This is a genomic window from Streptomyces sp. NPDC050485 (assembly GCF_044458185.1).
GTDB lineage: Bacteria > Actinomycetota > Actinomycetes > Streptomycetales > Streptomycetaceae > Streptomyces.
Map to the genome: position 1 here is coordinate 450,294 of NZ_JBITHR010000003.1, position 56,978 is coordinate 507,271.

The following is a 56,978-nucleotide window of genomic DNA, read 5'->3' on the forward strand; positions in this document are numbered from 1 at the left end:
GGCCACCGACGCGATCCGGGTGGCGCTTGAGGCGTGGGCCGGCACCGACGCGCCCGCCTCGGGTCCGGGCTCCCCCGCCGAGCTCGCCGTGCGCTGTCTGCGCGAACTCACCGGCGGCATGCGCCTGTTGACCAGCTGATGCCCCGCTGACGCAGCGGCCGGACGCGCCTACGCGTCGAGCCAGGCCAGCGCCGCCGCGGTCAGGGCCGTGACCCCGGTGGTCAGGGTGGGTTCGATGAGCGGGGCGAAGAACGGCGAGTGGTTGGACGGGATGTCCCGGTCGCGGGTGCCCGCGGCGAACGCGGCGCCGAACTCCTCGGCGTCCACTCCCCCGAACAGCCAGTAGCAGAGCGGGACTTGGGCCGCCGTGGCGAACAGGCCGACGTCCTCGCTGCCCGTCACCGGACCCGGGTCGAGCACCTTGTCGGCGCCGAGCACCGCGCCGACGGCGGCCATCGTCCGCGCCACCGCGTCCGCGTCGTTGACGAGCACCGGGAAGGAGTCGATCTCGGTGATGTCGGGCTCGCGGTCGGCCCCCGCGACGACCGCCTCACCACGCACGATCCGCTCGACGGCGCCGAGCACCTTGGCCCGCACCTCGTCCTTGTACGTACGGATGTTGAGCCTCAGCTCGGCCTCGTCCGGGATGATGTTGTCCTTGGTCCCCGCGTGCAGCGCGCCCACGGTGACGACGGCCGTCTCACCGGCCGGGACCTCGCGCGAGACGACCGTCTGGAGCCGCAGCACGGTCGACGCGGCCATCACCACCGGGTCGACGGACGCCTCGGGCCGCGAACCGTGCGCGCCCTTCCCGTACATGACCACCTTGAGCGCGTCGGTGGCGGCGAAGGCGGGGCCCGCGTGCGCGCCGACCATCCCGGCGGGGAACGGTGCCACGTGCTGGCCGAGCACGATGTCCGGGGTCCCGAACCGCTCGTAGAGCCCGTCCTCGACCATGGCCCGCGCGCCCTGCCCGAGTTCCTCGGCGGGCTGGAACACGCCGAGGACCGTACCGCGCCACAGCGAGCGGGCGTCGGCGAGCAGCTTGAGGGCGCCGAGGAGGCAGGTGACGTGCATGTCGTGCCCGCAGGCGTGCATGACCCCCTCGACGGTCGAGGCGTAGTCGAGTCCGGTCCGCTCGCGCACCGGCAGCGCGTCGAAGTCGGCACGCAGCAGCACGGTGGGCCCGGGCCCGTTCGCGAGGACGGCCACGACTCCGGTCCGTCCGACCCCGGTGGCCACCTCGTACCCGAACTCCCTTGCCCTGCGGGCGAGTTCGGCGGCGGTGCGGTGCTCGGCGAAGGAGAGCTCAGGGTGTGCGTGCAGATCGCGGTAGAGCCCGGCGAGATCGTCGCGGATGGCGTCGAGCCCCCGCAGAGCGGTCGTCGCGGTCGCCTTGGCCTGTGCCGTGCAATCGGGCACGCTGCCCACCTTTCGAAAGTTCGGGACGGCCTTCCTGATCAGTCGTTCAGAAGAAGCGAGCGACCCATCAGCACATCGTCGACGTACGTGCCATCAAGCAGGAACTCGCCGGGCAGTACGCCCTCGACGGCGAAGCCCTCCGCTTCGTACAGCGCCCGGGCCGGAGTGTTGTGGGCCAGGACGCGCAGGGTGATGCGGGTCGCGCCCTGGCGGCGGCAGGCCTCGTACGCGGCGCGCAGCAGCGCGCGCCCGACGCCCCGGCCGCGCGCCGATTCGGCGACTTCGAGCCCCTGGATCTGCCGGACGTGCCTGTTGCAGGCGAGCGGAGTGGGCGGAACGATCCGTATGTACCCCGCGATCTCTCCGTCCACCTCGGCGACGAGGAAGTCCGCGGGCACGTGCCGCTCGTCGAAGAAGGGCTCGTACGGCGGCACCGGGCGCGGCGCCACGGCGTGCAGCGGGGACCAGACCGCACGGGTGAGCACACCGAGCGCCTCGCCGTCGGAGGGCAGGGCGGTCCGTATGAGCAGAGCGGGCGCGGTACTGGGCTGGGTGTACGACTCGGACATGGGGTCACTGTGCCATGGGGGGCGCGGGGCGCGAGGATGGATTTCATGAAGATCGCGGTGACGGGCTCGACAGGACTGATCGGTACGGAGCTGGTGCGCTCGCTGCGGGCGGACGGGCACGAGGTGGTACGTCTCGTACGGCGCCGGCCGGCCGGGCCGGACGAGATCGCATGGGATCCCGTACGCGGGCACGTGGACACGGCGGGTCTGGCCGGCTGCGCGGCGGTGGTCCATCTGGCCGGGGCTGGCGTGGCCGATCACCGCTGGACCCCGGCATACAAGAAGGAGCTGCGGGACAGCAGGGTGCTGGGCACGGCCGCGATCGCCGAGGCGGTGGCCTCCCTGGACACCCCGCCGCGGGTACTGGTGTCGGGCTCGGCGATCGGCTACTACGGCGACACCGGCGACCGCGCGGTGGACGAATCGGCGCCGCCGGGCGACGGCTTCCTCGCCTCGCTGTGCGTGGAGTGGGAGGCGGCGGCGGCCCCGGCGGCCGAGGCGGGCATCCGCACGGCGTTCGCGCGCACGGGTCTCGTGGTGGCCCGGCAGGGCGGAGCGTGGGCGAAACTGTTTCCCCTGTTCCAGGCGGGCCTGGGAGGCCGCCTGGGCAATGGCAACCAGTACTGGTCGTACATCGCCCTGCACGACGAGGTGGCGGCGCTACGTTTCATGATCGACACGGAGTCGGTCGCGGGCCCGGTCAACCTGACCGCCCCCGACCCGGTGACCAACCGCGAGGTGACGGTGGCGATGTCCCGGATCCTGCACCGCCCGGCCCTCCTCCCCGTCCCGGCCCCCGCGATCAGGCTGGCCCTCGGCGAGTTCGCGCAGGACGTCCTGTCCAGCCAACGCGTGGTGCCTGCCCGGCTGCTTTCGGCGGGGTTCAGGTTCGCGTTCCCGGGGGTGGAGAAGGCGATCGGGGCGGCGGCGGTTTAGTACCCGCCCTCCCCCAAGCTCTTGAAGAGCAGGGGGGAGTTTGAGGAGCGGGGGTGCAGGGGGTAGAGCCCCCGCGGGGTCTGGGGCGCAGCCCCGGGAGGCCCGAGCTGTCCAACCCCGCGCAACGGGCGGGGGTGGGAAACCCCCCTTCCCCGCCCCCCGGAGGGCCACCGTGCGCCCGCATGCCCCCGCACCCACCCCCCTGCGCGCGGGCCCGCCCGGCAGAACGTCCCTACTCTCTCCTCGAACTGCGGCATTCCGTGGGCCAGTTGGGGGCATGAGGCTTCCACCTACCGCGCCTACCTCGGGGAGGGCCACGTGCTCAGCACCGCACACCATGCGGACGTACTCATCGTGGGGGCCGGGCTCGCGGGCCTGTCAGCGGCTCATCAGCTGACCGGCGCGGGAGTCACGGTCAGCGTTCTGGAAGCCGCCCCGACCGTGGGCGGCCGCATGTCGACCGGCTCGGTCGACGGCTTCCGGCTGGACCGGATCGGCCAGCTCCTTTCGACCTCGTACCCGGAGCTGACCCGCACGCCCGGTCTGGACGACCTGCCGCTGCGCCCGTTCTCGCCCGGCGTCCTCGTGCACAGCGAGGGCCGGCACTACCGGGCGGGAGCGACCGGGAGCGCAAGGGGCGCACTGGCCGCCGCGCGCGCCCGGGCGAGCGCCCCTCGGGGCACGGTCACCCCGCTCGGCGGCGCCCTGGATCAGGCCCGGCTCGGCAAGGCGCTCGCCCGGCTGGCCGCGACCTCCGTCGAGCGGATCATCTCCCGGCCCGAACTCCCCATCAGGCAGGCCCTGTTGAACCGGGGCCTGCCCGCCCGCACCCTGGACGGCTTCGTCCGCCCGCTGCTCTCCGCGCTGCTCTGCGACCCGGACCTGACCACGTCGAGCCGCATCGCCGACCTCGCCCTGCGCGGCTTCGCGCGCGGCCGGCTGTGCGTTCCGGCGGGCGGCGCGGCCACCCTGCCGGAGCTCCTCGCGAACGCGCTGCCGCCCGGCACGGTACGTACCGGCGTGAAAGTCACGTCCGTCGCCACCACCTCGGTCACCACCGCCGACCACGGCGTGCTCGGCTGCCGCTCCCTGCTCCTGGCCACCGACGCCCCCGCCGCCGCCGAGCTCCTGCCCGGCCTGCGGGTCCCCGCCTTCCACCCGCTGACCGTGCTGCACCACACCGCCCCCGAGTCCCCGCTGGCCGACCCGGCACTGCTCCTGGACGCGGACCGCAGCGGGCCGGTGGCGTACAGCTCGGTGATGAGCGAGGTCGACCCGAGCCGTGCGCCGCGCGGCCGGGCCCTGGTCACCTCGGCTGTGCTCGGCACTGCGCCCGACGACGTGGAGAGCGCCGTACGCCGCCAACTGGCGCGCCTGTACGCCACGTCCACCGCCGACTGGGAGCTGCTCGCCGTGCACCACACCCCGCAGGCCGTGCCCGCGATGCCCGCCCCGCACGATCTGCGCCGCCCGGTCCGCCTCCTCGCGGGCCTGTACGTGTGCGGCGACCACCGCGACACCGGCACCGTCCAGGGCGCCCTGTACTCGGGCCGCCGCGCCGCCCGGGCGATCCTCACCGACCTGGGCGTCCAGTCCTGGCGGGCGGCACCGGAGGTGATCCGCAAGGCGGCCTGACCGGCGCGGAACATCAGCCCAACGCGGCCACCTTGTCCCGGTAGTTGCGCACCGCGGCCGCGTCCCGGTACGGCTCCAAGCGGCGCTCGAAGTCGCGTACGTACTCCACCGCGCGGGCCGACCGCATCTCGCTCGCCTGCTGGGCCGCCTCCGCGCCCAGCGCGCAGGCCTGGTCGAGTTCGCCGAGGCCGAGGCGGGCCGTGGCGAGCACGATCCGGCAGAACAGCCGGGAGCGGGCGTATCCGGGGGCGCGCAGTTGCAGCGAGCGCTCGGCGTGCTGGGCGGCCGCGCGGTACTGCTGGAGGTCGCGGTGGGCGTGGCCGAATTCGTCGGCCAGTTGCGCCTCGTCGAAGAAGCGGGCCCAGTGCGGCACGTCGTCGCCGGGCCGCGCGCTCTCCAGCGCCCGTTCGGCCCGTACCAGCGAGGCGGTGCACGCCCGCACCTCGCCGAGCACCGCGTGCCCGCGCGCTTCCACCGCGTTGAGCAGCGACTGCACGACGGGCGGCGCCGCGGCCCCCACGCCCTGCTGGGCGACCCGGGCCAGCTGGACCGCCTCCCGCCCGTGCCCGAGGTAGACGGCCTGCCGGCTCATCGTGACCAGCACATACGAGCCGTAGGCCCGGTCGCCCGCCGCCTGGGACAGCCGCAGCGCCTGCACGAAGTACCGCTGCGCGAGCCCGTGGGCCACGATGTCGTACGAGGTCCAGCCCGCCAGTCTGGTCAGGTCCGCCGCGGCCGCGAAGAGCTTGCGCCCCACGTTCTCGCCGTAGGTGCCGCGCAGCATCGGCTCGGCCTCGTGTTCCAGATAGCGGACCAGCGCCTGCCGGGCGTGCCCGCCGCCGTAGGCGTGGTCCAGGGTGCGGAACAGCTCGGCCACCGAGCGCAGCGCCGCGATGTCGCCGCTGGTCACCCGCTGGCCGGGGCCGCGGTCGGTGGTCCGCTGGCGGGGTACGGACGAGCGGCCCTGGGCCGGGATGCGCGTCACGTTGCCCTGCGCGGCGGGGTCGCCGCGCCCCACCCGGTCGTCGGGCCGCCCGATCAGCCAGTCCCGGCTGGGGACGACCAGGCCTGCCGGGGTGAACGCGATCTTGCGCAGTTCGGCATGGCTGCCGGAGTCCTTGCGCCACAGGCCGCTGACGATGTCGACGGCCTCCTCCGGCGTCGCCGCGAATTCGAGCCCCGCGTACACCGGCGCGCAGGCGTCGAGCCCGAGGTCCTGTGCGGAGAGCCGGCGTCCGAGTCGCCGGGTGAAGACCTCGGCGATCAGCGCGGGCGTGGTGCCGCGCGGCTGCTGACCGCGCAGCCACCGGGTCACCGACGTCTTGTCGTAGCGCAGATCCAGGCCGTGCTCCAGGCCGAGCTGGTCAACGCGGCGGGCGAGCCCGGCATTGGAGAACCCGGCTTCTGCGATGAGTGCGGCGAGCTGGCGGTTGGGGGTGCGCTGCGAGGGTCGTTCCGTCATCAGCTCTGCGTTCTCCTGCCTTCCGGGCCGAGGTTGCAGCCCTCATGGAACGGCGAGAATTTAGCGGTCAATACGGCCGGTGCCGCCACCTTCGCCCCGCATTCATCCGATCGTGTGGTGACGTGCCGTTTCTGCCGGGCTCCGGGGGCGTGCCGGGGCTGTCGAACAGGGTCGTACAGTGAGGGAGGGCGCTGCACCGATTGCATCCGAGAAGTTCGACAGGGGAGCTGGCGTGAACGAGCTGCGATTTGTCCGGCTGGGATTCGGCGAGGACGCGGTCGACTATCAGGAAGCCTGGGACGAGCAGCGCCGGGTGCACGCGGCCCGGTTCGCGGACGAGCTTCCGGACACCTGCCTGCTGGTCGAGCACCCCCCGGTCTACACCGCGGGCCGGCGCACCGAGGACAGCGAGCGCCCCCTGGACGGCACCCCGGTCATCGACGTCGACCGCGGCGGCAAGATCACCTGGCACGGCCCGGGCCAGCTCGTCGGCTACCCGATCCAGAAGCTGCCCCGCCCGGTGGACGTGGTCGCGCACGTACGCCGTCTTGAGGAGGCCCTGATCCGTACCGCCGCCGACTTCGGTCTGGCGACCACCCGGGTCGAGGGCCGCAGCGGCGTGTGGGTGCTCGGCGACCCGGTGGAGCAGCGCCCGAAGCTCGGCGGCCTGTCCCTCGACTTCGACCCGCGGCTGAACGACGAGGAGTTCGACGCCCGCCTCAACGGCCCCCAGTACGCGCCCTCCAACGCCGGCCAGCGCCGCGAGGACCGCAAGCTGGCGGCGATCGGCATCCGGGTCGCCAAGGGCGTCACGATGCACGGCTTCTCGTTCAACGTGAACCCGGACAACACCTGGTTCGACCGGATCGTGCCGTGCGGGATCCGCGACGCGGGTGTGACGTCGCTCTCGTACGAGCTGGGCCGCGAGGTGACCATCGCCGAGGTGCTGCCGGTGGCCGAGAAGCACCTGCGCGACGTCCTGGAGCACGCCGAGCTCGCCCCGCGCGAGATCGAGCGGGCCTCGGCCTGAGGGAATGCCCTGCGGCCGCCCCGGGTTGCCCCTGGCGGGAGCCGCACCTCACCCCAGTAATTAACGGGCGTACCCTGGTGTTCGCCGAAGAATCGAAGTCATAGGGAGCCGGACGTGTCCGCAGTCGCACCCGACGGACGCAAGATGCTGCGCCTGGAGGTCCGGAACAGCCAGACCCCCATCGAGCGCAAGCCCGAGTGGATCAAGACCCGGGCGAAGATGGGTCCCGAGTACAACCAGCTGCAGAAGCTCGTGAAGAGCGAGGGGCTGCACACGGTCTGCCAGGAGGCGGGCTGTCCCAACATCTTCGAGTGCTGGGAGGACCGCGAGGCGACCTTCCTCATCGGCGGCGACCAGTGCACCCGGCGCTGCGACTTCTGCCAGATCGACACGGGCAAGCCCGAGGCGCTGGACCGTGACGAGCCCCGCCGCGTCGGCGAGTCGGTCGTCACGATGGATCTGAACTACGCGACCATCACCGGCGTCGCCCGCGACGACCTGGCGGACGGCGGCGCCTGGCTGTATGCGGAGACCGTGCGCCAGATCCACGCGCAGACCTCGCAGCGGGCCGAGGGCCGCACCAAGGTCGAGCTCCTGGCCCCCGACTTCAACGCGGTGCCCGAGCAGTTGGAAGAGGTCTTCTCGTCCCGCCCCGAGGTGTTCGCGCACAACGTCGAGACCGTGCCGCGGATCTTCAAGCGGATCCGCCCCGGCTTCCGTTACGAGCGCTCCCTCGACGTGATCACCAAGGCCCGCGACTACGGCCTGATCACCAAGTCGAATCTGATCCTCGGCATGGGCGAGACCCGCGAGGAGATCAGCGAGGCGCTCCAGCACCTGCACGACGCGGGCTGCGAGCTCATCACGATCACCCAGTACCTGCGCCCCTCCGTGCGCCACCACCCCGTCGAGCGCTGGGTGAAGCCGCAGGAGTTCGTGGAGCTGAAGGAGGAGGCCGACGAGATCGGCTTCTCCGGTGTGATGTCCGGGCCGCTGGTCCGCTCCTCCTACCGCGCGGGCCGGCTGTACCAGCAGGCGATGGAGGCCCGGAGCGCCGCCACCGCGTGAGGCACCGGGTCCGGGCACTGCGTGAACCCGCTCACAAGTAGCTACTGATCAGTAACGGCCGATTCTACGCGGCCCGTACCTCCCCCGCAGGTCGGGGGGCGCGTACGGGCCGCGTCAGCGTTTTCCCGCTCCGTATCAATGTTTCATTGGCGTTTGACCACTCGGACACGCCCTGGTAACACCAATCAGTGACGCTGGCTTTACGCACCGCGCATGCCCCCACACCCACCGCCCGTTCCTGACTTCCCGTCCCAAGGGGGGACCACGACGATGCAGGTCGCAACGACACCGCAGACCGTGCGAGCCAACACGCTTCCGTCCGTCACCGGCGCGCTGCGCGCCATGGAGTCGCTGATCATGGGGTCCGGCCAGCGCACCGCCCGCCGCAACGCCTGGACCGCGGTCCTGGAGGACCGGCGCCGGGCCAAGGACCGGGTCGAGGCGCAGCACGTACTGGAGGCCGTGGCCACCCGCCGCTCCTAGGCCACGTAAACTTCCTGGTATGGCGAGGAAGGCAACCGCAGAGAGCGCTGCGAACGATGCGAATGCGGGGCGACTGAAGCAGATCGCCCTGACCTACAAGATGACCCGCAAGGCCGATTCCAAGATCGGACTTGTCATCGCGGGCGTGGGAATCGTCACCTTCGGTGTCTTCCTCGCGATCGGTTTCTTGCTCGGGCACCCGATCTACCTGGGCATTCTGGGCCTCTTGGTGGCCCTGCTCGCGATGGCGATCGTCTTCGGACGGCGTGCGGAGCGGGCCGCCTTCGGCCAGATGGAGGGCCAGCCGGGTGCGGCGGCCGCGGTGCTCCAGAACATCGGACGGGGCTGGACCACCACCCCGGCCGTGGCGATGAACCGCAGCCAGGACGTCGTCCACCGCGCCGTCGGCCGGGCCGGCGTCGTGCTGGTGGCCGAGGGCAACCCGAACCGGGTGAAGCCCCTGCTGGCCGCCGAGAAGAAGAAGATGGCCCGCATCGTGGTGGACGTCCCCGTCCATGACGTGATCGTCGGCGACGGCGAGGGCCAGGTGCCGCTGAAGAAGGTGCGCACCACCCTCCTGAAGCTCCCCCGCGTGCTGTCGGGACCGCAGGTGACCACGGCCAACGACCGGCTGCACGCCATGGGCGACCTGATGAGCAACATGCCGCTGCCGAAGGGTCCGATGCCCAAGGGCATGCGGATGCCGCGCGGCGGAAAGACGCGCTGACCCTCCTGCTTGTACGCATACGAAGGCGGCCCGGACCGATATGGTCCGGGCCGCCTTCTGACGTTCCCTGGTGGATCCCGGGCTCAGATCCTGACCTGCGGTGGATCCTGGGCTCAGATCCTGACCTGGACCGCGCGGGCGAGGCGGTCGTGGAGGCCGCGGCCGTCGCGGTCCCAGATCAGCGCGGGGATCGCGAGGCACAGCAGCACGCTGCGGATCGCGACCCGGACGATGCCGAGCCGGCCGCCTTCCTCGGCGACGACCCGCAGCCCCAGGATCCGCTTGCCCGGGGTGAACCCGACGGTTCCCACCGTCAGCACGCTCAGCGCGAGGAACACGATCAGGGCCCAGTTGTTGGCGGCCTGCGTGTTGCCGTGGGCGATCAGCTGGTATGCGATCAGGGCGCACAGGCCCCAGTCGATGAAGATGGCGCCGAAGCGCCGGCCGAGGGGGGCCACCGAGCCGGGGCCGTCCTTGGGCAGACCGAGCCGCTCGCCCCGGTAACCGAAGTCGACGCCCATCTCCTCGGCGGCCGCGCGGGGCCCCGAGAGCCACGATCCGATTGCTTGCCTGTTGTCCACGGCTCCAACGGTACTGCGCCCGTTTTCGATCACTTCGGCCCGGGTCAGTCTTGGCACGGCCGCCACCAGGCCGGTTAACTTGGGCGAAACAAACGGGTCACGCTTGAGAAATCCCGCCTGCCTATGGTCGGGTCCAGCGTGTGCCACCGCACTGGCCGCACCATCGAGCTGCAACCCCGCCCCTCCCCGGGTGGGAGTAGGAGGAGTTGGATGTTCCAGAACGCCGACGACGCGAAGAAGTTCATCGCGGACAACGACGTGAAGTTCGTCGACGTCCGGTTCTGCGACCTGCCGGGCGTGATGCAGCACTTCACGATCCCCGCGAAGGCGTTCGACCCGACCGAGGAGCTCGCCTTCGACGGCTCCTCGATCCGCGGCTTCCAGGCGATCCACGAGTCCGACATGGCGCTGCGCCCGGACCTGTCGACGGCCCGTCTCGACCCGTTCCGCCGGGACAAGACGGTGAACATCAACTTCTTCATCCACGACCCGATCACGGGCGAGCAGTACAGCCGCGACCCGCGCAACATCGCCAAGAAGGCCGAGGCCTACCTCGCCTCCACCGGCATCGCGGACACCGCGTACTTCGGCCCCGAGGCCGAGTTCTACGTCTTCGACTCGGTACGTTTCGAGACCTCCGCGAACCAGGGCTTCTACCACATCGACTCCGAGGCCGGCGCCTGGAACACCGGCGCGGAGGAGAACAACCGCGGCTACAAGGTCCGCTACAAGGGCGGCTACTTCCCGGCCCCGCCGGTCGACCACTTCGCCGACCTGCGGGCCGAGATCTCCCTGGAGCTGGAGAACTCCGGCCTCCAGGTCGAGCGCCAGCACCACGAGGTCGGCACGGCCGGCCAGGCCGAGATCAACTACAAGTTCAACACGCTGCTCGCCGCGGCCGACGACCTGATGCTCTTCAAGTACATCGTGAAGAACGTCGCCTGGCGCAACGGCAAGACCGCGACCTTCATGCCGAAGCCGATCTTCGGCGACAACGGCTCGGGCATGCACGTCCACCAGTCCCTGTGGGCCGGCGGCGACCCGCTGTTCTACGACGAGCAGGGCTACGCGGGCCTCTCGGACATCGCCCGCTACTACATCGGCGGCATCCTCAAGCACGCCCCCTCGCTGCTCGCCTTCACCAACCCGACGGTGAACTCCTACCACCGTCTGGTCCCGGGCTTCGAGGCGCCGGTCAACATGGTCTACTCGCAGCGCAACCGCTCCGCCGCGATGCGCATCCCGATCACGGGCTCCAACCCGAAGGCCAAGCGCGTCGAGTTCCGCGCCCCGGACCCGTCGTCCAACCCGTACCTCGCCTTCTCCGCGCTCCTCCTCGCGGGCCTGGACGGCATCAAGAACAAGATCGAGCCGGCCGAGCCGATCGACAAGGACCTCTACGAGCTGGCCCCCGAGGAGCACGCCAACGTCCAGCAGGTCCCGACCTCGCTGCCGGCCGTCCTCGAAGCCCTGGAGGCGGACAACGAGTACCTCCAGGCCGGCGGTGTCTTCACCTCCGACCTGATCGAGACCTGGATCGACTACAAGCGCACGGCGGAGATCGCCCCGATCCAGCTCCGCCCGCACCCGCACGAGTTCGAGCTGTACTTCGACATCTAGACCGCACGGGTTCACCGCGCCCGAGCCCCGCTGCCCCTCCGGGCGGCGGGGCTCGCCGCGTTTCCGCTCCCCCCTATCGGGTGGATCACCGTACAAGCAGGGGCAGTTGGGCGCTTTGTGCGGGAAAGTGGGCAGATTCCGAGCGGAGGGGGGCGGCATGGCGGAGGATGTGGGTGAGCGGCCGGTCGATGAGGAACTGCGGTACCGGTCGGGCTCGTTGGAGGTGCTGGAGCGCCATCCCGTGACCACCCGGGGCATGGCCAGGCGGCTGCCCCAGCTGGTGCGCAGGGCGCTGGCGCTGGCCTGGCGGGTGGACCGGCGGGCCGTTGTGCTGCTGCTCTGCTGTCAGGCTCTGTCGGGGTTCTTCGAGGCGTTCGGGCTGCTCGCCACGACGCGTACGATCACCGCGTTGATCGCGAGCGGCGACATCACCGAGCGGGTGCGCGAGGCGCTGCCGTCGATCGCGGTGCTCGCGGCGGCGGCCGGGCTGCGCGCGCTGCTCGGGATCGTGGTGGTCAACATCTCCGGCCGGCTCTCGCCGCGGATCTCCCGCGAGGCCGAGATGCAGATGCTGGCGGCCGCCGTACGGGCCGAGTTGTCGGCGTACGACCAGCCGGGGTTCAACGACAAGCGGGAGGCGGCAGACCGGGGCGCGGAGGTCGCGCAGCAGCTGCTCACCGACTCGCAGGACCTGATGGCGTGCGTGGCCTCGCTCGTCGCGGCGGCCGGGGTCGTGACCGTACTGCATCCCGCGCTGCTCCCCCTGCTGTTGCTGGCCGCGCTGCCGCAGGGGATCGCCGGGGTCAAGGCCGCGCGGGTGCACTACGAGGCGTCGCGGGCGATGAGCGCGCAGCGGCGGACGCTGAGTCTGCTGCGCTGGTTCGTGATCGACAAGGACACCGCCGACCAGTTGCGGTCCTGCACGATGGCCCAGTTCCTGCTCGACAGGTACCGGGCGATCGGGCAGCGGGTGGACGCCGCGACCGACAAGGCCGTGCACCAGGGCGCCCGTTACTCGGTGCTCGGGGCGCTCGCGGGCGGTGTCGCGGCCGGGGTGGTGTGGGGCGCGCTGGCCTGGCTGCTCGCGTCGGGGCGGATGTCGGTGGCGTCGGCAGGCACCGCGGTGTTCGCGCTGCGCACGGTCGCCTCCTCGCTGCGCGGTGTGGTCGGGTACGGCACCCGGCTGTTCCGGACCGGGCTCTACCTGGACGACTGGGCGGAGTTCATCGAGGAGGCCGGCGGGCACCGGATGCGGCGCGGCCCGCTGGCACCGCCCGCGCCGGACGTCGTACGGGCCGACTCGCTGACGTTCTGCTATCCGGGCGGCGACCGGCCCGCCCTGGAGAAGGTGACCGTGGAGGTGCGCAAGGGCGAGGTGCTGGCGCTCGTCGGCGAGAACGGGTCCGGCAAGACCACCCTCAGCAAACTGCTCACCGGGCTCTATCTGCCCACGGAAGGGTCGGTGACCTGGGACGGGGTGCCGGTCGAGCGGTGCGATCCGCTCGCCCTGTGGCGGCAGACCGCCGTCGTGCCGCAGGACTTCGCGCACTGGCCGATGTCCGCGCGCGACAACATCACGCTGGGGCAGCCGCACGGGGGTGACGAGGCGGTACGCCGGGCCGCCGCCCACTCCGGCGCCGCCGAGGTGGTCGACGGGCTGCGCAGCGGGCTCGACACGCTGCTCGCGCGGGAGTGGTTCGGAGGTGTGGAGCTGTCCGGCGGGCAGTGGCAGCGGATCGCGATCGCGCGGGCCTTCCACCGGCCGGCCGGGCTGCTGGTGATGGACGAGCCGACCAGCGCGCTGGACGCCCGCGCCGAGCACCGCATCTTCACCGGGCTGCGGCGGATCGCCCGGGACCGGGCGGTGGTCCTGGTGACCCACCGCCTGGCGAACGTCGCGGTGGCCGACCGCATCGTCGTACTCGACCGGGGGCGGGTCATCCAGGAGGGCGCGTTCGCCGAACTCGTCGCGGCGGACGGGCTGTTCAGGGAGTTGTGGCGGCTCCAGAACGACCGCGGCGTGCCGGGGCCGCGCAGCGGCGGGGACGGGTGAGGGCCGGTGTCCGAACCGCGGGCCCGGGCGGGGTCCAGACACCGGCGCCGAGGGGGCGCGCTCAGGCGTCCGCCGTCCGCCCCGCCCACTTCTGCTCCACCTTCGCAAGGCGCCAGTACGCCAGTGCCGCCGCCCACACCACCACGAACAGGCCGACGATCACGAAGCCCACGTTGTCCAGGTTCAGCGCCGCGATCCAGCCGCTGACCGGGTCGTCGAGGCCGAGCTTCTCGCGCAGGACGCCGACCAGTTCGATGGTGCCGATGAAGAACGCCACGGCGATCGACAGGCCGGTGATGGTGAGGTTGTAGTAGACCTTGCGGACCGGGTTCGAGAACGCCCACTGATACGCGAAGTTCATGAACGTGCCGTCGAGCGTGTCGAACAGGCTCATCCCGGCGGCGAAGAGCAGCGGCAGGCAGACGATCGCGTACCAGGGCAGTCCGGCGGCGGCGCCCGTGCCGGCCATCACCATCAGGGTGACCTCGGTCGCGGTGTCGAAGCCGAGGCCGAAGAGGAAGCCCAGTGGGAACATCTGGCCGGGCCGGGAGATGGACTTGGTGAAGCGTCCCAGGATGCGGTTCATGAACCCCCGCGAGTCCAGGTGGGCTTCGAGCTCCTGCTCGTCGTACGCGCCCTCGCGCATCGCGCGGAACACCTTCAGGATGCCGAACAGAGCCACCAGGTTGAGCGCGGCGATCAGGTAGAGGAACGAGCCGGACACGGTGGTGCCGACGACGCCGAGTGCCTGGTGGGTGCGGGAGTTCTCGTTCATGAGGGTGCCCGCGAGCTGGGCGCCGCCGGCCACCAGGGCCGCCATGATGACGACCACGCTGGAGTGGCCGAGCGCGAACCAGAAGCCGACGGAGACCGGCCGCTTGCCGTCGGCCATCAGCTTGCGCGTGGTGTTGTCGATGGCCGCGATGTGGTCGGCGTCGAAGGCGTGCCGCATGCCGAGGGTGTACGCGGTGATGCCGAGGCCGACGCCGAAGGTCTTGGTGCCGATCTCGTAGTGCCCGGGGGCCACGAGCAGGAACAGGACGCCGAAGGCGACGACGTGGAGTGCGGCTATGACAACCAGCAGAATGGCGGTGCGGACGGTGTCCTCGCGGCGCCAGTGGAAGGACGGCGAGGCGGCGCTCGCCTCGGGGGACGTGCGGATGGGCAGGGTCATGCGGTCACGCTCCAGCACCTCGTGGATCACTTCGTGAGATGCCGCGGCCGGTCTCCTGGCTGACGGGCGGATGCGTCCGTCCCGGCCTTCCCAGCCAGGTGGATGCTGGCCAGTGGCGTTCTGGGGGACGGAAGCTCCCCTGGGGGAACCCGATCACAGTGGCGAGGGCCGCTCCGGTTTCGCACCGGTCTTCCCGAACACCACGGCCGGACCACCCTAGACGCACGAGAGTTGCCTGCACAGCTGCACAACCGTGCAGGTATCGAAGATCACACGCGGAACTCCGGCCCGCCCCTGCGAAGATGCGGGCATGCATCTCGTCCCCGCCGAGCGCGCCGGCCACCGCACCATCGACGGCCACCGCGTCTGCGACGCCATCGCGGCGATCGGCGACCCCGGTCGCGTACGGGCCTGGGCGGAGCGGTTCTCGCTGCTCGCCGACCCGAACCGGCTCGCGCTGCTGCTCGCCCTGCACCGGGCAGGGCCGCTCGCCGTCTCCGATCTGGCGGTGGCGACCGGCATGCGCGACCCGGCCGTCTCACAGGCCCTGCGGCTGCTGCGGGCCGCCGGAGCGGTCGCCGGCGAGAAGGAGGGGCGCGTGGTGCGCTACCGGGTGGTGGACGAGGCGACCGCGCGCCTCCTCGACGAGTACGCGGCCGATCCGGCGGCAGCGGCGGGAAGTTAGCGCGCGGCCCGCCAGAACGGCGCCCCGCCGAAAGGAAGCAGGACGGCCGCCCTGCCGAAGGGGACACGACAGCCGCCCTGCTGAAAGGAAGCAGGGTCGTGCCTTCGGACGCCCGAAGGCACGACCCCCTTCGTCGGGTCAGCTCGTCGGGTCAGCGGCCGTCGCGGATCAGCGCACGCACCATCCGGCAGGTCGTGTCCGACGGCGGATGCACTCCGATGAGCGCGGCGGTGGTGCGTATCTTCCGGTTGGGCGCCTGCTCCGGCCGGTACACACCCGTGTCGAGCAGGGCGATGGCAAGCCGCATGGCCTTCAGACGCCGGTTGTGGGTCTCGTACCACATCCGCGGCCGCCCGGCGGGCAGCGGCACCTTGCGAAGGGGCTGAAGGGACAGCTGTTTCGGGGCGTGCGACGCGAGTACGGCAGCGGTCATGGGCATCCTCCTGGACAGTCGGGAACCCTCACTTACTCCCTCGATTTTACTGCCAGGCACTGACAATCGGCGCTGGCCAGACGGGCTTTGGGGCCCTGCGCGGGTAGCCTGGCGGCATGGAGATCTGGATCAACCCGGCCTGTTCGAAGTGCCGTAGCGCGGTGACCCTGCTGAACGCGGAGGGCGTCGAGTACACGGTGCGCCGCTATCTCGAAGACGTGCCCTCGAAGGAGGAGATCCGGGCCGTGCTCGGCCGGCTAGGCCTCGAACCGTGGGACATCACGCGCACCCAGGAGCCCGTTGCCAAGGAGCTCGGTCTGAAGGACTGGCCGCGCGACGAGGCCGCGCGCGAGCGCTGGGTGGCGGCGCTCGCCGAGCACCCGAAGCTGATCCAGCGTCCGATCATCACGGCGGACGACGGCTCCGCGGTGGTGGCCCGCACCGACGACGCGGTACGGGAAGCCCTGAGGCGGTAGGCGCCGGACTCGCGCGTGGAATCCGGTCAACTGCCGTCACACATACGGAAGTTGGTCGCTATGCGTCGGACTCGGCGGCCTCCTCCGGTCAACTGCCCCATCCGCACGGCAGTTGACCAGTCCGGCGTCACCCTCTGCCGAGCTGCTCCTCCGCCTGGGCCAGCAGTTCGGTCACCCGGGCCCCGTACCGGGCGTCGCACGGGTGCGGCACCCCGGTGCGGGCCGCGCCGAGCAGGGCGTCGACCGCCGCGCCGAACGCGTCGAGCGCGCCGCTCCACCCGGGCATCACCGCCGCCCCCGCCGCCCCCAGCACCGCGACCTCGACGCCCGCCGCCGCCGGCGGCGCGGTGAAGCTCAGGTCCGCGGTGCTGGAGGCGCCCGAGGCGTGGCGCAGGATCAGATGGGCGGTGTCGCCCGGGCCCGCCGCCGCCGTCAGCCCGGTCACCTCGCCGAGCACCCCGGTGAGCACGGCCAGCGCGTGCGGGCCGACGTCCCACAGGGCCCCCTTCTCGCCGCGCCAGGGCGAGGCGGCGTACGGGCCGCGGTCGGCGCCCGGTATGAACAGCGAGCCGTACCACTGGGCGCGGCCGGTGAACCAGCCGTCCACGGCGGCCTGTCGGGCCACCCAGGCGGCGGTCTCCCGTGCGAACCGCAGGGTGAAGAAGACGACCGAGGCGACCTGGGCGCGCTCGGCCGCGGCGGCCACCGCGCGGGCACCCTCGACGCTCGTGGCGACCGGTTTGTCGAGCAGCAGATGGCAGCCGGCCGCGGCGGCCCGCACCGCGAGCGGGGCCTGCACGTCCGGGGGCAGCGCGAAGGCGACCGCGTCGCAGTCGGCGAACAGCGCGTCCGCGTTCTCGTACACCGTCACCCCGTGCTCCGCCGCGAGCGCGGCCGCGGCTTCGGGCCGCCGGCCCCACACGCCCGCGAAGTCGACGCCGGGGTGCGCGGCGAGCGCCGGGGCGTGGGTGGCGACGGCCCAGGGGCCGGTGCCGAGAAGGCCGATGCGGGTCCTGCCGCCGGTCTGGTTCATGGTCACCAGTCTGCCCGGTGACCCGCACGGGCAGGCGGGCGCGGGGCGGCATGCGACGGTCGCGGGGGCGGGGGCGGGCCTCTACACGGGGCGCTTCGGTAACACCGGGTTCACAAACGGGCAACGGACGGGAAATCCCGGGATGTGAGGCTGCGGCCATAGAACAGCGCCGCAGCGTGGCAGCGCGCAGGCACCCGCAGCTCCCCGCAAAGGATGGCTTCCGTGACGTTCAAGGCCGAGTACATCTGGATCGACGGCACCGAGCCGACCGCCAAGCTCCGCTCCAAGACGAAGATCATGGCCGGTTCGCCCGCCGCCGTCGCCGAGCTGCCCATCTGGGGCTTCGACGGGTCCAGCACCAACCAGGCCGAGGGCCACGCCTCGGACCGCGTCCTGAAGCCGGTGTTCTCCTGCCCGGACCCGATCCGCGGCGGCGAGAACATCCTCGTCCTGTGCGAGGTCCTGAACATCGACGGCACCCCGCACGAGTCCAACACGCGTGCGCTGCTGCGCCCGGTGGCCGAGCAGTTCGCGGCGCAGGAGCCGATCTTCGGCATCGAGCAGGAGTACACCTTCTTCGACGGCGCCCGCCCGCTCGGCTTCCCGGTCAACGGCTTCCCGGCCGCGCAGGGCGGCTACTACTGCGGTGTCGGCGCGGACGAGATCTTCGGCCGCGAGATCGTCGAGAAGCACCTCGACCACTGCCTCGCCGCGGGGCTGAGCATCTCCGGCATCAACGCCGAAGTGATGCCCGGCCAGTGGGAGTTCCAGGTCGGCCCGGTCGGGCCCCTGGAGGTCTCCGACCAGCTGTGGATCGCGCGCTGGCTGCTGTACCGCACCGCCGAGGACTTCAACGTCTCGGCGACCCTGGACCCCAAGCCGGTCAAGGGCGACTGGAACGGCGCGGGCGCGCACACCAACTTCTCCACCAAGGCGATGCGCGAGGGTTACGACGCGATCATCACCGCGTGCGAGGCGCTCGGCGAGGGCTCCAAGCCGTTGGACCACGTCAAGAACTACGGCGCCGGCATCGACGACCGCCTGACCGGTCTGCACGAGACGGCCCCGTGGGACCAGTACAAGTACGGCGTCTCGGACCGCGGCGCCTCGGTCCGCATCCCCTGGCAGGTCGAGGTGGACCAGAAGGGCTACATCGAGGACCGCCGCCCGAACGCGAACGTCGACCCGTATGTGGTGACCCGGCTGATCGTCGACACCTGCTGCACCGGCCTGGAGAAGGCCGGTCAGGTCTGAGCCGTCCGCTCGCCGTGAAGGGCGCCCACCGCTGCTGCGGTGGGCGCCCTTCGGCGTGCGAGGGCGCAGATTTGGAGGGATGGATTCCGGTCACGCTGCGCCAAGGACGCGTATCAGTCCGTGGGAGGGGGCTGCTGTAGCGGGTAGATCGTCTGGTTGAATGGGGGCATGTCCAGCATCCAGAACCCCGTGACAGGTCGCAGCGACCTGGAGCCGTTCTGGCCGTCCCGTCAGGACCACGACTTCGACCGGGTGTGTTGCCGCGCGATGAACGCGCCGGCCCTCTAACGCCTCGATCCACTCCAGGCCTTCGGCCAGCGCGCACGACGTACGTCTCCTGCCGACGACTCTCCGCGCGAAAGAGCTGACCCCTCATGGCGAACACCCGTACCTTCCCGACCTCCGCCGCGACCGCCGACGCCCACACTCCGCCGCCTCCGGGCCGGCACCGGCTGCGGGCCGTGGACCGCGACGAGGTGGCCCGGCCGGACACCCCTCAGGTCATCGACTTCCTGCCGCCGGGCGCCACTTGGCTGCCCGCCCCGCAGCACACCCTGCCCGCGCTGCCGGGCCGGCCGCCGATGGTCGGCTACCTGGTGCTCGTCCCGGCCGACCAGCAGCCGCTCCTCACCGCGGCCCCCGAGCCGCCGGCCGCCGCCGGACCGGTGGGCAGGGACGCTCCCGTACGGATCGACCCGGTGCGCCGGACCGCCGAGGTGGACGGCGCCCAACTCGACCTCACCTACCTGGAGTTCGAGCTGCTCGCCCATCTGGTGGCGCATCCGCACCGGGTGCACACCCGCGACCAGCTGGTGACCACCGTGTGGGGCTACGGGCACGTCGGTGACGGCCGCACCGTGGACGTCCATGTGGCCCGGCTGCGCCGCAAGCTGGGCGCGGAGCACCGCCGGGCCATTCAGACCGTGCGCCGGGTGGGCTACAAGTACGCGCCCTGACCGGCCTGTTGGGGGCGGGGTGCCGCGCGGCGCCCCGTCTTCCGGCGCCCGGCGCCCCAGTTACGGTCGCCGAGCAGCGCCATCACCGAGGGCAGCAGCACCATCCGTACGACGGTCGCGTCAAGCAGCACCGCGACCGCGAGGCCGACGCCCATCTGCTGCATGTCCTGCATGGACAGGGTGCCGAAGACCGCGAACACCGCGACCATGATGGCGGCGGCGCCGGTCACCGCGCCCGCGGTGCGCCGGATGCCCTCGCCGATCGCGGCCCGGGTGTCCAGACCGCGCTCGTGCGCCTCCCGGATCCGCGAGACCACGAACACGTGGTAGTCCATCGACAGGCCGAAGAGCACCACCAGGACGAACAGCGGCAGCCAGCTCTCGATCGCCCCGACCCGCTCCGACCCGATGAGGCCCGCACCCCAGCCGTGCTGGAAGACGGCCGTCATCACGCCGTAAGTGGCGCCCACGGAAAGGAGGTTGAGGACGATCGAGGTGAGTGCGATGACGTACGAGCGGAAGCAGAGCAGCATCAGCAGGAAGGTCACCGCGGCGATGAAGAGGAACACCGGCACGATGCCGCTCTTCAGCTGGTCGTTGAAGTCGACGGACCCGGCGAGTTCACCGCCGACATAGGCCCGCACCCCGGGAGCCCGGCCGACCGTCTCGGGGACGGTGTGCTCGCGCAGTTGGCTCAGCGCCTGCTTCGAGTCCGTCATCGGGATCTCGATCTCCGCGATGTTCCGCGCCGGGTGCAGGGTTACCCGGGCACCGGGCGTGCGCTGCTTCAGCTCGTCGAGCGCGGTCCTGGTCGCGGCCGCCGACAGATCGCCCCTGACGACGACCCGGGCGGGCGCGGGCCCCTCGGGGAAGGTCTGGCTGATCTTCCGGTACGCCACCGACAGCGGGGCGTCCGAGCCGAACTGCTGCTGCAGGCCCAGCTCCTGGGTCCGCATACCGAGGGCCGGGGCGGCGAGCACCAGCAGCACGGCCAGGGCCGCGCCCGCGAACAGCTTGGGCCGCGCGAGGACCGGCCGCAGCACCGCGCCCGCCAGCGCGCCGCTCTCGTGCACCCCGCGCCTGCCGCGCCGGTTGAGGAACGGGATCCGGCCCGCGTCGGTGCGGTCGCCGAGCCAGCCGAGCAGCGCGGGCAGCACGGTCACCGAGCCGAGCATCGCGATGCACACCACGATGATCGTGGCGACGGCGAAGCCCTCGAAGAGCATCAGGCCCGAGAAGAACATGCCCGCCATGGCGACCATCACGGTGACCCCGGAGACCAGCACCGCCCGCCCGCTGGTCGCGGCGGCGATCCGCAGCGCGGTGTCCGCGTCGTGCCCGGCGGCCCGCTCGTCGCGCTCGCGCCGCAGGTAGAAGAGGCAGTAGTCGACCCCGACCGCGAGCCCCATCAGGAACATCACCGAGTACGTCGTCTGGAACAGGTGCAGTTGGTGGCTGGCCAGGGTCAGCAGCCCGAACGCGGCCATGCAGGCCGTGAAGGCGAGCAGTACCGGAAGCAGCGCCGCCACGGCCGCGCCGAACACCACGAGCAGGATGCCGAGCGCCAGCGGCACCGCGGTGAACTCGGCCTTCTTGAAGTCGTCGGTGAGCAGCCCGCTCAACTCGTGGTCGGCGCTGGCCCGTCCGAACTCGTACAGCTTCACATCGTGATGCGCGCGCCCGGTGTCGCGTACGGCGTCCAGGACCGGCTGGGCGCGGTCCCCCGCGGTGTTCGCGTCGCCCTTGACGTCGAAGCGGACCAGCGCGTCGGTGCCGGCGGCGGAGACCAGCGGCGGCTGGACGTTCTGGACCAGGCCGGTCCTTGCGAGCGCGCCGCTCAGGTCCTGGGCGGCCTGGCGCCAGCCGCCCGCGGTGTGGCCGCTGACCATGACCAGTTCACCGGCCGGGGTGCCGAGGCCCGCGTCGTCGAGGATCTTCTGGGCCCGCGCGGAGTCGCCCGCGCCCCGCTCGGACTCCGTCATCTCGCTCAGCCCCGTCGAGCCGCCGATCACGGTGGCGAGCACCACGAGGAGCAGCCAGCCCAGGATCGCGGTCTTGCGGTGGTGTGCGCTCCACACACCGAGCCGTGCCGCCAGATTGTTCCGCATGGGTTCCCCCAGAGTTCGGCCGTGGATGTCCGGCCGTGGATTCGTCGGGTTCGACGCTAGGGAGCGCCGGGCTGCCGCCCCAGCCGTCGAAGCCCCCTGCCGACGGGGCAAAATGCGAGGTCAGAGGGGTGTCGCTAGGTACACCCCGGGGTGGGGGCGGAGCCCAGTGACCGCGGGCGGGCGCCTCGGCCACACTTGAGGCCGGCCCCACCGGCACGAGGGAGACGGGGAAACGATGAAGGCGACGAAGGCGCGGGACGCGCTGCTGGCGGGTGTGCGGGGCTTCGCACTGACGCTGATCTCGATGGTGGGGTCGGTCACGCTGTTCACGCTGGCCGTCACGTCGATCGCCCTCATCCCGGTCGGGCTCGGGGTGTTCACCACCCCGCTGATCATCGAACGGGTGCGGGTGCACGCCGACTACCGGCGCGAACTGGCCGCCCGCTGGTGCGACATGCCGATCCCCTCGGCGTACCGGCCGGTGCCCAGGCGTCCGGGCCTGGTGGGCTGGGTCGAGCGGTGCACGGCGTTGCTGCGGGACCCGGCGACCTGGCACGACCTGCGCTGGATGCTCGTCGACATGAACGCCGGGTTCGTCACCGCGATCCTGCCGCCGACGCTGCTCCTGTACATCGTGTACGGCTGGGTCCTCGCGCTCGGCGTGTGGCGGCCGATCGCCGACGCGGGCGGCGACTGGTTCCTGTTCATCCACATCATCAGCCAGCAGAGCGCGTACCAGGCCGCGGCCCTCGGTACGGCGCTGTTCGTGCTCGGCATGTTCGTCAACCCGGCCCTGCTGCGCGGCCACTTCCAGCTCACCCGGTCCCTGCTCACCCCGTCCCGCGAGGCCCAGCTGGAGCAGCGCGTCGACCGGCTGACCGAGACCCGGCACGACGCCCTGGACACCTCGGCGGCCGAACTGCGCCGCATCGAGCGGGACTTGCACGACGGGGCGCAGGCCCGCCTGGTCGCCATGGGCATGAACCTGGGCACCATCGAGGCGCTCGTGGAGAAGGACCCGGCGAAGGCGAAGCAGTTGCTCGCGATGGCCCGCGAGTCGTCGGCCGAGGCGCTGACCGAGCTGCGCGACCTGGTGCGCGGCATCCACCCGCCGGTGCTCGCCGAGCGCGGACTCGCCGACGCCGTACGGGCGTTGGCGCTGCGGCTGCCGGTGCCGACCGAGGTGTCGGTGGAGCTCCCGGAGCGGGCCCGCGCCGAGGCGCCGGTGGAGTCGGCGGCGTACTTCGCGGTCAGCGAGGTCCTCACCAACGCGGTCAAGCACGCCTCGGCGGACAGCATTTGGGTCGATCTGACGCACGAGGGGGGCGCGCTGCGCATCTCGGTCGGCGACAACGGCAAGGGCGGCGCCCGGGCCGGCGCGGGCACCGGGCTGAGCGGGGTCGAACGCCGACTCGGTACATTCGACGGCATCCTGGCCGTCAGCAGCCCCGCGGGCGGTCCCACTCTGGTGACCATGGAGATCCCTTGCGAGTTGTCCTAGCCGAGGACCTGTTCCTGCTCAGAGACGGTCTCGTCAGGCTGCTGGAGGCGTACGACTTCGAGATCCTCGCCGCCGTGGAGACCGGACCGGAGCTGAGCTCGGCCTTCGCCGAACTGGAGCCGGACGTCGCGATCGTCGACGTCCGGCTGCCGCCGTCGCACACCGACGAGGGCCTCCAGTGCGCGCTCGCCGCCCGCCGCGCCCGGCCCGGCCTGCCGGTCCTGGTCCTGTCCCAGCACGTGGAGCAGCTGTACGCGCGCGAGCTCCTCGCGGACGGCACCGGCGGGGTCGGCTACCTCCTCAAGGACCGGGTGTTCGACGCGGAGCAGTTCGTCGACGCGGTCCGCAGGGTGGCGGCGGGCGGCACCGCGATGGACCCCCAGGTCATCCAGCAGCTCCTGTCGCGCCGCTCGCAGGACAAGCCGCTCGGCGGGCTCACCCCGCGCGAGCTGGAGGTGATGGAGCTGATGGCGCAGGGCCGCTCGAACGCGGCGATCGCCGAGCGCCTGGTGGTCACCGAACGGGCCATCGCCAAGCACACCTCCAACATCTTCGTGAAGCTGGGCCTGCCGGTCTCGGACGACGACAACCGGCGGGTGCTGGCGGTGCTCGCCTATCTCGACCGCGGCTGAGGCGGCGGGGCTCCGGGGCCGTTTCGGGTTAGCCTGGCGGCACAATGAACCGCATGCTCACGCCCTGGGGCGAGTACGACCTGACCCGATTCCCCGAAGACCCCCGCGACCCGCTGCGGGCCTGGGACGCCGCCGACGACTATCTGCTGCGGCACATCGAGAACCTGGACCTGTCGGGCAGCGTGGTCGTCATCGGCGACCGCTGGGGTGCGCTCGCGACGGCGCTGGCCGGGCACGGCCCCGTACAGATCAGTGATTCGTTCCTGGCCCAGGAGGCGACCCGGGCCAATCTGGCGCGGGCGGGTGCCGCGCCGGATGCCGTACGGCTGCTGTCGACCCGGGACGAGGTGCCCGAGCGGGTCGACGTGCTGCTCGTGCGGGTGCCCAAGAGCCTCGGCCTCCTGGAGGACCAGCTGCACCGGATCGCTCCGGCGGTGCACGCGGGCACGGTCGTCGTCGGCGCCGGCATGGTCAAGGAGATCCACACCTCCACGCTGGACCTGTTCGAGCGGATCCTCGGCCCGACGAAGACCTCGCTCGCCGAGAAGAAGGCCCGGCTGATCTTCACCAGCCCGGACCCGGAGCTGGTCCGGCCCGCGAACCCGTGGCCGCTGACGTACTCCCTGGAGCTGGGCATCGGCCCGGCCTCCGGGCTCGCCACGACGAACTTCGCCGGGGTGTTCTGCGCCGACCGCCTCGACATCGGCACCCGCTTCCTGCTCCAGCACCTGCCCGAGCGGACCGGACCGGAGCACGTGGTGGACCTGGGCTGCGGGAACGGCATCGTGGGTACGGCGGCGGCGCTCGCCAATCCCGAGGCGCGCGTCACCTTCGTGGACGAGTCGCATCCGGCGATGGCGTCGGCCGAGGCCACGTTCCGGATGTGCGCGGGGCCCGCCCGGCAGGCCGACTTCCACCTCGGCGACGGTCTGGCGGCGTTTGAGCCCGGCACGGCGGATCTGGTCCTGAACAACCCGCCGTTCCACACCCATCAGACGACGACGGACCGCACCTCGTCGCGGATGTTCCTGGACGCCCGCGCGGCGCTGCGCGAGGGCGGCGAACTGTGGGTGGTGGGCAATCGCCACCTCGGCTACCACGAGAAGCTGCGCCGCATGTTCGGCAATTGCGAACTGATGGCCTCGGACCCGAAGTTCGTGGTGCTGCGCGCGGCGAAGCAGGCCCGTTAGCTTCGGGGTGCGGCCCCAACTCCCGTGAATCTCCTGAGCCGTTGAACGCCTCATCCTTCCCATCCGTATGGAACGACGCGCTTCAAGCGAAGGAGTTCCATGGGACGCTCAGCACGCTCTCCACGAAAACGGACGACCCTCCCCCGTCGGATGGTGCTCGCCGCCGCCGCACTCATCCTGGGCGGAGGCGGGCTCGCCGCGGTCAATGTGTACGCCTCCGCCAGCGAAGGCGGTACGGGGCGGTCGGGGCCGGCCATGCAGGGCATGGGGCAGATGCGGATGTTGTCGACCATCGACTGCCCCGATGTGGGCAATTCCCTGTCCACCGTGCCCGATGCGGCGAAATCCCGGGTCGACCGCCAGCTCGCCGCCCTTGATACGCAGATCACCGACGCGTATACGAAGTTCGCGGACAACAAGGACCGGATCCAGCGTGATCCCGCTCTCGCGGACTCGATGGTGCTTTCCCCGCTGAAGCAGCGGCGGACCGATTCCATCGGGCAGATCGCGGACGACTCCGGTCAGCCGGACCTCAAGAACAAGGGGCTCGCCGCCTGCACGATGCGGGCCGCCGACGCCGGTTCCGGCAGCCAGGACGCGGGCACCGGCAACGGCCAGGGCGGCGGGTCCGACCAGCAGAACGCCGGCCAGAACGGCGGCGCCACTGGTCAGAACGCCGGCGCCGCCGGTCAGAACGCCGCCTCCGGCCCGGTCCGGAGCGACTTCGTCGACATCCGCTCGGTACGGCCGAACGTCAGCACCCCCGCCCCCGGGGGCGGCGCCTCCACCGGCACCTTCACCAGCGACTGCGGCCGCAACCAGAACGGCAAACGCAATCCCGACAATGTCATCGTCGCGCCGGGTGTGAGCAATGGCGCCCACCATATGCACGATTACGTCGGCAACCAGGCGACGGATGCCTTTTCCAGCGACAACGATCTGGCCAACGGCGGCACCAGCTGCCGCAATCAGGGCGATAAGTCCACCTATTACTGGCCCGTCGTGCGGATCCTCAACAACGGGAACGACACCGACGTGAACGCGGCCGGCGGCGGCAAGGACAAGAACGTCGGGAAGATTCAGACCCCGGCCCAGGTGACGATCGCTCTCGCCGGAAGTCCGGTGAGCAAGGTGACCGCGATGCCCCGGTTCCTGCGGATCATCACCGGCGACGCCAAGGCGTTCACCAACGGCAATGCGAACGCCAATGCCTCGTGGAGCTGCACCGGATTCGAGAACCGCCAGCTCAAGGACAAGTACCCGCTCTGCCCCCAGGGCAGCCAGGTGGTCCGTACCTTTAAATTCCAGAGCTGCTGGGACGGAAAGAACACCGACAGCGCCAATCACCGCACCCATGTGGCCTTCGCCGACAAAAGGGGTGCCTGTCCGGCCGGATTCCAGGCGATTCCGCAGCTCGTGCAGCGCATCGTCTACAGCCTTCCGGCCAAGGCCGGTGCCTTCGCCGTGGACTCGTTCCCCGAGCAGCTCCACAAGCCCGTCACCGACCACGGTGACTTCATCAATGTCTTCAGCGATCAGCTGATGGGGAAGGCGGTGAACTGCATCAACACGGGGCGCTCCTGCGCCTGATCCCGCGCGTCGAGCGCGCCCGGGGTCGCCGGTCGTGATCCGCCGGACGCCCCCGGGAGGCAACTGCCGCTGCGCGGCCGACTCGGTCAGTGGTGTCCGGAATGCACGGTCCCGGTCTCGACACTGCCGCCGAGCCGGCCGTGCAGTGCCGTGACCACCGGCTGCTCGCCGACCGCCACCCACTTGCGGCCCACCAGGTACACCCCGCCGTAGTCCTCCGCCCCGTTGATCCACTCCCGCTGGCCGCGGTCGGTGGCGAAGGTGGCGAGCACGTAACGGCCGTCCTTCGTCGTGCAGTTGGCCTGGCGCAGTTCCGCCGAGTCGGTCGAGACGACGGGCGTGCACGCGGCCTTCGCGGCCAGCTGCTCCAGGGTTCCGCTCGCGGTCGCGGGGGTGTCCGGGGACGAGGTGCCGCAGCCGCTCGCGAGCGCCACGGCGACCGCACCGCCGAGCACCACCCGGACCACCCTGATCACTCGCGCATCGTTTCGCATCACCCCATCCTGCCTCCAACTCCCTTGTAAATATGGCGACTTGGCGATTCTCGCGGGTCGGCCGAGCGAGCCGGTCGCGGATGCCCGATCATGGACCCATGCGTGTCCCCACCCTCGCGCCGGTGTACGTCGGCGGCGTACAGCTCATCGCGTACGCGACCCGGCGCCTGCTCGGCGACCGGGCCCGCGAGGACCTGCTGCGCTCGTGCTCCACCCACGTCGACAACCTGTCCGCCGGCCGGTACTCGACGCTGGCCACCAGCGCGCTGCTCGTCGAGTCGCCGATGGAGCTGCCCTACGCGCTGCTCCTGCTCGCCGTGCTGGGCTACGCGGAGTACGCGTACGGGGCCTGGTGGGCGGCCGGGGTGTTCCTGTTCGGCCATGCCGGCGCGACCCTCCTGGTGTACGGCGGGCTGCGCGCGGGGCGCCCCTCGGCCGCGACCCGCTCGGCGCTGGACGTCGGCACCAGCTACGGCTTCCATGCGGTGCTCGGCGCGCTGACCTCGGCCCTGCCGCGCGGACCGCTGCGCGGCGGCGCCCGGCTCGGACTGCTCGCCCTCGCCGCCCGGCCCCTGCTGCGGCCCGGCCGCACCTTCACGGACGCGGGACATTTCGCGGCCCTGGGGCTCGGCCTCGGGGTGTCGGCGGCGGTGGACTACCGTTCGGTAGGAAACCGGTAGATTTCACCCCGCTCAGGAGCCGCCCGACCATGATCGCGATCCCCGCCACCACCGTCGCCAACCTGCGCGACCTCGGCTCCACCCCGCTCTCCGGCGGCCGCACGGTCCGGCCGGGCCTGGTCTTCCGCGCGGGTCAGCTCGACCGCATGGACGCGGCCGCCGATCCGGCGGTAGCCGCGCTCGGGCTGCGTACGATCGTCGACTTCCGCACCGACGCCGAGCGGGCCGACCATCCGGACCGGGTGCCCGCCGGGGCCCGGCTGGTCGTCGCCGACGCGCTCGCCGACACGATCTCGGCGACCGGGGCGCCCGCCGCCGCCCAGCTCAAGCACATCCTGGCCGACCCGATCGTCGCCGAGGAGCACCTCGGCGGCGGCAAGGCGCAGGCCCTGTTCGCCGACACCTACCGCTCGCTGGTCTCCTCCGGCTCGGCCCGCGCCGCGTACCGCGCGCTCCTGACCGAACTGGCCGCCGAGGACGCGGGCCCGCTGCTCTTCCACTGCACGGCGGGCAAGGACCGCACGGGCTGGGCGGCGACGGTGATCCTGACGCTGCTCGGCGCGGACGAGGCGACCGTCGAGCGCGAGTACCTGTCGGTCAACCCGGCGGTCCGCCAGGCCTTCGGCCCGCTCATCGAGGGCTTCGTCGCCCAGGGCGGCGACCCCGAGATCGCGCTCGCCATCATCGGCGTCGTACCGGAGTACCTCGCGGCGGCGCTCGATGAGGTCGAGACGCGGTACGGCTCGATGGAGAAGTACGTGCGCGAGGGGCTCGGGATGCCGGACGAGGCGGTGGCCCGCCTGCACGAACGCCTTGTCTGATCCCGACAGGTGCTGTCAACTGGCGTGAGAGGGCGGCGAGTTGAGCACCGGGTGACCATCTCAACATTCGCTCGTTTTGCTGAACGTGGCCCCAGAGCAGGACATCCTCAACCCACCCGCCTCCTCCGTCGGCGTCGAGCAGGCCGAGGCCGCGCTCGTCGAGCACTATCCGCGGCTGGTACGGCTCGCCTACCTCGTACTGCCGCCCTCCCTCGGGCGCAACCGCCGGGTGCTGACCGCGCACGCGATCGTGCAGCGCTCGCTGCCGCGCGGCCGCGGCGGCTCCGGCGCCGAGGCCGACGAGGGGCTGATCCCCGGCGCGCGGCGGGCCCGGAGCGGCGGCGATCCGGGGTACGTGTACGTGCGGCGGCGGGTGCTGCGCCAGGCCCTTGACGCCGGGCTCCCGCTGCGGCGCAAGGCCTGGCCCAAGCGGGCGCAGCTTCCGCCGCTGCTGCCGCAGGTCCGCGGGCTGCGGCTGTTCCCGCGCTCGGGCGGCGCCGATGAACTCGCCCTGGACCAGCGCCTTTCCGCCCTGTCCGGACCGGCCCGGGCGGCCTATGTCCTGCGCGGCCTCGAACGGCTCGGCGACGACGAGGTGTGCGCGGAGCTGAACGCCGCCGGGGTCACCGGCACGCGGCAGGCGCTGGCGGAGGCCGACGGCGTCGAGACCCAGTCGGGACTGCTCGAATCCGCCGAGTTCGACCCCTGCTCGCTCCAGGCGCGGCCCACCGATCTGATGCGCCGCCGCCAGCACACCCGGGCCGCGCTCGCCGCCGTCGCCGCGCTGGTGGTGTGCGGGGCGCTGATCGGTCTGCCGGGCGGCGGCTGGGGGCCCGACGGCGCGGCCGCGCCCCCGTACGCGCGAAATCCCGCCGCCGAGGCGGCGCTCGACCCCGGCCAGCTGCTGCGGGTCGAGCCCACGGCCTGGACGACTTCGGTGCGTACGGACTTCTCCGTCTGGCCGGCCCGGGGCTCTCTCGTCGGCGACTCGGCGCTGCTGCGGCGGGCGCTCGCCGTCTGGGCGCGGCCGGGCGAGTCGGTGCAGGTGTCGGCGACGCCGGGCACCCCGTCGGGTCCGCCCATGGGCGCGCCCCAGCTCCTGTTCGCGGGCGATGTCGACCGGGCGAGGGTGGTGCTGCTCTACGACGGGCTGCGGGTCGCCCGCTACGCCGAGCCGCACGACAGCACGTCGGGCGCCGCGCTCGACTTTGCGCGGGTCGACGCCGCCGACGCCGCCTCCGCGAGCGCGCTCGTGGTGGGCCGGACCGACGGCAACGTCCGCTACCTGACCGCGCCCTGGGTGCGCGAGGCCTCGGTACGCGATCTGCTCACCCCGGACGCCGACGCCCGGCCGCTGCACCGCGACCGGGACGGGGTGACCGATCCGGTGGTCTCGCCCGCACAGGCCCGCACCTGCACGTCCTGGGAGGCGCTGGAGTTCCACGACGGCAGCGGGGTGCGGCTCTTCAGCGATCTGGGCGAGCTCGCCCCGGCCCGGCTGACCTGGGGGCCGCCCGCGGATGCCCGCGATGTCGGCGACCGCTCGGCGCGCGCGGGCTGGGCGCGGACCGCCTGTCTGCTGCCCACCGTCCGCTCGCACGGCGTGCGCTCGGTCAACGACTGGCGGTTCGCCAAGCAGTCGCTGCCCGAGAGCAACGGCACCGCTGACTGGATCTGCACCCGGGCCGAGACCTGGCGGGGCGCGGGCAGCCGGGTGTTCGCCCAGTTCCAGGCCCCGACGGCGAAGCTCGCGCCGGGCGCGATCGCGGCCCGTGCGGAGAACTCCCCGGCCTGCGGGGTGCGCGAGGCGCGGGTGCTTGCCGGGGTGCTGTGGAAGTCGCGCGGCGGAAACTGGTTCGTGCTCGCGGCGGGCAGCGAGCAGGTCTCCTCGGTGACCCTTTCCGGCGGGACCACCGGCAGCGAGCACGGCAACCTGCTGGCCGTACGGGCCAAGGAGGGGGCGCGGGCAGAGCTCAACGGGCGGCTCGCGGACGGCAGTCCGATCACCACCCTGCACTGAGCTCCGGCCAACAATCGTGTGCGCACCCCTGTCGCTGCAGCGTACCCATCAGTACATTGACGCCATGTCTAATACGCCGCAGCTCGCTCCGGTGGCCTCGGAGCACATCGAGCTCAAGGCCCGGAACGTCTCCTTCGAGTGGGAGAAGACCCCGCTCCACTGGATACCCGGCGACCCGTTCACCGGCCACACCATCAATGTGCTGCACCTGCTGCTGCCGGCCGGTGAGCGCTGGTTCGTGCACGTGTACAAGCAGGTCCTTCCGTACATCACGGACGACCGGCTGCGCGCGGACGTCATCGGCTTCATCGGGCAGGAGGCCGTGCACTCCGCCGCGCACGACGACGTACTCCCCCATTTGAAGAAGCTCGGCCTGGACCCGACGCCGTACACCGCCCAGGTCGACTGGCTCTTCGAGAAGCTGCTCGGGGACCGGACGCTGCCGCCGGGCCGGGCGCGGCGGTGGTGGCTGATGGAGCGGGTCGCCACGATCGCGGCGATCGAGCACTACACGGCGTTCCTCGGCAACTGGATCCTCAACGCCGAGACCCTGGACCGGCGGGGCGCCGATCCGATGATGCTGGACCTGCTGCGCTGGCACGGCGCCGAGGAGGTCGAGCACCGGGCGGTCGCCTTCGAGCTGTTCATGCACGTCGACGGCGGCTACCGGCGCCGGGCCCGCACCTGGGCGACCGCGTTCACCGCGCTCGCCTTCCTCTGGCAGCGCGGCGCCCGCTTCTTCATGGCGAACGATCCGACGCTGGCGGACGGGAAGGCGAGCTTCGGGCAGTTCTACCGGGCGGGCCGCAAGGGGATGCTGCCGTCCACCCCCGCCATGCTCAAGTCGATCCCGCGCTACCTGAGCCGCGGCTACCACCCCTCTCAGGAGGGCAGCACGGCCCAGGCGGTCGCCTATCTCGCCTCCTCCCCCGGCGCCAACGGAGGCCGCTGACATGCGCCGTGCCACCACGCTCGCCCTGGCCGCCGGGGCCGCGCTGCTCGCCAGGCGCGCGCTGCGCCGCCGCATCGCGGCCTCGCCGCTGTGGCCGATGCCCGCCCTGGAGGAGCCCATATCCGGGCGCGGCACGCGGCGTTCCACGGTGACGCGGAAGCTGACCGTGACCGAGCGGACCGAGCCCGCCGAAGGCGTCGTACAGCTGCGTCTCGAAGCCCTGGACGGGGCCGGGCTGCCCGCCTGGGAGCCCGGCGCCCACCTCGATCTGGTGCTGCCGTCGGGCCTCGTACGGCAGTACTCGCTGTGCGGCGATCCGGCCGACCGCTCCTCGTACACCGTGGCCACGCGGCTCATCGCGGACGGCCGGGGCGGTTCGCGCGAGGTGCACGAGCAGCTCCAGGAGGCGGTCGAGCTGTCGGTGCGCGGACCGCGCAACCGCTTCCCGCTGGCGGCGAGCGGGTCGTACGTGTTCGTCGCGGGCGGCATCGGGATCACGCCGATCCTCCCCATGCTGAGGGCGGTTGAGGCGGCCGGAAGTGACTGGCGGCTGCTGTACGGCGGGCGGTCGCGGGCCACGATGCCGTTCCTGGACGAGATCGAGAAGCTGGGCGGCGGCCGTGTCACGGTGGTCCCCGAGGACGAGTCGGGACTGCCGGACCTCGCCGCCTTCCTCGCCGACTCCCCCGCGGACGCCGCCGTTTACTGCTGCGGCCCGGAGCCGCTCATGGACGCGGTCACCGAGGCGCTCCGCCCCGGCCGCACCCCGCATCTGGAACGGTTCGCACCGGGCGCGGCCACGGCGGGCACCGGCTTCGAGGTCGAGCTGCGCCGATCGGGCCGCACAGTGGCCGTCCCGGCGGACAGGTCGGTGCTCGCCGCCTTGCGCGAGGAGCTCCCGAACGTCTCGTACTCCTGCGAGCAGGGCTTCTGCGGAACCTGCCAACAGCGCGTCCTGGCGGGCGAGATCGACCACCGCGACGAACTGCTCACGGACGCGGAGCGCGACGACTCGATGCTGATCTGCGTATCGAGGTGCCTCGGGTCGAAGCTGGTGCTCGACCTTTAGAGCGGGTGGCTGCGCAGACAGGCCGTATAGGTACTCTGTTCGCATGACGACCGGGGTACGGCGCAGGATGGGCGTCGACGAGCGCAGGCAGCAGTTGATCGGGGTCGCCCTCGAACTGTTCAGCCACCGCTCGCCCGACGATGTGTCCATCGATGAAATAGCGGCGGCCGCCGGGATTTCGCGGCCACTGGTCTATCACTACTTCCCCGGCAAGCAGAGCCTGTACGAGGCCGCGCTGCGCCGGGCCGCGGACGAGCTCGCGGGCCGCTTCATGGAGCCGCACGAGGGTCCGCTCGGCGCCCGGCTGCTGCGGGTGATGGGGCGGTTCTTCGACTTCGTGGACGACCACGGCCCCGGCTTCTCCGCCCTGATGCGGGGCGGCCCGGCGGTTGGCTCGTCCACCGCGAACGCCATGATCGACGAGGTGCGCAACGCCGCCTACCTCCAGATCCTGGCGCACTTGAACGTCCAACAGCCGCCCGCGCGGCTCCAGTTGGTCGTACGGTCATGGGTGTCGCTGGCCGAGTCGACGGCCCTGATCTGGCTGGACGGACGGCGGATTCCGCGCGGCGAGCTGGAGTTGCAGCTGGTGCACGACTTCGCGGCGCTGGCCGCGGTGAGCGCCGCGTACGACCAGGAGATGGCGGCGATCCTGCTGCGGATGCTCGCGGAGGAGCCCGCCGACGGCCCGTTCGGCGACCTGGTGTCCCGCCTGACCACCCTGCTGCCCGGACTGCCCGCACCCCGCGTGGGCTGACCTCCGGTACCTGACCCCGGGCCGAGGCGATGCCTCAACTCCACTTCCTTGAACCGGAGTTGAGAGCGAGGCCAAGCCCTTCGTCCAGGCCCGTGGTCACCCCCCGCTCGAAGGCCGACTCGTACGCGCCGTCGCCGGCCGCCGCGCGGGCCCGGAGCTCGCACTCCTCGCGTACGGCGGTGAGTTCGGGCGCGCCCATCTGCGCCTTGCCGACCGTGCGCCAGCATTCCTGGCCGACGCCGAGCAGCAGTGCGCCGCCCTCGCCGTCGCCCTGGGCCGCGACCGCGCAGGCCAGCAGGTCGAGGCCGATCGCGATGCCGAAGCTGTCGTGCAGGAGACGTTTGCCGGCGAGCATGGCACGGGCGTGCGCGGCGGCCTCGGCGGGCCGGTCCAGGGCGAGTGCGCTGACGGCCAGCATGTAGTCGGCGTACGCCCGCATCCAGCGTTCGCCCCGCGCAGCGCACTCGTCGCGCAGGAGGACCGCCTCGGTGGCCGCCTCGGTGTAGCGGGCCAGGTTGTTGAGGGCGTAGATCCGGGCGAGCGCGCACAGCACCCGGCCCGCCGAGAAGCCGGTGTCCTGGGCGAGGGCGGGGTCGAGGATGCCGAGGGCCCGCTCGGGGTCGCCGGGCATCAGGACGCTGGCGCCGTACAGATAGGCGGCGCGGAGGCGCTGCTCGGGGTCGGCCGCGGCGTGGGCGCACTCCTCACCGAGCCGGTAGGAGGTGGCGAAGTCGCCCTGCAGGAGGGCGGTCATGCCGAGCGCCCACACGGCGGTGGCCCGGTACGGCCCCGGCGCGGGGCGGCCCGCCAGGGCGCGCTCCAGATAGTCGCGGCCCTCGCGCAGCCGTCCGCAGCAGAACCAGACGAACCAGAGGGAGCCCGCCATGTCGAGCGCGGCCTCGGGGTCGGTGGTGAGGAGGTGTTCGAGGGCGGTGCGCAGATCGGCGTGCTCGGCCTCAAGGCGTACGTACCAGTCGAGTTGACCGGCGCCGAGCCACGCCGCGTCGGCCTCGTGGGCGGTGCGGCAGAAGCGGCGGGCGTGCCGGCCGGCCACCTCGGGCGCCTCGCCGAGTTCGCGCAGCCAGCGCAGCCCGTACTCGCGGATGGTGTCCAGCATGCGGTGGCTCATGCGGCCGGACGCGTCGAGCCGGGTGCGGACGACCGACTTGTCGATGAGCCCGGCGAGGACCTGTTCGACGCGGGCCGCGGGAAGGGGGCCGCCCGCGCCGATGTCCTGGGCCGAGGCGAGGTCGAAGCCGCCCGCGAACATGGCGAGCCTGGCCCACAGGAGCCGCTCCAGGGGCTCGCACAGTTCGTGGCTCCAGCCGATGGCGGTGCACATGGTCTGGTGGCGGGGCAGCGCCGCGATGCTGGTGTCGGCGAGCACGTCGAAGCGGGAGCCGAGCCGGGCGGCGAGTTGCTCGACGGTCCACAGTCTGAGCCGGGCGCCCGCGAGTTCGAGGGCGAGCGGGATGCCGTCGAGGCGGTGGCAGACGTCGGCGGCCGCGGCGGCGCGGGCCGGGTCGTCGAAGTCGAGGTTCGGCACGGCCTCGGTGGCGCGCTCCTTGAAGAGGGTCAGCGCCTCGCCCGCGACGGGCAGCGGCTCCAGCGGGAAGACGTGTTCCTGCGGCCGGCCCAGCGGCTGCCGGCTGGTGGCGAGGACGGTGAGCCCCGGTGAGGTCTGGAGCAGTTCGCCGATGAGGTGGCCGCAGGCGCTGATGAGGTGTTCGCAGGTGTCGAGCACCAGGAGGGGGCGTTGGTCGGCGAGCCGGGCGCAGAGCGCTTCGCAGGCGGTGCGCAGGCTCTGGTCGTTGAGGTCGAAGACGTCGGCGACGGTGGCGGCGAGTAAATTCCGGTCCCTCAGCGGAGACAGCTCCACCCACCAGACCCCGTCGGGGTGGCGGTCCTCGATCCGCCGGGCGGCCCGCAGGGCGAGCCGGGATTTCCCGACCCCGCCGGGTCCCGTGACGGTGACGAGACGGTGCCGGTCGAGGAGGCTGTCCAGGGTGGCCAGCTCGGCCGACCGCCCGATGAAGCTCGTGCTCTCCGCAGGAAGGTTCCCCACCACGGGCACAGTCTGGACCACCGTGCGGAACACGACGGAACCCGAGGCGGCGAACAACCGGAATAGCTCGTTAAACGCATGTGAATGACCGGGACTGACCGGTTCAGTACTGCTTGAAGACCGCAACGGTGCGGGCCGGGACTGTGAAGCTCCCCGATCCCTGGTCGTAGCCGGCCGATTTCACCACCGGGTCGGCGCCGGAGGCCTGGCGCGGGTGCAGTGCGTACGGTGTGCCCGCGAGGGCGGGCACCCGCTGGGTCCGGGTCTGCGGGGTCGCGTTGAAGACGACGACCAGTCCGCCGAGCCGCATGGTGATCACCCCGGGGGTCTCGTCGGGTCCGGACAGCGGGAACGAGAGCGCCGACTGGACCTCGCCCGCCGTCGCCAGACCGAACGCCGGCTCACTGCGGCGGATCGCCAGCAGGTCCTGGTAGGCGGCCGAGGTCCCGTTGATCTCGGCGCAGCCCGGGGTGAGTGCCGGGTTCGTCAACAGGGGTTTGGCGTAAGGCCACTTGGCCTGGTTGTCGGCCGCCGTGGGCAGCCCGCGCCCGAATCCGTTGCCGGCCCGGCAGTCCCAGTGGATGGCGTTGAACCAGTCGCCGCTGTCGAAGGAGTTGCGGTCGAGCGACTTGGACCGCAGCAGGTCGCTGCCGGCCTGGGACAGGGCGGGCCCCTGCGAGAGCGCCGCGGTGGCCAGCGCGAGGACCTGCATGCGGGAGCGGTCCGCGGCCGGGGTGGTGGCGGGCAGTTTGAAGGCCAGCGCGTCGTACAGCGACTCGTTGTCGTGGGCGTCGGCATAGGCGAGCGCGTCGCCCGGGGCCGCCGCGTACCCGGCCGGGGCGCCGTTGTAGTCGACGTCGGAGCCCTTGACCGTGCGGCCGCCGCTGTCGGTGAAGCTGTACGCGCCGAGGTTGCCGGACAGGCCCACCTTCAGCAGGTCCTGGTAGTGCAGCAGGCGCGCCTTCTGCTCGGCCGGAGTGCCGTTGGCCGAGGAGGAATTGGGGTCGGTGTAGAGACCGGAGGCGAAGCCCTGGACGCCCGGGTCGGCGTCGAAGGGGCTGCCGCCGCGCACCGCGTCGCGGGCCCGGTCGGAGAACGTCGCGATGCCGGTGCCCGCCATGTTCTTCTGGGTGGCCTGCACGAAGCGGGCGTCGTCGGCGACCTCGCCGAAGTTCCAGCCCTCGCCGTACAGGATGATCTTCCTTCCGTCCACGCCGTCCTTGGCGGGCGTGAGGGCGTCCAGGGCGCTCCGCACGGCGAGGATGTTCGCCTTCGGATGGTGGCCCATGAGGTCGAAGCGGAACCCGTCGACCTTGTACTGCTTGGCCCAGGTCACCACCGAGTCGACCACCAGCTTGCCCATCATGGCGTTCTCGGGCGCGGTGTTGGCGCAGCAGCTGGAGCTGGCCACGCTGCCGTCGGCGAGCAGCCGCTGGTAGTAGCCGGGCACGATCTTGTCGAGGACCGAGTTGTCGGCCTGCCCGCTCGCCGCGGTGTGGTTGTAGACGACGTCCATGACGGTCCGCAGCCCCGCGCCGCTGAGCCCCTGCACCATCTGCCGGAACTCGACGGTGCGCCGGGTCCCGTCGGGGTCACTGGCGTAGGAGCCCTCGGGGACGGTGAAGTGCAGCGGGTCGTAGCCCCAGTTGTACGCGTCCTTCGCGGCGGACCGGGCGACGCAGGCCTGCTGCTCGGCCGAGTCGGGCGCGTACACCTTCAAGTCGCAGGCGGGAGTGGCCTGTTCGGACCTCCTCTCCGGGACGGTGGCGAAGTCGAAGGCGGGCAGCAGATGGACGTACGAGGTGCCGGACTTCGCCAGCTGGGCGAGGTGCTTCATGCCGTCCGAACCGGTGTCGGTGAAGGCGAGGTACTGGCCGGGATGGTGCGAGGTGGCATCCGCGACCGAGAAGTCGCGGATGTGCAGCTCCTGGATCCGCGCGTCGCGCAGCGGCACGGCGGCGGGCTTCTTGAGGGCGGCCCAGCCCCTGGGGGCCAGTTTGGGATCGGACAGGTCCACGACCAGACTGCGGGCCGAGTCGGCGGTGAGCGCGGTCGAGTAGGGGTCGGTGACCTTGTTGGTGACGATGCGCCGCACGCTCGGCGCCCACACCTTCACGGCGTACAGGTACGGCTTGCCCGACCAGGAGGCGGGCCCGCGCACCGACCACACCCCGGTTGTCGCGTCGCGCCGCATCGCAAGCGTGCGGCCGTCGATGTCGAGCGAGACCTGCTGGGCGGTCGGCGCCCACAGGGACAGGGTGGGGCGGCCGTGGTCGAAGACGGGGCCGAGCGATGCCTTCGTCCCGTCGTACAGGGCGTCGAGCACGCCCGGGATCTGCACGCCCGTCGCGGCCAGCAGCGCGCCATTGGCGGCCCGCTGGGTGGCGATGAGCTGCCCGGTGAGGGCCGCGCGGACGCGGGAGCGGTCACGGGCGTCCACGGTGAAGGCCGGATAGTCCTTCAGGTGCGGGTACTTGGCCTTCTGCGCCTCGCTCAGCGCGGCGGGCGTGAGCCGCAGCCACTGGCCCTCGTCGGAGAGCGCGCCGTCCTTGACGGTGATCCCGCCGCCCGGCGCGTACACCAACTGCTCACTGGTCGCGGCGGTCGCCTTGACCTTCCAGACGACGGTGTCCGCGTCGATCCACTGCGCCTCGGACTTCGCGAGGTCGAGCGAGGCCGCCGAACTCGGCTGCGGGAGGAGGTACTTGGGCTGCCCGGCGAGCAGCCACGCCTCGTTGCCGTACGTGGCGAGGTCGAGGGACTGGTCGTCGGGCAGGTCCTTCTGGTCGCCCTTGTGCAGGATGTAGCTGAGCGAGGTGGCACCGGCGGCCAGCGGCACCTCGAAGGTCACCCCGTACGCGTCGCGGCCGGTGGGCCGCAGCGGCTTGGACCAGTCGGTGGGCGAGGCGGCGCCGGTCCAGGTGTGCAGGCCCCAGCCGTCGTAGTCGCCGTCGGAACGCGAGTAGTGCAGGACCACCTTGGACTTGTCCTGCGGCGGTCGGGCGCCGGGCGGCGCCTGGTCGAACTGGCCGTCCTTGCCCTGTGCGATCCACACCTCGCCGGTGCGCGACAGGTCGACGGTGCGCTGCGGCCCGTCGGTGCTGCCGCCCTTGGCGACGGTGTACGCGATGGATGCGGCGCCCTGGGGGATCCTGACCCAGGCGAAGGCACCGTAGGCGTCGCGTCCGGTGAAGGCGACGCTCCGGTCGCCGGCCGTCAGCTGCCAGCCGTCGTAGTCGCCCGCCGGGCGCTGGTAGTGGACCACCGCCCAGTCGCGCTCGACGGCCGTCGGCTTGGCGGGCGCGGGTGTCCGCCCCGCCGTCGTCGCGGCGGCCGCGCTCGCGGTACGTCCCTGGCTGTCGACCACAACAGCCTTGTAGCGCAGGGGAGTTCCGGCGGGCAGGTCGATGTACTGGGTGACTTTGTAGGGGGCGTGGTCGGCGGAGCCGAGGGTCCGCCACCGGCCGTTGCCGCTCTGCGCGGCGAAGACGACCCGGTCGAGCTGTCCGCCACTGACGTCGGCCGACAGCTCGACGGTTCCGGTGGCCCCGGGCGCGGGGGCCTTCAGAGTGACCGACGGCTTCGCGGCGGGCGCGGGCAGCGGGGCGGCCGCCTTCAGGACGAGGGAGGACAGGGCGGGCACGGTCACCTCTGCCGTGCCGTCGGATCCACTGCGCACGGCACCCGAACCGCCGTACAGCGTCGCATAGTTGGCATTCACGGAACCGACGGGCACGGAGACCGTCTTCGGTCCGGTCGCGTTGTTCACGGCCACGACGTACTCGGTGCGCGTCCTGGGGTCCGTACGCGAGAAGGCGTAGACGGAGCCCTTTGAGTACCGCTCGGTCTGGACGCCGTCGCTCAGTGCCGGGTTGGCCTTGGTGAGGCGGGAGAGGGCGGCGATCGTGCGGTAGAGCGGGTGGGTGGGGTCGTAGGCGTCCGAGGCGTGGGTGCGGTCGGTGCCGAGCTCGTGGTCGGCCAGGTAGTCGGGAACCTTCGAGGCGAACATGGTCTGGCGGGCGTCCTTGTCGCCGCCCGCGCCGGTGAAGCCCTGCTCGTCGCCGTAGTAGACCACCGGGTTGCCCCGGCTGAAGAACATCAACTCGTTGGCCATCCGGTCGCGTTGGAGCAGCTCGGCGTCGGTGGCCTGCGGGTGGTCCTGCTTGAGGAAGGTGCCGATGCGGCCCATGTCGTGGTTGCCGAGGAAGGTGACCTGCTCGTAGGCGTTGGCCTTGTCGGTGGTGTAGCGGTAGTCGTCCGCGAAGAGGGCGGCCAGCTTGGCGGCGGGGGCGCCTTGGGACGCGTACTGGCGGGCCGCGTCCTGGAAGGGGAAGTCGAGGGTCGCGTCGAGGCGGCCCCGGGTGACGTAAGGGGAGGTGACGGCCGGGTCGGCGGAGTAGGTCTCGCCGAACATGAAGAAGTCCGGCCGCCCCTGCTTCTTCGCGTAGGCGTCGAGCGCGGTCGCCCACTGGGTCCAGAAGTCCAGGTCGACGTTCTTGACCGTGTCGATGCGGAAGCCGTCCACGGCGAAGTCGTGGACCCACTTCTCGTAGATCTGCTCCATCCCCGAGACGACCTCGGGCCGCTCCGTCCACAGGTCGTCGAGCCCGGAGAAGTCGCCGTATTCGGCGCTCTCCCCCGCGAACGTCGAATTTCCCCGGTTGTGGTACATCGTCGGGTCGTTGAGCCAGGCCGGAACCTTCTTCCCCGTCACGACGGGCGTGTAGGGGAAGGAGTTGACGTCGACCTTCTTCATGCCCGCGCGGTCGTCGAAGGGGCGCCCGGTGGTGTCGAGGTAGGGGTAGGCGCCCTTGGGCCGGTAGTCGTACTGCTTCTCCGCGTAGTCCACGGTGTCGGCGGTGTGGTTGGTGATGACGTCGAAGAAGACCTTCATGCCCTTGGCGTGGGCCCCCGCGATCAGCCGGGTGAGGTCGGCGTTGGTGCCGAAGTGCGGGTCGACCTGGGTGAAGTCGGTGATCCAGTACCCGTGGTACCCGGCTGAGGCGTCCTTGCCCGTGCCCTGCACGGGCTTGTTCTTGAAGATCGGGGCGAGCCAGATGGCGGTGGTGCCGAGCCCCTTGATGTAGTCGAGCCTCTGGGTGAGCCCCTTGAGGTCGCCGCCCTGGTAGAACCCCTTGTCGGTGGGGTCGTAGCCGGTCTCCAGGCGCGAACCGGTCAGCCCGCCCCGGTCGTTGGAGGTGTCCCCGTTGGCGAACCGGTCCGGCAGGACGAAGTAGAACTGCTCGCGCGTCGCGCCGTGCCGGGCCGGCTCGGCGGCGAGCTGGGCGTCACTGGGCGGCGCGGGCGGCTTCGGCACGGCCGAGGCGGGCAGCGCGGGCACGAGCGCCACACACAGGGCGGCCACGAGCGCGACGGCCGTTCTTCGCAGGGGGATCACCGGGGGCTCCTCGGTTGAGCGGGGGTCTCGGTCGTACGGGGTTGTCGGCCGTACAGGCCTCGGCCGTACGGGCCTCGGCCGTACGGGGTTCTCGGCGGACGCCGCTGTTTGCAGTGCGTACAGGGGTGGCGGCCGCCCGGCGTCCGGCGGGGTCGAAGGGGCGCCGGGCGGCCGGATCCAGGGCCGGGGTCAGCTGCGCCAGGTGTCGTTCAGCGCGGCCTCGCCGGTGGCCGGGACGGTGGCGGTGCGGTTGGCGCCGCTCTCCCAGGTGACACCGCCGACGGCGTCCTTGCGGAGGTACTTGTACTCGAAGGAGGTGCCGGCGGGCAGGGCGACGTCGAGCTTCCACACCGGGTAGCTCGCGGGGTCGAGCTTCAGGGCGCTGCCCGTGTCCCAGTTGCCGAGGGCGGACTGGTTGCCGGTGACGTAGACGTTCTGGCCGACGACGGTGGTGGCGTTGACGGCGAACAAGGCACCGGAGCCCGAACTGGTCTGACACATACGGGCGTTGACCTGGAGAGCGAGGGCGGTGTTGGCGCCGAGGGTGGCGGTGAACCGACCGGAGGAGTCGACCGTGACTCCCCTCCCGCTCTGCACGTCGCAGTAGTCACCGGCGGGCAGCGAGGTCTGGAAGGTGCGGGTCAGCGCGGCGGACTCGTGGTTGATGGCGACGTACGCCTTGGCGCCGCGGCCGAAGGCGATCTGGTTGCCGCCGTTGTCCCACCAGTCGGTGACGGACTGGCCCTTCGCGGTGTTGTGGAAGCCGACCATGCTCTGGATCTCGGGCCACCTGTGCTGGCACTTCCAGCCGTCCGCGTAACAGGCGTTGACGGCACCACCGTTGGGCGGGCCCGCGTCGTTGTCGGAGAACTCGTACCCGGAGTGCACATCGGGCGAGCCGTAGGGCCAGGCCAGCATGAAGACGTTGGCGAGGGTGTAGTTGGCCCCGTCCTTGTAGCTGAGGGTGGAGCCGTTGCGCTCGGTGTCCCAGTTGTCCACGAACACCCCGGCCTGGGCGCTGGGCAGATAGCCCCAGGCCTCGCCGAAGTTCTTCAGCTCGGCGAGCTTCTCGCCGGTGAAGACCCGCTTGAGGTCGCGCCCGTACCGGAACTCCTGGACGTCGCCGTTCGGCAGGTACTCGGTGGGCTGGACCGCCTCGCCCGCGCCGTAGATGACTTCTTGCTTGAAGTAGACGGAGGGGTTGGCGAGTTGGGCCTTGATGGCGGCTATGTCCTCGGTGGCGATGTGCTTGGCGGCGTCGATGCGCAGCCCGTCGACGCCGAGCGAGAGCAGGTCGTTGAGGTACTGGGCGAGCCTGCTGCGGACGTACGGCTTGTTGGTGTCGAGGTCGGCGAGCCCGACCAGCTCGCAGTGCTGCACGTTCCAGCGGTCGGCGTAGTTGTTGATCGTGGTGGTGCAGTCGTCCATGTCCTGGGACTGCCAGATGCCGGGGTAGTTGTACTTGGTGTAGGGGGAGCCGCCGGTGCCGGTGCCGGAACCGGCCGTCATGTGGTTGATGACGGCATCGGCGACGACCTTCACACCGGCCGCGTGACAGGTGTCGATCATGTTCTTGAAGGAGGTGCGGTCGCCGAGCCGTCCGGCGATCTTGTAGCTGACGGGCTGGTACGAGGTCCACCACTGGGGGCCCTGGATGTGCTCGGTGGCGGGCGACACCTCGACGTAGCCGTAACCGGCCGGACCCAGGGTGTCCGTGCACTCCTTGGCGACCGAGTCGTACTTCCACTCGAAGAGTTCGGCGGTGACGTCCCGGTCACCGGGGGCGGACGCGACGGCGGTGGGGGCGCCGGGGGCCGCGAGGACGGCCGCGGCGGCGGCCGTCACGAAGACGAGCGCGGCCGCGCTTCTGCGGCTTCTCGACGGTGGCTTCACAAGGGGCTTCATGGGGGGCGGTTCCTCCTGCGGCTCGGGGAGGTGTTCCAGCGATTCAGCGGGGATTGAATCTTCTTGCTGCAAGACTGAAAGCACTTCTGAGCAGGTGACCGTAGGAGGGGGTGGGGCTCTGGTCAACGGTTTGGGCAGAATCCGGAGCGTGAGATTGCTCTGTTGCAAGGAGTTGCGGCCACGCCCGGGCACAACTCCTCGCGACTGCGCCCGGGCCCTCAGGCAGGGGCGTAGCCGCGGGCGCGGACGAGTTCGCGGGTGAGCCGGGTGAACTCCCGTGCCGCGGCGCTCCGGTACGCGCTCTCGCGGCGCAGCAGCACGACCGTGCGGGCGGGCAGCGGCGGCGCCAGCTCGACGGGGGCCAGGTGGGGGTGGTCGTGCGTGATGGCGTCGGGCAGGACGGTGGCGAGGGGGGTGCGCCGGACGATCTCGGTCAGCGCCTGGATGGAGTTGGCCTCGACGGCGATGCGCGGGGTGACGCGGTGCCGCCCCAGGTACTCGTCGATGTGCCCGCGCGTGGCGAAGTCGCCACTGAGCAGGGCGAGTTGACGATCGGCCAGCTCGCGGACGGGCAGCGTCCCGGTGTCCGCGCCCGAGGCGCCGACCACGAGGCCGAGGGTCTCGGTGAACAGGGCGGTGGCCTCGATGCCGGGCAGGTGCGGGCCGTGGAAGGCGATGCCGAGGTCGAGTTCGTCGGCGAGCAGCGCCGCTTCGATGCGGTCCTGCGCCAACTCCCGTACGTCCAGAGTGATTTTGGGGTGTCGGGCGTGCAGCTCCGCGACGAGGGGGCCGACGAGGTACGCGGTGAAGGTCGGGGTCACCGCGAGGCGCAGGCTGCCGCGGGAGAGGTCGGCGACGTCCAGGACGGCGCGCTCGGCGGCGGCCAGGTCCCGCAGGGCGCGCCGCGCGTAGTGCGCATAGGTCTCGCCCGCGTCCGTGAGCCGTACCGAACGCCCGGTGCGGTCGAGGAGCTGGACCCCCACGGTGCGCTCCAGCTGCTTGATCTGCTGGGAGAGCGTGGGCTGGGAGACGCGCAGCTCTTCGGCGGCGCGGGTGAAGCTGCCCTGCTCGGCGACGGCGAGCAGGTAACGCAGATGACGCAGTTCCGGAGCCATGGAACCAACCATAGACGAGCCATAGATGAAACCAATAACAGTCATCGGAATTGCGACTTGGACTCTATAGCTCCAGCTCATGCATGGTGGATCTCGTCAGCTCGTCAGCCCCTCGGGGCCCGACGGCCACCGAAGGGAGAGACCATGTACGACCTCGCCGAGGGCGTCGCGCGTTTCCAGCACGGCGTCTTCCCCGCCAAGGCGGACCTCTTCGCCCATCTCGCCGCCACCCACGATCCGACGACGCTGTTCATCAGCTGTTCCGACGCCCGGGTGGTGCCGGAGCTGATCACCCAGAGCGAGCCGGGCGAGCTGTTCGTCATCCGCACCGCCGGGAACCTGGTGCCCGCGCACACCCCCGTGCCGGACGGCGTCGCCGCCAGCATCGAGTACGCCGTCGCCGTCCTCGGCGTCCGCGACATCGTCGTCTGCGGGCACTCCGCCTGCGGCGCGATGACGGCACTGGCCGAGCACCACGACCTCGGCGGCCTGCCCGCGATCGCCGGCTGGCTGCGGCACGCGGATGCCGCACCGGCCCGAGCGGGCGCCGGGGAAGTCGGGGCACTGGTGCGCGGCAATGTGCTCGCCCAGCTCGCGAACCTGGCGACCCACCCGTCGGTGGCCCGCGCCCTGGCCGAGGACCGGCTCGCGCTGCACGGCTGGGTCTACGACATCCCCACCGGCACGGTAGAAGAACTCACCACCCGGGGTCACCGGTCAGCCGCCTGACCCTCTCAACTCGCCTCACCTACCTAGGAGTTACGTCATGATCCACGCCCAGTTCGACACCACCGCCCGCCAGGCCCTCGCCGCGACCGCCGTCGAGGCGAAGGTTCGGGGGGACCTGTCCTGGCAGCAGATCGCCGACGCGGCGGGCCTTTCGGTCGCCTTCGTCACCGCGGCCGTGCTCGGCCAGCACCCGCTGCCCGCCGAATCCGCGCGGGCCGTCGCCGCCCTGCTCGGCCTGGACGACGACGCGGCGCTGCTGCTCCAGACCATCCCGAGCCGCGGCTCGATCCCGGGCGGCATCCCCACCGACCCGACGATCTACCGCTTCTACGAGATGCTCCAGGTGTACGGCACGACGCTGAAGGCGCTGGTGCACGAGGAGTTCGGGGACGGCATCATCAGCGCGATCAATTTCAAGCTGGACGTGAAGAAGGTCGCGGACCCCGAGGGCGGCGAGCGGGCCGTCATCACCCTGGACGGCAAGTACCTCCCGACGAAGCCGTTCTGACCCAAGCGGGACGCGGGGTTCCCGGGGGCTCCGTCCGCACTGTCGTCAGCGCCCCGGCCGAGCCGAGGCGCCCGGTTGTGCGAAGGCGAGTCCCCGGAAGTGTTGCGGATGTCCGTCAGGGGCTGGCGGTCGCGTTCGGCAAGAGCTGAGCGTCACGCCGGCGGCCGGGTGAGTTTGGCGGCCACGGCGTCGAGGACCCAGTCCAGGCCGGTCGCGAAGGATGTCTCGGTGTCCACGTCCGTGCCGTCGTACACGGCCTTGGTCAGCGCCGGGAAGCGGCCCGTGGCCAACATTCTCGTCACATGCGGGCCGGAGGCGCGCTGCCAGTCGCGCTTGGACAGGCCCGTGGCGCGCTCGGCCCGCAGGTTCGCGATCTCGCGCCTGATCGCGCCAGTGAAGTAGGCGCTGACAGTCTCCACGGCGCGCATGACGGTGTCGATGTCGGCGAGCCCGTCGAGGGCGGCCAGCGTGGCCTCGGTCACGGCGAGGCCGTTCGGGCCCAGGGTCGGGCGGCCGCCGAGCAGGTCGGCCAGCCATTCGTGACGGAGAGCGGCCTGCCTGGTGCGGTGGGCGAGGATGCGCAGCGCCTCCCGCCAGTCACCGGGCTGCTCCGTGGGGAGAATCTCGGCTTGGACCTCGTCCACCATGAGGTCGAAAAGCTCCTCCTTGGTGGAGATGTATCCGTACAGCCGCATCGGGCCGGCGTTCAGCCGGGCGGCGACCTTGCGCAATGACACCGCCTCCAGCCCGCCCTCGTCGGCCAGCGCGATGGCGGCGGCGACGATCTGCTCCCGGTCGAGCGGCACGGGGCGAGTCGGCGGCTCCGGCCGGTCCCACACAGTCATGGTCACACCGTTCTGTTGCGTTGCATCGCACTGGGGAAATACAGTGTATCGACATGAGACATCGTATCGCCGTGGTCGGGAGCGGCCCTGCCGGCCTTACCTTCGCCCGTGTCCTGCACCGCCATGGCTACCCCGTCGCCGTCCTGGAACGCGATCCCGCCCCCGACGCCCGCACCCCGGGCGGCACGCTGGACCTGCACGAAGGGCTGGGCCAGCTCGCGCTGGACAAGGCGGGGCTGCTGTCGGAGTTCCAGGCGCTGTCCCGTCCCGAGGGGCAGGCCATGCGCATCCTGGACACGGACGGGACCGTGCTTCGCGACTGGCGACCCCGTCCAGATGACCGGGCCAATCCCGAGATCGACCGCGGGCAACTCCGTGACCTGCTGCTCGGCCCTCTCGACGTTCAGTGGGGGCGGGGCGTGACGGAGGTGGTGCCGGGAACCCGGGATGGCGTGCTGGTCCATTTCGCGGACGGGCGACAGGAGACGTTCGACCTCGTGGTCGGCGCGGACGGCGCCTGGTCCCGGATCCGCCCGGCAGTCTCGATGGTGACGCCGCACTACACCGGCGTCACCTCGGTCGAGACCTCCCTCGACGACGTCGACACCCGCCACCCCGGCCTCGCCCGGCTGATCGGCGACGGTTCCGTGGCTGCGTACGGCGTGAACCGCTCCCTCGTCGCCCAGCGCAACAGCGGCGGCCACGTCAAGGTGTACGCCAAGTTCCGCGCGCCGCTGGACTGGCACACGAAGCTGGACCTGGCCGACGGCGAGGCCGTGCGATCGCGCCTGCTGGCCCTGTTCGACGGCTGGGCCGCTCCCGTCCTCGACCTCCTCCGCCACGGCACCGCTTTCGTCCACCGCCCCTTCTACGTCCTGCCCGTGTCCCACACCTGGGCCCACGTCCCCGGGGTGACGCTCCTGGGCGACGCCGCCCATCTGATGCCCCCATTGGGGGCGGGCGCGAACCTCGCGATGCTGGAAGGCGCCGAACTCGCCGAGTCCATCGCCACCGGCCCTGGAGATCTGGACGAGGCCGTCCGCGCCTTCGAGGAACAGATGTGGGCACGGGCCGGCAGGTGGGCGAAGATCACGACGACCGGTCTGGAACGCCTCGTGAGCCCGGACCCCGCCGAAGCCCTCGCCCTCTTCGACCAAGTCCAGCCATCCTGACTGCCAAGCACGAGAGCACCAGCACCAGCAGCTCGCCACGGCTTCACGGGACAGACAGTTGTTGGTCTTGCGGACGATGTCGCGGCGCCGGTCCTCCGACAGGACAGGAGGCGGGCTGAGACATGCGAACTGTTCCTGATCGGCTCCTCAGTTCACTCCCGCTCCCGCTGCAGCTTCTCGGGCCCCCGCACCCCCGCCGTGGACCCCCGTACCACCAGCTCCGGCTGGAAGATGAACTCCGTCTGCTGGACCGGGGTGCCGGAGAATTCTTCGAGGAGGGCCGACACCGCGGCCGTGGCCATCGCCTGGACCGGCTGGCGGACCGTGGTCAGGGGCGGGTCGGTGAAGGCGATGAGCTGGGAGTCGTCGAAGCCCACCACCGACACGTCGCCCGGCACGTCCAGGCCGCGCTCGCGGGCCGCGCGCACCACGCCGAGCGCCATCATGTCGCTGCCGCAGACGATCCCCGTGCAGCCCTGGTCGAGCAGGGTGCCGGCCGCCACTTGGCCGCCCTCCACGCTGAACAGGGTGTGCCGGACGTACGCCGCGGACTCCTCCCCGCGCAGCCCCAGCCGCTCCCCCAGCGCCGCCGCGAACCCCTCCGTCTTGCGGCGGGAGGGGACGTACCGCAGCGGTCCGACCGCGAGCCCGATGCGGATGTGCCCGAGGTCGGCCAGGTGCCCCACCGCCATCCGCATCGCCGCGTGGTCGTCCGGCGAGACGAAGGGCGCGCGGATGGCCTCTCTGTAGCCGTTGACCAGGACGTAGGGAATGCCGCGTTCGGCGAGCGCCAGGTAGCGGGCCGGGTCGGTGGAGGTGTCCGCGTGCAGCCCGGACAGGAAGACGATGCCGTTGACGCCGCGCTCTTCCAACTGCTCGACCAGCTCGTCCTCCGTTGCCCCGCCCGGCAGTTGGGTGCACAGCACCGGCGTGTAGCCGTGGCCCGCGAGGACCTGCTCCACCGCCTGCGCGAACGCGGGGAAGATCGGGTTGGTCAGCTCCGGGGTGACCAGGCCGATCAGCCCCGCGCTGCGCCGGCGCAGCCGCGTCGGGCGTTCCCAGCCCAGCACGTCCAGGGCCGCGAGCACCCGCTGCCGGGTGGGGTCGGCGACCCCGGGTTTCCCGTTGAGCACGCGGCTGACGGTGGCCTCGCTGACGGCGGCCTGGGCCGCGATGTCGGCGAGGCGCGGCCCGGCCGGCTGCCCGGCATGGCTCACACCGTCCACCACACGGCCGTGTCGGAGGGGAGGTTGAACTCCCTGTCTTCAACAGTGACTTGAGTGCTCGCCAGGACGACCCGGCCCGGCACCGGCAGCCGTACCGGCTCACCCGTCAGGTTCACCGTGCACACGAAGTCCTCGCGGGCGAAGGCCAGCACGCCGTCCGGCGCGTCCAGCCAGCGCACCTCCTCGCCGGCGCCGAGGCCCGGGTGGGCGCGGCGGGCCGCGATGGCCCGCCGGTACAGCTCAAGGGTGGAGTCCGGGTCGCCGGTCTGCGCCTCGACGCTCAGCGCGCCCCAGGAGTCCGGCTGCGGAAGCCAGCTGCCGCCGCTGCCGAAGCCGTACGAGGTGCCCTCGACGGTCCACGGGATCGGGACCCGGCAGCCGTCGCGGAAGCCGTCCTGGCCCGCGGCGCGGAAGAACGAGGGGTCCTGGCGGACCTCGTCGGGCAGGTCGGTGACATCGGGGAGGCCGAGCTCCTCGCCCTGGTAGACGTAGGCCGAACCCGGCAGCGCGAGCATGAGCAGGGTGGCTGCCCTCGCCCGGCGCAGGCCGAGTTCCCGGTCGCCCGGGGTGCGCAGCTGGGTGCCCAGGCCCTGCGGGTTGGCGAACCGGGTGGCGTGCCGGGTGACATCGTGGTTGGAGAGCACCCAGGTGGCGGGGGCGCCGACCGGCCGCATCGCGGCGAGCGATACGTCGATGACCTCGCGCAGCGCGGCGGCCTCCCAAGGGGCGCCCAGGTACTGGAAGTTGAAGGCCTGGTGCAGCTCGTCGGGGCGTACGTAGTGCGCGGTCCGCTCGACCGTGGGGGTCCACGCCTCGGCGACGGCGATGCGCTCGCCGTCGTACTCGTCCAGGATGGTCCGCCAGGACCGGTAGATCGCGTGCACGCCCTCCTGGTCGAAGAACGGCATGACGTCGTTGCCGAGCAGCTTGAGCTGGTCGGCGCCGCCGATGTCGGGCAGGCCCGGTGCCTTGACGAGCCCGTGGGCCACGTCGATGCGGAATCCGTCGACGCCCATGTCGAGCCAGAACCGCAGGATGGAGCGGAACTCGTCGGCGACCGCCGGGTGTTCCCAGTTGAGGTCGGGCTGCTCGGGGGCGAAGAGGTGGAGGTACCACTCGCCGTCCGCCGTCCGCGTCCAGGCGGGGCCGCCGAAGATGGACTCCCAGTCGTTGGGCGGGAGTTGGCCGTTGTCGCCCTTGCCGGGGCGGAAGTGGTAGCGGGCCCGCAGCGGGGATCCCGGCCCCTCCGCGAGGGCGCGCTTGAACCACTCGTGCTGGTCGGAGGAGTGGTTCGGTACGAGGTCCACGATGATGCGCAGGCCCAGTTCGTGGGCGTCGCGGATCAGCGCGTCGGCGTCGAGCAGGGTGCCGAACATCGGGTCGATGGCCCGGTAGTCGGCCACGTCGTACCCGGCGTCGGCCTGCGGGGAGGCGTAGAAGGGCGAGAGCCAGACGGCGTCGATCCCGAGGTCGCGCAGATGCGGCAGCCGGCTGCGCACGCCTTCGAGGTCGCCCATGCCGTCGCCGTTCCCGTCGGCGAAGCTGCGCGGATAGACCTGGTAGATCACGGCGTCCCGCCACCACTGCGTGCCGGTCTTCCCGGTGAGGCGGTCGGGGGCGGTGAAGTGCTGGGTCATGTCGTCCTTAGAAGGGGGGTCCGGGGGTGGTCAACCCCCGGAAACCGGTGGGATGGGCGGCCGGGGCGGGCCCCGGCTCAGCCCTTGGTGGCGCCTGCGGTCATGCCGGTGACCAGGTGCTTCTGCACCAGGTAGAACACGGCGGAGACCGGGATCGCGATGAGTACGGCGGTGGCGGCCATGTAGTTCCACTGGGCGTCGTGCTGGCTGACGAAGCTCGCGAGGCCCACGGCGAGGGTGTACTTGCCGTCGTCCAGCATGAAGGTGGAGGCGAACGCCACCTCGCCCCACGCGGTGAGGCAGGTGTAGAAGGCGGCCACCGCGAGGCCCGGCCGCGCCAGCGGCAGGATCAGCCGGAAGAAGGTGCCGAAGGGGGTGAGCCCGTCGACCCGGCCCGCCTCGTCGATCTCGATGGGGATGGAGTCGAAGTACCCCTTGAGCATCCAGGCGCAGTACGGCACGGCGGTGGTGCAGTACACCAGGATCAGTCCGCCGTAGGTGTCGATGAGGCCGAGGTCGCCGAGGATCTGGTACATCGGCACGATCAGCACGGCGATCGGGAACATCTGGGTGACGAGCAGCACCCACATCAGCTTCTTGTAGCCGGGAAAGCGCATCCGGGAGACCGCGTAGCCGGTGGTGGCGGCGAACATCACGCCGATGACGCAGGTCGCGAACGCGATCAGGGCGGTGTTGCCGAGCCAGCTGAAGAAGTGGGTGTGCTGGGTGACGAACGCGTAGTTGGAGAAGGTGAGTTTGGACCAGATGCGGCCCGGGTGCAGATAGTCGTCCTTGTCCGGACCGAGGGAGACGAAGAACAGCCAGCCGACCGGGAAGAGCGCGACGAGGCTGGCGAGGCTCAGCGCCAGGTGCGACAGGACGGCGGTGCGGCGCCGGCCCTGGTCGCGGGAGACGGCCTTGGGGGTCATGGGGGCATCAGACCTGTTCATTGCGGGCCAGCCAGCGTCGGTAGAAGGAGGTGAAGACGATCAGGATGGAGAGCAGCAGCACGCCGTAGGTGGCGGACTGGGCGAAGTCGCGGGGCTGCTGGCCGAAGCCGAGCCGGTAGGCCCAGGTGACGAGGATCTGGGCATCGGGGGCGCCGCCGTTGCCGAACAGCAGGAAGATGATCACGAACTGGTTGAACGTCCAGATGATGCCGAGCAGCACGACGGTGGCGCTGACCGGGCGCAGCCCCGGCAGGGTGACGTGGCGGAAGCGCTGCCAGGCGCTCGCGCCGTCCATCTCGGCGGCCTCGTACAGATCGGCGGAGATCGACTGGAGTCCGCCGAGCAGCGACACCATCATGAACGGCACGCCGACCCAGGTGTTGACGACGATCGCGGCGAGCTGCTGGAAGTGCGGCTGCTCCAGCCACTGCGGCTGCGGCAGGTGGAGCGCGCCGAGTGCGGAGTTCACGATGCCGGAGTCGCTGAGCATCAGGCGCCAGGAGAAGACGGTGACGAAGCTGGGCACCGCCCAGGGCAGGATCAGCATCATCCGGTAGAAGGTGCGGCCGCGCAGCTTCTGGTTGAGCAGCAGGGCGAGCGCGAGCCCGATGACGTAGTGCAGGGTCACACAGGCGGCGGTCCACACGATGGTCCAGACGAAGTGCGACCAGAACCGCTCCCAGGCGGTCGGCCCCCACAGGATGTCCGCGTAGTTGTGCAGCCCGACGAAGTCGTAGGTGGCGTCGATGTGGTTGGCGCCGATGGTGCGGGCCGAGTTGAGGCTGTTGGCGTCGGTGAGCGTGTAGTAGATGCCCTGGGCGAGCGGATAGAGCACCAGGACGCCGAGCACCACGACGATCGGGGCGATCATCGCGTACGCGTACCAGTGCTTCTGCCAGGACCGCCTGAGGCGTTCCAGCGGCCCTGGGCGCTCCTTGGACGCGCTCTTGGGGGCCGCGCCATCGACGGCAACGGTCATCTCGACACCTTTTCCGGGAAGTTCGACGGGCGCGCGGCCGGGCCGTCCTCGGGGGAGAACGGCCCGGCAGCGGGGCTCACTTGGTGAAGTCGGGGACCAGCTTGGCCATGTCCTGCGACAGGTTCTTCGCCCCGTCGGCCACGCTCTCGCCGTTCGCGATCTTCGGCAGCTCGGTGTCCATCGGGGTCCACAGCGAGCTGTACTCGGGCAGTTCGGGGCGCGGCTGGGCGGCGCTGAGGACGCCCTGGTAGCCGGCGATGCCCGGGTCGGCCTTGACCTGCGCGGTGAAGGCGTCCTCGCGGGTGGGCAGCGTGGAGTTCTTGAGCGCGATGGTCTCCTGGCTCTTGGCCGATGTCATGAAGCCCACGAACTTCAGCGCGGCGGCCGCGTGCGCCTTGTCGGAGCCGGCGTACACGGACAGGTTGTGGCCGCCGGTCGGGGCGCCCGCCTTGCCGGTGGAGCCGGCCGGGACGGTGGCGATGCCGAGGTTGGCCTTGTCCTTGAACGCGGAGCCCTTGTAGAAGTTGGTGATCTCCCACGGGCCCTGGATGATCGCGGCGACCTTGCCGTTCACGAAGGCGTCCTGGATGTGGGCGTACGCGTCGGCGGTGACGTCCGCCTTGTGCAGGCCCGGCCCGTCGAACAGGCCCTTCCAGGTCTCAAGTCCCTTGATCGCGGGGGCACTTGCGATGGTGACCTTCTTGCCCGCGGTGTCCACGGTGTCGGTGCCCTCGCCGTACAGGAACGGCTGCGCGTAGTACCCGGCGGTGGTGCCCCAGTAGCCGTCGACGCCGGCCTTCTCCTTGACGAGAGCGGCGTCCGCCTTCAGCTCGTCCCAGGTGGCGGGGGGCTTGGCGATGCCGGCCTTGGCGAAGAGGGACTTGTTGTAGACGAGGGCGAGGGTGTCGGTGACCAGCGGGGCGCCGTAGGTCTTGCCCTGGTACTGGGCCTGCTTGATCAGGTTGGGCCGGAACGTGGCCTGGTCGGCGAGGGCCACGGTGCCGTCGAGCGGCAGGAAGTAGCCCTTCTTCGCGAAGGCGGGGGTCCAGCCGACCTCGGCGCGCAGCACGTCCGGCGCGCCCTGGGCGCCGGCGGCGGTGTCGAACTTGTTCTGCGCCTGGTCGAAGGGGACGTTGACGTACTTCACCTTGATCGTCGGGTTCGCCTTCTCGAACTCCGTGACCAGCGCCTGGTACGTGGGGGCCTCGTTGGTGGCGTTCGAGGTGTCCCACCAGGTGATGGTGACGGGGCCGTCCGCCTTGCCGCCGCCACTGTCGCTGCCACCGCAGGCCGTCGCCGCGAGCGCCAGGGTCGCCGCGAGCGCGGTGGCCGCTATGCCACGTCGCATGTGAACTCCTTCACTGGGTGCCGCTCCATCACGGCGCCGGATCGCCAGGAACGTAACAAGGATGAAAGGAGTCCGAAAGAGCTTGCGAAGAATTTCTGCAAGGGTGGGTGATCGTTACATCAGCGTGTCCGCACGGTTGCCGTTGTGCGCCTTGTCAAAGCCGGTACGGCTGGTCCATGGGGACCCGCCGGGACCCTGCAAGACTTCCGCAAGTCCTTGCAAGCCTGTTACTTTCGGAGGCCATCGGCGTTGATCCCGTAGGCGCGATCGCACGGGTTGCAGGCTTTCGAGAGGGACCGCACATGACGCAGGAGCTGACGACGACCGCCCTCCCGCAGGGGCCCACCGGCCCGCGGACCGGCTGGTGGCGGGACGCCGTGATCTACCAGGTGTACGTGCGCTCCTTCGCGGACGGCGACGGCGACGGCATCGGCGACCTGCCCGGCATCCGGGCCCGGCTGCCGCACCTGAAGGACCTGGGCGCGGACGCGGTCTGGCTCACCCCCTTCTACGCCTCCCCGCAGGCCGACGGCGGCTACGACGTGGCCGACTACCGGACGGTGGACCCGCTCTTCGGCTCCCTGTCCGACGCGGACGACCTGGTGCGCGAGGCCCACCGGCTCGGACTGCGGGTCATCGTCGACATCGTCCCCAACCACACCTCCGACCAGCACGCCTGGTTCCGGGCCGCGCTGGCCGGCGGCCCCGAGCGCGAGCGCTACCACTTCCGTCCCGGCAAGGGCACCCGCGGCCAACTCCCGCCCAACGACTGGGAGTCGGTGTTCGGCGGCCCCGCCTGGACCCGGACCGCCGACGGCGACTGGTACCTGCACCTGTTCGCCCCCGAGCAGCCCGACCTCGACTGGGACCACCCCGAGGTGCGCGCCGAGTTCGAGTCCGTGCTCCGCTTCTGGCTGGACCTCGGCGTCGACGGGTTCCGCGTCGACGTCGCGCACGGCATGGTCAAGGCGGCGGGCCTGCCCGACATCGGCACCCGCGAACAGGCCAAGCTGATCGGCAGCCAGGTGCTCCCCTTCTTCGACCAGGACGGCGTGCACGAGATCCACCGCGCCTGGCGCGAGCTGCTCGACAGTTACGACGGCGAGCGCATCGCGGTGGCCGAGGCCTGGGCACCCTCGCCCGAGCGGCTCGCCCTGTACGTACGCCCCGACGAACTGCACCAGGCCTTCAACTTCCAGTTCCTGACGTGCCCTTGGGACGCCGAGGAGATGCGCGCCACCGTCGACGCCTCGCTCAATGCGGCCGGTGCGGTCGGCGCCCCCACCACCTGGGTGCTCTCCAACCACGACGTCGTACGCCATGTGACCCGCTACGGCGGCGGCGAGCAGGGCCTGCGCCGGGCCCGCGCCGCCACCCTGTTCATGCTGGCGCTGCCCGGCTCCGCCTACCTCTACCAGGGGGAGGAGCTCGGCCTGCCCGAGGTCACCGAACTGCCCGACGAGGTGCGCCAGGACCCGGCCTTCTACCGCGCCGCCGGGCAGGACGGCTTCCGCGACGGCTGCCGGGTGCCGATCCCGTGGACCACCGAAGGACCCTCGTACGGATTCGGCGGCGGTACGTCCTGGCTGCCGCAGCCCGGCTCCTGGCGCGGGCTCTCGGTCGCCGCCCAGTCGGGCGACCCGCACTCCACCCTGGAGCTCTACCGCGCGGCGCTCGCCCTGCGCCGCGAACTGCCGGGCCTCGGCGACGGCACGATGACCTGGCTCGCCGCACCGGACGGGGTGCTCGCCTTCACCCGCCCCGGGTTCGTCTGCACCCTCAACACCCTGGACCGAGAAGTCCGACTCCCCCTCCCTGGGCGGCCGTTGCTCACCAGCGCCGACGTCGAGTTCGGCGACACGAGCGCGCTGCTCCCGGCCGAATCCGCGGTCTGGTGGGCAATCTGACGTGCGACCGGTACAGTCCCATCCCGTGACCGCACGGCTCGCCGACATCGCAGCCCAGGCGGGGGTCAGCGAAGCCACAGTCAGCCGCGTGCTCAACGGCAAGCCCGGTGTGGCCGCCGGCACCCGCGAATCCGTGCTCGCCGCTCTCGACGTGCTCGGCTACGAACGGCCCGTACGGCTGCGCCGCCGCAGCGCGGGGCTGGTCGGCCTGATAACTCCGGAACTGGAGAACCCGATCTTCCCCGCCCTCGCGCAGGTCATCGGCCAGTCGCTGACCCGGCAGGGATACACCCCGGTGCTCGCCACCCAGACACCCGGCGGGTCCACCGAGGACGAGCTCACCGAGATGCTGGTGGACCGGGGCGTCTCCGGCATCATCTTCGTCTCCGGACTGCACGCCGACACCACCGCCGACATGGAGCGCTACGAGCAGCTGCGCGCCCAGGGCGTCCCCTACGTCCTGGTGGACGGTTTCTCGCCGAAGGTGCAGGCGCCCTTCATCTCCCCCGACGACCGGGCCGCGATGCGGCTCGCGGTCACCCACCTCGTGGCGCTCGGCCACACCAGGATCGGCCTGGCGGTCGGCCCCAAGCGGTTCGTGCCGGTGCTGCGCAAGATCGAGGGCTTCACCGCCGCCGTGCAGGACCGCCTGGGCCTGACGGCGACCGAGGCGGAGGCCCTGATCCAGCACTCGCTGTACACCCTGGAGGGCGGCCAGGCCGCGGCCGCCGCGCTGATCGCGCAGGGCTGCACCGCGGTGGTGTGCGCCAGCGACATGATGGCGCTCGGCGCGATCAGGGCCGCGCGCCAGGCGGGTCTCGACGTACCGCGTGATGTCTCTGTGGTGGGCTTCGACGACTCTCCGCTGATAGCGTTCACCGACCCGCCGCTGACCACCATCCGCAAGCCGGTGACCGCGATGGGTCAGGCGGCGGTCCGCGCCCTGCTCGAAGAGATCGGCGGCACCCCCGCCCCGCACAGCGAGTTCGTGTTCATGCCCGAGTTGGTCGTACGCGGTTCGACTTCCGGCGCGAAACCCCGAAGCCGACCCTGACGTACCCGGCGGAAGACCTCGTCCCCAGGGAGTAGCAGGTGCGGACCGAACCCGACCGGAGGATGATCGGCGGGGGGTATGTGCATCTGGCAGACTCTCTCCCTATGGGTGAAATGACCGTGAAGACTCTGGAAGGCCGGACTGCCGCTCCACCGAACGAACCGTCGGCCTCACCCGCCATCACCGAACCGGCACGAACGGGACTTTCGGCCCAGTTGCGAAGACTGCGCCTGCCGCGCCGCCCTCGCGTGTGGTTCGAAGTGCTGCTGATCGCGGTGAGTTACTGGGTGTACTCGCTGATCCGCAACGCGGTGCCCGAGCAGAAGGCGAAGGCGCTCAAGAACGCCGACTGGATCTGGAGCACCGAGCACCACCTCGGCATCGCGGTGGAGCGGTCCATCAACCATGCCGTGGATTCGGTGAGATGGCTCATCATCGGCATGAACTACTACTACGCGACACTGCACTTCATCGTCACCATCGGTGTCCTGGTGTGGCTGTTCCGTAGTCATCCCGGCCGCTACGCCGCCTCCCGGCTCGTCCTTTTCGCGACGACGGGCGTGGCCCTGGTCGGCTACTACTTCTTTCCGCTGGCGCCGCCCCGGCTGATGAACGGCGGCCACTTCATCGACACGGTGCTCGTGCACCACACCTGGGGCTCGATGGCCTCGGGCGACCTGAAGAACATGTCGAACCAGTACGCGGCGATGCCGTCGATGCACATCGGCT

At 71.4% G+C, this 56,978-nt stretch carries 48 protein-coding genes and 1 riboswitch (2 of these 49 cut by a window edge); of the genes, 29 read left to right on the forward strand and 19 right to left on the reverse strand.

From position 1 onward, the window contains the following. Window positions 1-139: the final stretch of a TetR/AcrR family transcriptional regulator gene (locus ACIBK6_RS08650; RefSeq protein WP_399049962.1), read on the forward strand. It extends 494 nt beyond the left edge of the window; the window shows 139 of its 633 coding nt (coding positions 495-633); its start codon lies beyond the left edge, outside the window; its stop codon occupies window positions 137-139. Window positions 140-168: 29 nt separating this feature from the next. Here the strand turns inward: ACIBK6_RS08650 and ACIBK6_RS08655 are convergent, their stop codons facing one another. Together ACIBK6_RS08655 and ACIBK6_RS08660 are read right to left on the reverse strand one after the other, a co-directional pair. Beyond that, window positions 169-1,377 (reverse strand): amidohydrolase, encoded by a 1,209-nt coding sequence (locus ACIBK6_RS08655; protein ID WP_399050179.1) that lies wholly within the window; start codon window positions 1,375-1,377, stop codon window positions 169-171. Between the two features lie 83 nt (window positions 1,378-1,460). Further along, window positions 1,461-1,991: a GNAT family N-acetyltransferase gene (locus ACIBK6_RS08660; RefSeq protein ID WP_399049963.1), complete on the reverse strand. Its 531-nt coding sequence runs from the start codon at window positions 1,989-1,991 to the stop codon at window positions 1,461-1,463. Between the two features lie 36 nt (window positions 1,992-2,027). Between ACIBK6_RS08660 and ACIBK6_RS08665 the strand changes: the two genes are divergently transcribed. Continuing rightward, on the forward strand, window positions 2,028-2,927 hold the full coding sequence (locus ACIBK6_RS08665) for a TIGR01777 family oxidoreductase (RefSeq protein WP_399049964.1): 900 nt from the start codon (window positions 2,028-2,030) through the stop codon (window positions 2,925-2,927). Between the two features lie 318 nt (window positions 2,928-3,245). After that, window positions 3,246-4,562 (forward strand): NAD(P)/FAD-dependent oxidoreductase, encoded by a 1,317-nt coding sequence (locus ACIBK6_RS08670; protein ID WP_399049965.1) that lies wholly within the window; start codon window positions 3,246-3,248, stop codon window positions 4,560-4,562. A 13-nt stretch (window positions 4,563-4,575) separates the two neighbouring features. On the opposite strand, the gene ACIBK6_RS08675 is transcribed toward ACIBK6_RS08670, so the two are convergent. After that, window positions 4,576-6,024, reverse strand: a complete 1,449-nt coding sequence (locus ACIBK6_RS08675) for a regulator (RefSeq protein WP_399049966.1) — start codon at window positions 6,022-6,024, stop codon at window positions 4,576-4,578. Window positions 6,025-6,256: 232 nt separating this feature from the next. Between ACIBK6_RS08675 and lipB the strand changes: the two genes are divergently transcribed. From lipB to ACIBK6_RS08695, 4 genes are all read left to right on the forward strand, one after another. Further along, window positions 6,257-7,054: a lipoyl(octanoyl) transferase LipB gene (gene lipB, locus ACIBK6_RS08680; protein WP_399049967.1), complete on the forward strand. Its 798-nt coding sequence runs from the start codon at window positions 6,257-6,259 to the stop codon at window positions 7,052-7,054. Window positions 7,055-7,168: 114 nt separating this feature from the next. Continuing rightward, window positions 7,169-8,122, forward strand: coding sequence for a lipoyl synthase (gene lipA, locus ACIBK6_RS08685; protein ID WP_399049968.1), 954 nt, complete (start codon window positions 7,169-7,171; stop codon window positions 8,120-8,122). Window positions 8,123-8,392: 270 nt separating this feature from the next. Then, entirely contained in the window at window positions 8,393-8,605 is a 213-nt protein-coding gene (locus ACIBK6_RS08690; RefSeq protein WP_399049969.1) for a hypothetical protein, read from the forward strand. A 19-nt stretch (window positions 8,606-8,624) separates the two neighbouring features. Next, the gene (locus ACIBK6_RS08695) at window positions 8,625-9,332 is read left to right on the forward strand and encodes a DUF4191 domain-containing protein (RefSeq protein WP_399049971.1); all 708 of its coding nucleotides are present in this window, start codon (window positions 8,625-8,627) and stop codon (window positions 9,330-9,332) included. Between the two features lie 113 nt (window positions 9,333-9,445). On the opposite strand, the gene ACIBK6_RS08700 is transcribed toward ACIBK6_RS08695, so the two are convergent. Beyond that, on the reverse strand, window positions 9,446-9,913 hold the full coding sequence (locus tag ACIBK6_RS08700) for an RDD family protein (RefSeq protein ID WP_399049973.1): 468 nt from the start codon (window positions 9,911-9,913) through the stop codon (window positions 9,446-9,448). Between the two features lie 210 nt (window positions 9,914-10,123). Here ACIBK6_RS08700 and glnA point away from each other — a divergent pair, with 210 nt between their 5' ends. Further along, window positions 10,124-11,533: a type I glutamate--ammonia ligase gene (gene glnA / locus ACIBK6_RS08705; protein ID WP_399049975.1), complete on the forward strand. Its 1,410-nt coding sequence runs from the start codon at window positions 10,124-10,126 to the stop codon at window positions 11,531-11,533. Window positions 11,534-11,690: 157 nt separating this feature from the next. Beyond that, entirely contained in the window at window positions 11,691-13,586 is a 1,896-nt protein-coding gene (locus ACIBK6_RS08710) for an ABC transporter ATP-binding protein (RefSeq protein WP_399049977.1), read from the forward strand. A gap of 61 nt (window positions 13,587-13,647) precedes the next feature. Here the strand turns inward: ACIBK6_RS08710 and ACIBK6_RS08715 are convergent, their stop codons facing one another. Beyond that, window positions 13,648-14,760 carry a HoxN/HupN/NixA family nickel/cobalt transporter gene (locus tag ACIBK6_RS08715; RefSeq protein ID WP_399049978.1) on the reverse strand — a complete coding sequence of 371 codons (1,113 nt, stop codon included), beginning with the start codon at window positions 14,758-14,760 and terminating at the stop codon, window positions 13,648-13,650. Between the two features lie 27 nt (window positions 14,761-14,787). After that, window positions 14,788-14,991, reverse strand: a riboswitch (cobalamin riboswitch). Window positions 14,992-15,070: 79 nt separating this feature from the next. Between ACIBK6_RS08715 and ACIBK6_RS08720 the strand changes: the two genes are divergently transcribed. Further along, the gene (locus ACIBK6_RS08720) at window positions 15,071-15,445 is read left to right on the forward strand and encodes an ArsR/SmtB family transcription factor (RefSeq protein WP_399049980.1); all 375 of its coding nucleotides are present in this window, start codon (window positions 15,071-15,073) and stop codon (window positions 15,443-15,445) included. Window positions 15,446-15,596: 151 nt separating this feature from the next. On the opposite strand, the gene ACIBK6_RS08725 is transcribed toward ACIBK6_RS08720, so the two are convergent. Then, the gene (locus ACIBK6_RS08725; protein WP_399049982.1) at window positions 15,597-15,878 is read right to left on the reverse strand and encodes a hypothetical protein; all 282 of its coding nucleotides are present in this window, start codon (window positions 15,876-15,878) and stop codon (window positions 15,597-15,599) included. Between the two features lie 116 nt (window positions 15,879-15,994). Between ACIBK6_RS08725 and ACIBK6_RS08730 the strand changes: the two genes are divergently transcribed. After that, window positions 15,995-16,354, forward strand: coding sequence for an arsenate reductase family protein (locus ACIBK6_RS08730; protein WP_399049983.1), 360 nt, complete (start codon window positions 15,995-15,997; stop codon window positions 16,352-16,354). 127 nt (window positions 16,355-16,481) lie between these two features. Here ACIBK6_RS08730 and ACIBK6_RS08735 read toward each other — a convergent pair whose 3' ends face one another. Then, the gene (locus tag ACIBK6_RS08735; protein ID WP_399049985.1) at window positions 16,482-17,387 is read right to left on the reverse strand and encodes a Gfo/Idh/MocA family protein; all 906 of its coding nucleotides are present in this window, start codon (window positions 17,385-17,387) and stop codon (window positions 16,482-16,484) included. Window positions 17,388-17,609: 222 nt separating this feature from the next. Here ACIBK6_RS08735 and glnII point away from each other — a divergent pair, with 222 nt between their 5' ends. After that, window positions 17,610-18,641: a glutamine synthetase gene (gene glnII / locus ACIBK6_RS08740; protein WP_399049987.1), complete on the forward strand. Its 1,032-nt coding sequence runs from the start codon at window positions 17,610-17,612 to the stop codon at window positions 18,639-18,641. Between the two features lie 374 nt (window positions 18,642-19,015). After that, a complete protein-coding gene (locus ACIBK6_RS08745) occupies window positions 19,016-19,597 on the forward strand; it encodes a winged helix-turn-helix domain-containing protein (RefSeq protein WP_399049989.1) in 582 nt (193 codons plus the stop codon). Here ACIBK6_RS08745 and ACIBK6_RS08750 read toward each other — a convergent pair. After that, on the reverse strand, window positions 19,579-21,705 hold the full coding sequence (locus ACIBK6_RS08750; RefSeq protein WP_399049990.1) for an MMPL family transporter: 2,127 nt from the start codon (window positions 21,703-21,705) through the stop codon (window positions 19,579-19,581). The genes ACIBK6_RS08745 and ACIBK6_RS08750 overlap by 19 nt on opposite strands. Window positions 21,706-21,940: 235 nt before the next feature. On the opposite strand from ACIBK6_RS08750, the gene ACIBK6_RS08755 reads away from it, so the two are divergent. From ACIBK6_RS08755 to ACIBK6_RS08770, 4 genes are all read left to right on the forward strand, one after another. After that, complete coding sequence (locus ACIBK6_RS08755) at window positions 21,941-23,206, forward strand: sensor histidine kinase (RefSeq protein ID WP_399049992.1); 1,266 nt, start codon at window positions 21,941-21,943, stop codon at window positions 23,204-23,206. Continuing rightward, window positions 23,191-23,838, forward strand: a complete 648-nt coding sequence (locus ACIBK6_RS08760) for a LuxR C-terminal-related transcriptional regulator (protein WP_399049994.1) — start codon at window positions 23,191-23,193, stop codon at window positions 23,836-23,838. Before ACIBK6_RS08755 ends, ACIBK6_RS08760 begins: the two co-directional genes overlap by 16 nt. Window positions 23,839-23,891: 53 nt before the next feature. Next, window positions 23,892-25,028, forward strand: a complete 1,137-nt coding sequence (locus ACIBK6_RS08765; protein WP_399049996.1) for a methyltransferase — start codon at window positions 23,892-23,894, stop codon at window positions 25,026-25,028. 99 nt (window positions 25,029-25,127) lie between these two features. Next, window positions 25,128-26,618 carry a DUF1996 domain-containing protein gene (locus tag ACIBK6_RS08770; protein WP_399049997.1) on the forward strand — a complete coding sequence of 497 codons (1,491 nt, stop codon included), beginning with the start codon at window positions 25,128-25,130 and terminating at the stop codon, window positions 26,616-26,618. Between the two features lie 86 nt (window positions 26,619-26,704). Here ACIBK6_RS08770 and ACIBK6_RS08775 read toward each other — a convergent pair whose 3' ends face one another. Then, complete coding sequence (locus ACIBK6_RS08775; protein WP_399049999.1) at window positions 26,705-27,112, reverse strand: hypothetical protein; 408 nt, start codon at window positions 27,110-27,112, stop codon at window positions 26,705-26,707. 98 nt (window positions 27,113-27,210) lie between these two features. Here ACIBK6_RS08775 and ACIBK6_RS08780 point away from each other — a divergent pair, with 98 nt between their 5' ends. The 6 genes from ACIBK6_RS08780 (at window position 27,211) to ACIBK6_RS08805 (ending at window position 33,411) form a co-directional block, all read left to right on the forward strand. Then, window positions 27,211-27,792, forward strand: a complete 582-nt coding sequence (locus ACIBK6_RS08780; protein WP_399050001.1) for a rhomboid-like protein — start codon at window positions 27,211-27,213, stop codon at window positions 27,790-27,792. A 29-nt stretch (window positions 27,793-27,821) separates the two neighbouring features. Next, window positions 27,822-28,613, forward strand: coding sequence for a tyrosine-protein phosphatase (locus tag ACIBK6_RS08785; protein WP_399050002.1), 792 nt, complete (start codon window positions 27,822-27,824; stop codon window positions 28,611-28,613). Window positions 28,614-28,689: 76 nt separating this feature from the next. Next, window positions 28,690-30,633, forward strand: coding sequence for a hypothetical protein (locus ACIBK6_RS08790; protein ID WP_399050004.1), 1,944 nt, complete (start codon window positions 28,690-28,692; stop codon window positions 30,631-30,633). A 64-nt stretch (window positions 30,634-30,697) separates the two neighbouring features. After that, window positions 30,698-31,585, forward strand: coding sequence for a metal-dependent hydrolase (locus tag ACIBK6_RS08795; protein WP_399050005.1), 888 nt, complete (start codon window positions 30,698-30,700; stop codon window positions 31,583-31,585). A gap of 1 nt (window position 31,586) precedes the next feature. After that, window positions 31,587-32,654 (forward strand): PDR/VanB family oxidoreductase, encoded by a 1,068-nt coding sequence (locus ACIBK6_RS08800; RefSeq protein ID WP_399050007.1) that lies wholly within the window; start codon window positions 31,587-31,589, stop codon window positions 32,652-32,654. Between the two features lie 43 nt (window positions 32,655-32,697). Further along, window positions 32,698-33,411 (forward strand): TetR/AcrR family transcriptional regulator, encoded by a 714-nt coding sequence (locus ACIBK6_RS08805; RefSeq protein WP_399050008.1) that lies wholly within the window; start codon window positions 32,698-32,700, stop codon window positions 33,409-33,411. A gap of 34 nt (window positions 33,412-33,445) precedes the next feature. Here ACIBK6_RS08805 and ACIBK6_RS08810 read toward each other — a convergent pair whose 3' ends face one another. The 4 genes from ACIBK6_RS08810 to cynR form a co-directional block, all read right to left on the reverse strand. Next, window positions 33,446-35,479, reverse strand: coding sequence for an ATP-binding protein (locus ACIBK6_RS08810; RefSeq protein WP_399050009.1), 2,034 nt, complete (start codon window positions 35,477-35,479; stop codon window positions 33,446-33,448). A gap of 100 nt (window positions 35,480-35,579) precedes the next feature. After that, entirely contained in the window at window positions 35,580-40,874 is a 5,295-nt protein-coding gene (gene pulA / locus ACIBK6_RS08815; protein ID WP_399050011.1) for a pullulanase-type alpha-1,6-glucosidase, read from the reverse strand. 189 nt (window positions 40,875-41,063) lie between these two features. Then, a complete protein-coding gene (locus tag ACIBK6_RS08820; protein WP_399050013.1) occupies window positions 41,064-42,779 on the reverse strand; it encodes a carbohydrate-binding module family 20 domain-containing protein in 1,716 nt (571 codons plus the stop codon). 218 nt (window positions 42,780-42,997) lie between these two features. Next, a complete protein-coding gene (cynR, locus tag ACIBK6_RS08825) occupies window positions 42,998-43,894 on the reverse strand; it encodes a transcriptional regulator CynR (protein ID WP_399050015.1) in 897 nt (298 codons plus the stop codon). Window positions 43,895-44,038: 144 nt separating this feature from the next. Between cynR and ACIBK6_RS08830 the strand changes: the two genes are divergently transcribed. Together ACIBK6_RS08830 and cynS are read left to right on the forward strand one after the other, a co-directional pair. Then, window positions 44,039-44,623: a carbonic anhydrase gene (locus tag ACIBK6_RS08830; protein WP_399050017.1), complete on the forward strand. Its 585-nt coding sequence runs from the start codon at window positions 44,039-44,041 to the stop codon at window positions 44,621-44,623. A gap of 37 nt (window positions 44,624-44,660) precedes the next feature. After that, window positions 44,661-45,131 (forward strand): cyanase, encoded by a 471-nt coding sequence (gene cynS / locus ACIBK6_RS08835; protein ID WP_399050019.1) that lies wholly within the window; start codon window positions 44,661-44,663, stop codon window positions 45,129-45,131. A 152-nt stretch (window positions 45,132-45,283) separates the two neighbouring features. Here the strand turns inward: cynS and ACIBK6_RS08840 are convergent, their stop codons facing one another. Beyond that, window positions 45,284-45,976 (reverse strand): TetR/AcrR family transcriptional regulator, encoded by a 693-nt coding sequence (locus ACIBK6_RS08840; RefSeq protein WP_399050021.1) that lies wholly within the window; start codon window positions 45,974-45,976, stop codon window positions 45,284-45,286. A 53-nt stretch (window positions 45,977-46,029) separates the two neighbouring features. Here ACIBK6_RS08840 and ACIBK6_RS08845 point away from each other — a divergent pair, with 53 nt between their 5' ends. Next, window positions 46,030-47,148, forward strand: a complete 1,119-nt coding sequence (locus ACIBK6_RS08845) for an FAD-dependent oxidoreductase (RefSeq protein ID WP_399050022.1) — start codon at window positions 46,030-46,032, stop codon at window positions 47,146-47,148. Window positions 47,149-47,300: 152 nt separating this feature from the next. Here the strand turns inward: ACIBK6_RS08845 and ACIBK6_RS08850 are convergent, their stop codons facing one another. From ACIBK6_RS08850 to ACIBK6_RS08870, 5 genes are all read right to left on the reverse strand, one after another. Continuing rightward, entirely contained in the window at window positions 47,301-48,377 is a 1,077-nt protein-coding gene (locus ACIBK6_RS08850) for a LacI family DNA-binding transcriptional regulator (RefSeq protein ID WP_399050024.1), read from the reverse strand. Further along, on the reverse strand, window positions 48,362-50,011 hold the full coding sequence (locus ACIBK6_RS08855) for a glycoside hydrolase family 13 protein (protein ID WP_399050025.1): 1,650 nt from the start codon (window positions 50,009-50,011) through the stop codon (window positions 48,362-48,364). Before ACIBK6_RS08855 ends, ACIBK6_RS08850 begins: the two co-directional genes overlap by 16 nt. 77 nt (window positions 50,012-50,088) lie before the next feature. Further along, the gene (locus ACIBK6_RS08860; RefSeq protein ID WP_399050028.1) at window positions 50,089-50,940 is read right to left on the reverse strand and encodes a sugar ABC transporter permease; all 852 of its coding nucleotides are present in this window, start codon (window positions 50,938-50,940) and stop codon (window positions 50,089-50,091) included. Between the two features lie 7 nt (window positions 50,941-50,947). Then, window positions 50,948-51,940: a carbohydrate ABC transporter permease gene (locus tag ACIBK6_RS08865; protein WP_399050029.1), complete on the reverse strand. Its 993-nt coding sequence runs from the start codon at window positions 51,938-51,940 to the stop codon at window positions 50,948-50,950. A 76-nt stretch (window positions 51,941-52,016) separates the two neighbouring features. After that, window positions 52,017-53,288 carry an extracellular solute-binding protein gene (locus ACIBK6_RS08870; protein WP_399050031.1) on the reverse strand — a complete coding sequence of 424 codons (1,272 nt, stop codon included), beginning with the start codon at window positions 53,286-53,288 and terminating at the stop codon, window positions 52,017-52,019. Between the two features lie 302 nt (window positions 53,289-53,590). On the opposite strand from ACIBK6_RS08870, the gene ACIBK6_RS08875 reads away from it, so the two are divergent. The 3 genes from ACIBK6_RS08875 to ACIBK6_RS08885 form a co-directional block, all read left to right on the forward strand. Then, on the forward strand, window positions 53,591-55,195 hold the full coding sequence (locus ACIBK6_RS08875) for a glycoside hydrolase family 13 protein (protein WP_399050033.1): 1,605 nt from the start codon (window positions 53,591-53,593) through the stop codon (window positions 55,193-55,195). A 25-nt stretch (window positions 55,196-55,220) separates the two neighbouring features. After that, the gene (locus tag ACIBK6_RS08880; protein WP_399050035.1) at window positions 55,221-56,249 is read left to right on the forward strand and encodes a LacI family DNA-binding transcriptional regulator; all 1,029 of its coding nucleotides are present in this window, start codon (window positions 55,221-55,223) and stop codon (window positions 56,247-56,249) included. 104 nt (window positions 56,250-56,353) lie between these two features. Continuing rightward, on the forward strand, window positions 56,354-56,978 hold the 5' portion of the coding sequence (locus ACIBK6_RS08885; RefSeq protein ID WP_399050037.1) for a phosphatase PAP2 family protein. It continues 296 nt past the right edge of the window; the window shows 625 of its 921 coding nt (coding positions 1-625); the start codon lies at window positions 56,354-56,356; the stop codon falls past the right edge of the window.

Bases quoted from the DNA above. Each gene is read 5' to 3' on its own strand.
- ACIBK6_RS08660 (WP_399049963.1), bottom strand. From the start codon at position 1,991: ATGTCCGAGTCGTACACCCAGCCCAGTACCGCGCCCGCTCTGCTCATA.
- ACIBK6_RS08665 (WP_399049964.1), top strand. From the start codon at position 2,028: ATGGATTTCATGAAGATCGCGGTGACGGGCTCGACAGGACTGATCGGT.
- ACIBK6_RS08675 (WP_399049966.1), bottom strand. From the start codon at position 6,024: ATGACGGAACGACCCTCGCAGCGCACCCCCAACCGCCAGCTCGCCGCA.
- ACIBK6_RS08690 (WP_399049969.1), top strand. From the start codon at position 8,393: ATGCAGGTCGCAACGACACCGCAGACCGTGCGAGCCAACACGCTTCCG.
- ACIBK6_RS08695 (WP_399049971.1), top strand. From the start codon at position 8,625: ATGGCGAGGAAGGCAACCGCAGAGAGCGCTGCGAACGATGCGAATGCG.
- glnA (WP_399049975.1), top strand. From the start codon at position 10,124: ATGTTCCAGAACGCCGACGACGCGAAGAAGTTCATCGCGGACAACGAC.
- ACIBK6_RS08710 (WP_399049977.1), top strand. From the start codon at position 11,691: ATGGCGGAGGATGTGGGTGAGCGGCCGGTCGATGAGGAACTGCGGTAC.
- ACIBK6_RS08715 (WP_399049978.1), bottom strand. From the start codon at position 14,760: ATGACCCTGCCCATCCGCACGTCCCCCGAGGCGAGCGCCGCCTCGCCG.
- ACIBK6_RS08720 (WP_399049980.1), top strand. From the start codon at position 15,071: ATGCATCTCGTCCCCGCCGAGCGCGCCGGCCACCGCACCATCGACGGC.
- ACIBK6_RS08725 (WP_399049982.1), bottom strand. From the start codon at position 15,878: ATGACCGCTGCCGTACTCGCGTCGCACGCCCCGAAACAGCTGTCCCTT.
- ACIBK6_RS08730 (WP_399049983.1), top strand. From the start codon at position 15,995: ATGGAGATCTGGATCAACCCGGCCTGTTCGAAGTGCCGTAGCGCGGTG.
- ACIBK6_RS08735 (WP_399049985.1), bottom strand. From the start codon at position 17,387: ATGAACCAGACCGGCGGCAGGACCCGCATCGGCCTTCTCGGCACCGGC.
- ACIBK6_RS08745 (WP_399049989.1), top strand. From the start codon at position 19,016: ATGGCGAACACCCGTACCTTCCCGACCTCCGCCGCGACCGCCGACGCC.
- ACIBK6_RS08750 (WP_399049990.1), bottom strand. From the start codon at position 21,705: ATGCGGAACAATCTGGCGGCACGGCTCGGTGTGTGGAGCGCACACCAC.
- ACIBK6_RS08755 (WP_399049992.1), top strand. From the start codon at position 21,941: ATGAAGGCGACGAAGGCGCGGGACGCGCTGCTGGCGGGTGTGCGGGGC.
- ACIBK6_RS08765 (WP_399049996.1), top strand. From the start codon at position 23,892: ATGCTCACGCCCTGGGGCGAGTACGACCTGACCCGATTCCCCGAAGAC.
- ACIBK6_RS08770 (WP_399049997.1), top strand. From the start codon at position 25,128: ATGGGACGCTCAGCACGCTCTCCACGAAAACGGACGACCCTCCCCCGT.
- ACIBK6_RS08775 (WP_399049999.1), bottom strand. From the start codon at position 27,112: ATGCGAAACGATGCGCGAGTGATCAGGGTGGTCCGGGTGGTGCTCGGC.
- ACIBK6_RS08780 (WP_399050001.1), top strand. From the start codon at position 27,211: ATGCGTGTCCCCACCCTCGCGCCGGTGTACGTCGGCGGCGTACAGCTC.
- ACIBK6_RS08785 (WP_399050002.1), top strand. From the start codon at position 27,822: ATGATCGCGATCCCCGCCACCACCGTCGCCAACCTGCGCGACCTCGGC.
- ACIBK6_RS08795 (WP_399050005.1), top strand. From the start codon at position 30,698: ATGTCTAATACGCCGCAGCTCGCTCCGGTGGCCTCGGAGCACATCGAG.
- ACIBK6_RS08800 (WP_399050007.1), top strand. From the start codon at position 31,587: ATGCGCCGTGCCACCACGCTCGCCCTGGCCGCCGGGGCCGCGCTGCTC.
- ACIBK6_RS08805 (WP_399050008.1), top strand. From the start codon at position 32,698: ATGACGACCGGGGTACGGCGCAGGATGGGCGTCGACGAGCGCAGGCAG.
- ACIBK6_RS08820 (WP_399050013.1), bottom strand. From the start codon at position 42,779: ATGAAGCCCCTTGTGAAGCCACCGTCGAGAAGCCGCAGAAGCGCGGCC.
- cynR (WP_399050015.1), bottom strand. From the start codon at position 43,894: ATGGCTCCGGAACTGCGTCATCTGCGTTACCTGCTCGCCGTCGCCGAG.
- ACIBK6_RS08830 (WP_399050017.1), top strand. From the start codon at position 44,039: ATGTACGACCTCGCCGAGGGCGTCGCGCGTTTCCAGCACGGCGTCTTC.
- cynS (WP_399050019.1), top strand. From the start codon at position 44,661: ATGATCCACGCCCAGTTCGACACCACCGCCCGCCAGGCCCTCGCCGCG.
- ACIBK6_RS08840 (WP_399050021.1), bottom strand. From the start codon at position 45,976: ATGACTGTGTGGGACCGGCCGGAGCCGCCGACTCGCCCCGTGCCGCTC.
- ACIBK6_RS08845 (WP_399050022.1), top strand. From the start codon at position 46,030: ATGAGACATCGTATCGCCGTGGTCGGGAGCGGCCCTGCCGGCCTTACC.
- ACIBK6_RS08855 (WP_399050025.1), bottom strand. From the start codon at position 50,011: ATGACCCAGCACTTCACCGCCCCCGACCGCCTCACCGGGAAGACCGGC.
- ACIBK6_RS08860 (WP_399050028.1), bottom strand. From the start codon at position 50,940: ATGACCCCCAAGGCCGTCTCCCGCGACCAGGGCCGGCGCCGCACCGCC.
- ACIBK6_RS08865 (WP_399050029.1), bottom strand. From the start codon at position 51,940: ATGACCGTTGCCGTCGATGGCGCGGCCCCCAAGAGCGCGTCCAAGGAG.
- ACIBK6_RS08870 (WP_399050031.1), bottom strand. From the start codon at position 53,288: ATGCGACGTGGCATAGCGGCCACCGCGCTCGCGGCGACCCTGGCGCTC.
- ACIBK6_RS08875 (WP_399050033.1), top strand. From the start codon at position 53,591: ATGACGCAGGAGCTGACGACGACCGCCCTCCCGCAGGGGCCCACCGGC.